Source organism: Rhizobium sp. 16-488-2b, from assembly GCF_017741815.1.
In the GTDB taxonomy this organism is placed as follows: Bacteria; Pseudomonadota; Alphaproteobacteria; order Rhizobiales; family Rhizobiaceae; genus Rhizobium.
The window spans coordinates 228,799-286,469 of record NZ_JAGHMF010000036.1; the positions used below are offsets into that span (position 1 = coordinate 228,799).

44 protein-coding genes (2 of these 44 only partly in view) are annotated in these 57,671 nt (G+C 61.4%); 9 read left to right on the plus strand and 35 right to left on the minus strand.

What is annotated here, in order from left to right; genetic code table 11:
* From J5286_RS27595 to J5286_RS27620, 6 genes are all read right to left on the minus strand, one after another.
* Positions 1-157, minus strand: partial view of a response regulator gene (locus tag J5286_RS27595; RefSeq protein WP_209193170.1) — the start only. Its footprint begins 254 nt before the window's first position; 157 of the gene's 411 nt are visible here — the first part of the coding sequence; its start codon is at positions 155-157; its stop codon lies off the left edge, out of view.
* Between the two features lie 8 nt (positions 158-165).
* Positions 166-483: a hypothetical protein gene (locus tag J5286_RS27600; RefSeq protein ID WP_111564997.1), complete on the minus strand. Its 318-nt coding sequence runs from the start codon at positions 481-483 to the stop codon at positions 166-168.
* A gap of 80 nt (positions 484-563) precedes the next feature.
* Complete coding sequence (locus tag J5286_RS27605; protein ID WP_209193171.1) at positions 564-1,160, minus strand: BA14K family protein; 597 nt, start codon at positions 1,158-1,160, stop codon at positions 564-566.
* Positions 1,161-1,271: 111 nt separating this feature from the next.
* Entirely contained in the window at positions 1,272-1,670 is a 399-nt protein-coding gene (locus tag J5286_RS27610; RefSeq protein ID WP_111564995.1) for a DUF1236 domain-containing protein, read from the minus strand.
* Between the two features lie 161 nt (positions 1,671-1,831).
* On the minus strand, positions 1,832-2,569 hold the full coding sequence (locus tag J5286_RS27615; RefSeq protein WP_209193172.1) for a hypothetical protein: 738 nt from the start codon (positions 2,567-2,569) through the stop codon (positions 1,832-1,834).
* Between the two features lie 206 nt (positions 2,570-2,775).
* A complete protein-coding gene (locus tag J5286_RS27620) occupies positions 2,776-3,855 on the minus strand; it encodes a LacI family DNA-binding transcriptional regulator (protein ID WP_209193173.1) in 1,080 nt (359 codons plus the stop codon).
* Between the two features lie 234 nt (positions 3,856-4,089).
* On the opposite strand from J5286_RS27620, the gene J5286_RS27625 reads away from it, so the two are divergent.
* The 6 genes from J5286_RS27625 to J5286_RS27650 all read left to right on the plus strand — a co-directional run bounded on the left by J5286_RS27625 (position 4,090) and on the right by J5286_RS27650 (position 10,982).
* The gene (locus J5286_RS27625) at positions 4,090-5,043 is read left to right on the plus strand and encodes a sugar phosphate isomerase/epimerase family protein (RefSeq protein ID WP_209193174.1); all 954 of its coding nucleotides are present in this window, start codon (positions 4,090-4,092) and stop codon (positions 5,041-5,043) included.
* 52 nt (positions 5,044-5,095) lie between these two features.
* Positions 5,096-6,325: an ABC transporter substrate-binding protein gene (locus J5286_RS27630; RefSeq protein WP_209193175.1), complete on the plus strand. Its 1,230-nt coding sequence runs from the start codon at positions 5,096-5,098 to the stop codon at positions 6,323-6,325.
* 76 nt (positions 6,326-6,401) lie between these two features.
* Positions 6,402-7,292: a carbohydrate ABC transporter permease gene (locus tag J5286_RS27635; RefSeq protein WP_209193176.1), complete on the plus strand. Its 891-nt coding sequence runs from the start codon at positions 6,402-6,404 to the stop codon at positions 7,290-7,292.
* On the plus strand, positions 7,289-8,170 hold the full coding sequence (locus J5286_RS27640; protein ID WP_209193177.1) for a carbohydrate ABC transporter permease: 882 nt from the start codon (positions 7,289-7,291) through the stop codon (positions 8,168-8,170). Before J5286_RS27635 ends, J5286_RS27640 begins: the two co-directional genes overlap by 4 nt.
* A 6-nt stretch (positions 8,171-8,176) precedes the next feature.
* Positions 8,177-9,256: an ABC transporter ATP-binding protein gene (locus tag J5286_RS27645; protein ID WP_209193178.1), complete on the plus strand. Its 1,080-nt coding sequence runs from the start codon at positions 8,177-8,179 to the stop codon at positions 9,254-9,256.
* A 67-nt stretch (positions 9,257-9,323) separates the two neighbouring features.
* On the plus strand, positions 9,324-10,982 hold the full coding sequence (locus J5286_RS27650; protein ID WP_209193179.1) for a GMC oxidoreductase: 1,659 nt from the start codon (positions 9,324-9,326) through the stop codon (positions 10,980-10,982).
* Between the two features lie 70 nt (positions 10,983-11,052).
* On the opposite strand, the gene J5286_RS27655 is transcribed toward J5286_RS27650, so the two are convergent.
* From J5286_RS27655 to J5286_RS27695, 9 genes are all read right to left on the minus strand, one after another.
* The gene (locus J5286_RS27655; RefSeq protein WP_209193180.1) at positions 11,053-11,892 is read right to left on the minus strand and encodes an HpcH/HpaI aldolase/citrate lyase family protein; all 840 of its coding nucleotides are present in this window, start codon (positions 11,890-11,892) and stop codon (positions 11,053-11,055) included.
* Positions 11,889-12,341, minus strand: a complete 453-nt coding sequence (locus J5286_RS27660; RefSeq protein WP_209193181.1) for a MaoC family dehydratase — start codon at positions 12,339-12,341, stop codon at positions 11,889-11,891. The genes J5286_RS27655 and J5286_RS27660 overlap by 4 nt, the downstream gene beginning before the upstream one ends.
* Positions 12,341-14,197, minus strand: coding sequence for an acetyl/propionyl/methylcrotonyl-CoA carboxylase subunit alpha (locus tag J5286_RS27665; RefSeq protein WP_209193182.1), 1,857 nt, complete (start codon positions 14,195-14,197; stop codon positions 12,341-12,343). The genes J5286_RS27660 and J5286_RS27665 overlap by 1 nt, the downstream gene beginning before the upstream one ends.
* Positions 14,198-14,223: 26 nt before the next feature.
* Positions 14,224-15,819, minus strand: a complete 1,596-nt coding sequence (locus tag J5286_RS27670) for a carboxyl transferase domain-containing protein (protein WP_209193183.1) — start codon at positions 15,817-15,819, stop codon at positions 14,224-14,226.
* Positions 15,819-16,982, minus strand: a complete 1,164-nt coding sequence (locus tag J5286_RS27675) for an isovaleryl-CoA dehydrogenase (protein ID WP_209193184.1) — start codon at positions 16,980-16,982, stop codon at positions 15,819-15,821. The genes J5286_RS27670 and J5286_RS27675 overlap by 1 nt, the downstream gene beginning before the upstream one ends.
* Positions 16,983-17,087: 105 nt before the next feature.
* Positions 17,088-17,765: a gamma-glutamylcyclotransferase gene (locus tag J5286_RS27680; RefSeq protein ID WP_209193381.1), complete on the minus strand. Its 678-nt coding sequence runs from the start codon at positions 17,763-17,765 to the stop codon at positions 17,088-17,090.
* A 78-nt stretch (positions 17,766-17,843) separates the two neighbouring features.
* On the minus strand, positions 17,844-18,824 hold the full coding sequence (locus J5286_RS27685) for an alpha/beta fold hydrolase (RefSeq protein ID WP_209193185.1): 981 nt from the start codon (positions 18,822-18,824) through the stop codon (positions 17,844-17,846).
* 130 nt (positions 18,825-18,954) lie between these two features.
* Positions 18,955-19,332: a nuclear transport factor 2 family protein gene (locus J5286_RS27690; RefSeq protein WP_209193186.1), complete on the minus strand. Its 378-nt coding sequence runs from the start codon at positions 19,330-19,332 to the stop codon at positions 18,955-18,957.
* 24 nt (positions 19,333-19,356) lie between these two features.
* Entirely contained in the window at positions 19,357-20,109 is a 753-nt protein-coding gene (locus J5286_RS27695; RefSeq protein ID WP_209193187.1) for an SDR family NAD(P)-dependent oxidoreductase, read from the minus strand.
* A 125-nt stretch (positions 20,110-20,234) separates the two neighbouring features.
* On the opposite strand from J5286_RS27695, the gene J5286_RS27700 reads away from it, so the two are divergent.
* Entirely contained in the window at positions 20,235-21,137 is a 903-nt protein-coding gene (locus J5286_RS27700) for a LysR family transcriptional regulator (RefSeq protein WP_209193188.1), read from the plus strand.
* Positions 21,138-21,155: 18 nt separating this feature from the next.
* Here the strand turns inward: J5286_RS27700 and J5286_RS27705 are convergent, their stop codons facing one another.
* From J5286_RS27705 to J5286_RS27745, 9 genes are all read right to left on the minus strand, one after another.
* Complete coding sequence (locus J5286_RS27705; protein WP_209193189.1) at positions 21,156-22,289, minus strand: RHE_PE00001 family protein; 1,134 nt, start codon at positions 22,287-22,289, stop codon at positions 21,156-21,158.
* 1,273 nt (positions 22,290-23,562) lie between these two features.
* On the minus strand, positions 23,563-24,774 hold the full coding sequence (repC, locus tag J5286_RS27710) for a plasmid replication protein RepC (protein WP_209193190.1): 1,212 nt from the start codon (positions 24,772-24,774) through the stop codon (positions 23,563-23,565).
* 191 nt (positions 24,775-24,965) lie between these two features.
* Entirely contained in the window at positions 24,966-26,003 is a 1,038-nt protein-coding gene (repB, locus tag J5286_RS27715; protein WP_209193191.1) for a plasmid partitioning protein RepB, read from the minus strand.
* Positions 26,000-27,223 (minus strand): plasmid partitioning protein RepA, encoded by a 1,224-nt coding sequence (repA, locus tag J5286_RS27720; RefSeq protein WP_209193192.1) that lies wholly within the window; start codon positions 27,221-27,223, stop codon positions 26,000-26,002. Before repA ends, repB begins: the two co-directional genes overlap by 4 nt.
* A 322-nt stretch (positions 27,224-27,545) precedes the next feature.
* Positions 27,546-28,526: an ABC transporter ATP-binding protein gene (locus J5286_RS27725; RefSeq protein WP_209193193.1), complete on the minus strand. Its 981-nt coding sequence runs from the start codon at positions 28,524-28,526 to the stop codon at positions 27,546-27,548.
* Positions 28,527-28,529: 3 nt separating this feature from the next.
* A complete protein-coding gene (locus J5286_RS27730; protein ID WP_209193194.1) occupies positions 28,530-29,354 on the minus strand; it encodes a carbohydrate ABC transporter permease in 825 nt (274 codons plus the stop codon).
* Entirely contained in the window at positions 29,351-30,214 is an 864-nt protein-coding gene (locus tag J5286_RS27735; protein WP_209193195.1) for a carbohydrate ABC transporter permease, read from the minus strand. Before J5286_RS27735 ends, J5286_RS27730 begins: the two co-directional genes overlap by 4 nt.
* Positions 30,215-30,269: 55 nt before the next feature.
* A complete protein-coding gene (locus tag J5286_RS27740; protein ID WP_209193196.1) occupies positions 30,270-31,544 on the minus strand; it encodes an ABC transporter substrate-binding protein in 1,275 nt (424 codons plus the stop codon).
* Between the two features lie 78 nt (positions 31,545-31,622).
* Positions 31,623-33,944 carry a family 78 glycoside hydrolase catalytic domain gene (locus J5286_RS27745; protein WP_245206599.1) on the minus strand — a complete coding sequence of 774 codons (2,322 nt, stop codon included), beginning with the start codon at positions 33,942-33,944 and terminating at the stop codon, positions 31,623-31,625.
* 136 nt (positions 33,945-34,080) lie between these two features.
* Between J5286_RS27745 and J5286_RS27750 the strand changes: the two genes are divergently transcribed.
* Positions 34,081-35,106: a LacI family DNA-binding transcriptional regulator gene (locus J5286_RS27750; protein WP_449090043.1), complete on the plus strand. Its 1,026-nt coding sequence runs from the start codon at positions 34,081-34,083 to the stop codon at positions 35,104-35,106.
* Between the two features lie 144 nt (positions 35,107-35,250).
* Positions 35,251-37,173: an adenylate/guanylate cyclase domain-containing protein gene (locus J5286_RS27755; protein WP_209193384.1), complete on the plus strand. Its 1,923-nt coding sequence runs from the start codon at positions 35,251-35,253 to the stop codon at positions 37,171-37,173.
* A gap of 15 nt (positions 37,174-37,188) precedes the next feature.
* On the opposite strand, the gene J5286_RS27760 is transcribed toward J5286_RS27755, so the two are convergent.
* From J5286_RS27760 to J5286_RS27810, 11 genes are all read right to left on the minus strand, one after another.
* Complete coding sequence (locus J5286_RS27760; RefSeq protein WP_209193197.1) at positions 37,189-39,195, minus strand: ABC transporter ATP-binding protein/permease; 2,007 nt, start codon at positions 39,193-39,195, stop codon at positions 37,189-37,191.
* 53 nt (positions 39,196-39,248) lie between these two features.
* A complete protein-coding gene (locus tag J5286_RS27765; RefSeq protein ID WP_209193198.1) occupies positions 39,249-39,482 on the minus strand; it encodes a hypothetical protein in 234 nt (77 codons plus the stop codon).
* 146 nt (positions 39,483-39,628) lie between these two features.
* On the minus strand, positions 39,629-40,081 hold the full coding sequence (locus tag J5286_RS27770) for a hypothetical protein (RefSeq protein ID WP_209193199.1): 453 nt from the start codon (positions 40,079-40,081) through the stop codon (positions 39,629-39,631).
* 65 nt (positions 40,082-40,146) lie between these two features.
* Positions 40,147-41,685, minus strand: coding sequence for a SpoVR family protein (locus J5286_RS27775; RefSeq protein WP_209193200.1), 1,539 nt, complete (start codon positions 41,683-41,685; stop codon positions 40,147-40,149).
* Positions 41,686-41,697: 12 nt separating this feature from the next.
* A complete protein-coding gene (locus tag J5286_RS27780) occupies positions 41,698-43,017 on the minus strand; it encodes a YeaH/YhbH family protein (RefSeq protein ID WP_113177380.1) in 1,320 nt (439 codons plus the stop codon).
* Positions 43,018-43,054: 37 nt separating this feature from the next.
* The gene (locus J5286_RS27785; RefSeq protein ID WP_018896655.1) at positions 43,055-45,004 is read right to left on the minus strand and encodes a PrkA family serine protein kinase; all 1,950 of its coding nucleotides are present in this window, start codon (positions 45,002-45,004) and stop codon (positions 43,055-43,057) included.
* Positions 45,005-45,287: 283 nt separating this feature from the next.
* Positions 45,288-47,717 carry a glucose/quinate/shikimate family membrane-bound PQQ-dependent dehydrogenase gene (locus J5286_RS27790; RefSeq protein ID WP_209193201.1) on the minus strand — a complete coding sequence of 810 codons (2,430 nt, stop codon included), beginning with the start codon at positions 47,715-47,717 and terminating at the stop codon, positions 45,288-45,290.
* Positions 47,718-48,143: 426 nt separating this feature from the next.
* Positions 48,144-48,713: a hypothetical protein gene (locus tag J5286_RS27795; protein WP_209193202.1), complete on the minus strand. Its 570-nt coding sequence runs from the start codon at positions 48,711-48,713 to the stop codon at positions 48,144-48,146.
* Between the two features lie 128 nt (positions 48,714-48,841).
* Entirely contained in the window at positions 48,842-49,780 is a 939-nt protein-coding gene (gene speB, locus J5286_RS27800) for an agmatinase (protein ID WP_209193203.1), read from the minus strand.
* A gap of 50 nt (positions 49,781-49,830) precedes the next feature.
* On the minus strand, positions 49,831-51,072 hold the full coding sequence (locus J5286_RS27805) for a flavin monoamine oxidase family protein (protein ID WP_209193204.1): 1,242 nt from the start codon (positions 51,070-51,072) through the stop codon (positions 49,831-49,833).
* Positions 51,073-51,229: 157 nt separating this feature from the next.
* Positions 51,230-57,671: the 3' portion of a beta strand repeat-containing protein gene (locus tag J5286_RS27810; RefSeq protein WP_245206601.1), read on the minus strand. Its footprint extends 566 nt past the window's final position; 6,442 of the gene's 7,008 nt are visible here — the last part of the coding sequence; the start codon falls outside the window, past its right edge — the gene reads right to left on this strand; the stop codon is at positions 51,230-51,232.

A 57,671-nucleotide genomic window follows, 5' to 3' on the forward strand; every position in this document is an offset into this window, starting at 1 on the left:
GGCGCACGTCCAGAATTGCGATATCAGCCTCCGGTGCCAGCTCCATCGCTTCGGCCGTGTTTCGGGCAATCCCCGCGATCTCGAAGCCTTCGGCCATCGCGATGTCTTCCACCATCAGCGCGAAAGCCGGCTCATCCTCGACAATCAGAACACGCATTGTTGCTCCTAATGTATCGTCGGCGACAGGTGGCGAAGGTCGGGGTCCGGTGCGTCAAAGATTCCCAAGAGCTTCTCGAACTCGATCAGCACCAACTGAAATTCCACATCATCCATGGCGGCGATCTGGATAAGCTCCGAAGACGCTCGTGCGATGAGCGTGTCGAGCCAGATACACTTGTCCGCTCGGATACGCCCCAGCACGTCCTTCCTGATATCGCGCAACTCGGACAAAATGCGAGACACCAGTTCGATGCGCTCATCGTGACCCATCCACTGCAAGCCGTTGCGGGCTTGCCGGATCTCAGCTGTCATCTTTGACGGCATCACCCGCCCTCCTGTCGTATCGAGGAAGCTAACCACGATGACCCCGCCGGTAACACGGGCTTTGGTCCCAGATGGGCCGACTATTCGTTTGCGGCGACCGTCTGGGCTTCAGTCGGCGACGTGCACTTCATGCGGGGGCCATCGTAGGGCTGATAGGTGTTGTCTTCCGCACGATAGGATTTGTAGCGATTGGCGCACCAGATTGCCGCGTTCGCCAATGGGGCGGCGACAGCAGGCGTCGTAGAGGACACAACGTCACCACTCTTCTCCGATGAGGGCTGGCAGACGCGAACTTGGCCCTGGAATGAACGATAGGTGTTCGTCGCAGGATCAAACGACCGGTAGTGCGACGCACACCAATTCAGATGTTCGGCCGACATTTCGCTCGATGGCGGCGGGATATCGGCGACCACAGGCGCGGCCGCGGCCGGTCGCTTGGCGGCAACCCTCCGGCTGTCGGCCATCGCATATGTCGAAAGTGCGGGAGGCAACCGCTCATAGGTTTGAAGCGCGGGATCGACACGCGTGGGCTCTGTCGTCCAGAGATCGGCGTCCCTCAGACCGCGCAAGCCGTGCTCCGTGTTCTCCGCCATGCCGATCGAGGCCACGGATGCGGCGAGCGTAACCGTGCCCACGACCGTGGCTATTCCAAACGCAACGCTTGCGAGCCCGTTCATTGTCGTCATCCGTTGTTGTTGTGTGGGGACATTCGCCTGCCGTCATATCGTCGGCGCCGGATCGATGGGTCAGGCGGCACGGCATGCGCCAAGCCGCCCAACCGAGCGCGATCAATTGATGACCTGGATCACCTTGCGGGACGAAGGTTCGATGATGACCCGCTCGTTGTTGACGATCGCGTAGCCGTATTTCGGGTTTTCGGGAACCGGCGTGACCACTACGGTCTCTGGCAAGGCATGACCGACGACGACCTTTTCCTGCACCACGACAGGGGCTGCCGGAGCCGGCGCTTCGCGAACATAGGTGACGACTTTTGCCGGCGGCGGATCGATGATGGTACCGACCACGGCGCCCGTGACGCCGCCAACAGCCGCACCGACGGGACCACCGACGATAGCGCCGGTAACGGCTCCGCCTGCCGCGCCATTAACGGTCCCCGACTGCGCCATGGCGACGCCGGACATTAGGGTGATGGCTGCGATCGCAGTCGCTGCAAGTTTGAAAGACATTTTAATCTCCTCTTCTTTGCGACGCTCTGTCGCTGGGAGACAAACGGCTGTAATTGCTGCAGGTTCCGGGGTCGGACCTCAGTCGGAGACACGTCAGACCTTGGTCTGATGTGTTTTGAAGATGCGGTGTTGGGAGCCTGAAATGAGATCAGGCAGCGCGGCTAAAGACCGTTGCTCAGCACCCGCTGGCATGCGGGCGACAGACGCGCGAAGTTATCTCTCAGGCAGTTGATACCGCGGCCGCCACCGAGCGGTACAGAGTGGCAAAGCGCCCGGAAATCCGGCCCGCAGGTGCGGCGCACGACGACGAGTTCCTCGCGCGGTGTGAAAGACGCTGTCGGGGTCGCGACCGCCGCCGCGCCGCCGGCCGGCGGTTTGGCAGGGTTGGTCGCTTGGGTTGGCCCACCTCCACCAATCGCGCCGACCGCAGCCTGGCATGATGGCGAGAGCGTTGCGCTGTGTTGCTGCAGACAGGCAAGTGCCTGCACTCCCCCGGGCGTTACGCCCGAGCACTGCGTCATGAAGTCGGATCGGCAGGACGATTTGACCGCATCGCGCTGCGCGGAGGTCGGCTGTTTTGGCGCGGCGGCGGCCGTCGTTGTCGGCGGTGTCACATCCGATTGAGGAGGGCTTTCGTTCGAACTCTTCTTCGGCCCGTCAAGGTTCGAGATCGCTTCGCGACACGGTTTTGAGAGTGAAGCATTGTGCTGCTGAAGGCAGCTCAAGGCCTCCATGCCCCCAGGCGTCACACCGGAGCATTGCGCGATGAAATCCGATCTGCAGGCGGATCGAACGGCATTGCGCTGCGCATCCGTTGGCTGTTGCGCCTGCGCCCCCGCAGCAAAACAAAGCACCGAAAACAGCCCGACGATGAAGATATTCGTCGTGGGCGCGATCAAGCTCACATCTGAACGTGCGATGAGAAAAGACTTTAACCTTCGCATTGCTCCCTCCCTCCCAGGAACAAAGACATGCTATGGCGCTTAAGCGTGAGAAGCGGCCCCGACCCTCAACACGGTCCCGCCGACATTATATTAGCAGTATTTAATGTTAATGAAAATATAGCTTCTGGTTCGCAGTGTCCGGCACAAGCTTCGGCCGGGCGCTACCTATCGGATTGCCTGTTCACCCCAATACTATCGCGTCGAATGAACCTGCTCGGAATGACAACACGCGTGTCTCGTGGCTCTTCCGATTTCTCCATTCGAGCGATCAGAAACTCGGTGGCCGCCTCACCAAGCGCCTCCATGGGCTGCTCGATGGTCGATAGAGGCGGCGCGCAATATTCGCAGACCGGTGACCCGTCGAATGAGACGATCGACAGATCATCAGGCACGATCCATCCCATTTTCTGCACCTTGCTCATGAACGAGATCGCCATGTCGTCGCTCGTCGCCACGACGGCCGTCGGTTTTACGGGGAAGCTTGCGAATTCCGCCGCGGCCTGCAGTCCCGTCTCAAATCCGAACTGGAATGACAGGTCACCGCCCGAGCGCGTCACGTTTTCCTCGGAGAGGCCTGCTTCCTGCAAGGCTTCGACAAGGCCGGCATAGCGTTCGACGTCATGGTAGTTCCCGGTCGGACCGGCAATGTAGAAGAAGCGTCGGTGCCCAAGCGCCAGCAGCTCGCGCGCCGCTTCCTTCACGGCCTGGCGATCATTCGTGATGATACTGGGCACGCTCGTTTCGCTCATGTCTAGAAGCAGCGACACGATCGGCAACCCGGCTTCGGCAAGCGACCTGTTGGCAACAACAGGAAGCTGCGATGAAAGGATGAGCGCGCCCCTCACCGTGCCGCCGAAGGCAAGATCGAGGATGTGCCGCTCGGAGCTCTCGTCGCGATCGAGGTTGGCGATCATCAGATTGTAGCCGTTGCGGATGACGGAGCGGTTCACCGCCTCCAGCACCTGAGGAATGATCTGCGATGCGCCGTAATGCAGCGATCCCGGCAGAATGATCATGATCACATTCGACTTGCCGACCCTCAGATTGCGGGCAGCCGCATTGGGGGTGTAACCAAGCTCCTCGGCGGCGGCAGCGATGCGCGCGCGCGTCTTTTCGTTGACGCGGCCGGGGTTAGCCAGCGCCCGGCTCACGGTCGAAATGGCAACGCCGGCAAGGCGTGCCACATCCGCCATCAGAGCGGACGATCCCTCTGTGGATGAATTGTCTTCCGTTTTCTTCATTCATTCCATCCACTTAATCTCAGCGCCAGGCAAAGCCGCCGCATCTCCGAAGACCCTTATAGCAAACGTTTGCCAAAAAATCGAAGAAAGCCATTGCATCTTCTATCGCCTTGTCTAATATCAAGGCATGGCAAACGTTTGCCAATCGTCAAAATATTGAATTACCAGAATAAATTTTGCCGTGAAAGCTTTCTTTCGCGACGGGTTGCCTGTGCTCATCGGAGGAATTGAACAATGGCGTCGAGTGATAATCTGCGTTTCGGTGTGGATCTGGTTACATTCTTCCATCCGGGATTCTGGGGCGTCGACAGCTATGATGCGATCATCGATCACGCCAAGTCCGAGCCGCGCAAGTTTTGGGACAAGATCCTCGACAGCATCCAGGCCTCGGGCGTCACCGGCGTAGAGCTGACGTTTTCGCCCTTCAACTGGCAGGACGCCATCAAGACCTACGGCTCGGTCGAAGGTTTCGCCGCCGAACTCTCCAAGCGCGGCCTGCAGCTCGCATCCGGCTTCTTTGCGGAACTGGAGGCATCGGGCGACTTCACAGAAGCGACGGCACAGGACGCCATCATCGCCAAAGCTGAACTCTACGCCGACTTCATCAAGGCTTGCGGCGGCGATGTGATGGTGATCGGAGCGCCGATGCGCCAGACACCGGGTGCCGACCCGGTTCGCTTTCGCGATTTCGAGCAGGCCAGGATCATCGCCGATTTCCTCAACCGGCTGGGCGCGATCCTCTACAAGAAGGGCGTCAAGCTTGCCGTTCACACGGAAGCACACTCGATCTTCGCCGCAGCCCGAGACGTCGACCTGCTGATGCTGCTCACCGACCCCACCTACGTCCACATGTGCCCCGATACGGCCCATATCATTCTCGAAGGCTCGGATCCGATCCAGCTCGTCGATCGCCACCACGAGCGCATGGTCATCGCGCACTGGAAGGACGCGATCGCTAAGATGCCTTCAGACACACCGATCGGCAAAGATATCCACGAGCGTCATCGTCCCTATTTCTGCGGTTTCGGCCTTGGTCGCGTCGATTGGCCGGCCTGGATCCGGCTGCTCCGCGACCGCCAGTTCAGCGGCTGGGCGATCCTCGAGCTCGATGCCGCTCCCGATCCCGTTGGCGATATCGCCAATGGCCTGACCCTCGTGCGGCAGTCTCTACTACCGATCTATCGCTAACCGAACCTGTAACCAACGGCCCCGCAAAGAGGGCCCATGAAGAGGTGGAACCATGAAGAGAATGACAATCTTGCTCGCCGGCACCATCCTGCTCGGCGCCGTCGGCCTCGCCCAGGCCGATGACAAACTGAAGGCCGAGGTCTTTACCTCTTGGACTTCGGGCGGCGAGGGCCGCGCCGTCGACGCGATCAAGAAGGAATTCGAAAAGCGCGGCGGCGTGTGGGAAAGCTCCACCGTGGCAGGCTTCGAAAACGCCAATGCCGCCTTCCAGAACCGCCTCGTCGCCGGCGATCCGCCGACGGCAAAGCAAGTCGTGGTCGGCAAGGACCCGGCCGAGTTCATCGAACAGGGCCTGATGAACCCGATCGACGAGGTGGCTGCCGCCGGCAAATGGAAGGACATGCTTCCGAAAGCGCTTTACGACTACATCTCCTACGACGGCAAGGTTTACCTGACGCCGACGGGCATTCACGGCGAAAGCTGGATGTTCTACTCCAAGGACGCCTTCGCCAAGGCCGGCATCACCGAAGAGCCCAAGGATTGGGACGCCTTCTTCGCCGACATGGACAAGCTGAAGGCCGCCGGCCTGACGCCGATCGCCTGGGGCGGCCAGGCCTGGCAGGAAGTCAAGGTCTTCAACATGGTGCTCCTGTCGCAGGTCGGCATGGACGGCTTCATGAAGATCTATGCCGACAAGGATCAGGCAGCCCTGACCTCCGACGGCGTCAAGAAGTCGCTCGAGATCTTCGGCAAGCTGCGTGGTTATGTTGACGAAGGGTCTCCCGGCCGCAACTGGAACGACGCGACTGCCATGGTCATCACCGGCAAGGCCGGCGTGCAGTTCATGGGTGACTGGGCCAAGGGCGAGTTTACCGCCGCCGGCAAGGTTGCCGACAAGGACTTCGGCTGCGCCATTTCGCCGGCCTCCCCCGGCCTGCTCTACATCTCGGATGCCTTTGGCTACCTGAAGACCAACGATCCGAACCAGGATGCGGCGCAGAAGCTTCTGGCCGAAGTGGTCATGGATCCGGCCGTTCAGGTAGAGTTCTCGCTCAACAAGGGCTCGATCCCCGTGCGCACCGACGTCGACAAGTCCAAGTTCGATGCCTGCACGCAGAAAGGCATGACCTTCCTGTCCGAAGGCAAGATCGTTCCTGAACACGCCATCACCACGACGCCGGAACAGGTCGGCGCGCTGACCGACTTCATCGGCGAATTCTGGGCAAACCCGTCCGCCGATATCGACGCGTCGGCCGCGCAGTTCGCCGCGATCTTCGAGTAACAGATCGGGCAGTTGCCGCCTGCGGCGCACCACCGGCGCAGGCGGCCTTTCGAAACGCTCTAGCAAAGACCTTCAGATGAAACGCAAGAATAACCGCTCGAAGGCGGCGCTGATCGCGCTCATCCCGACCTGGGCCGCGGTGATCGTCGTCTATCTCGGCACCATGGTCTGGTCCGTGACCCTATCGTTCACGAATTCGAGGCTGTTTCCGTCGTGGAACTTCGTCGGCCTGGAGCAATATTCCAAGCTGTTCGCGACGGCGAAATGGCTGATCTCCTTCCAGAACCTGATCATCTTCGGCATTCTTTACGTCTTCGGCTGCCTGTTTCTCGGCTTCCTTCTCGCCGCGGCTCTTGATCGCAAGGTGCGCTTCGAAAGCGCTTTCCGCACGATCTTTCTCTATCCCTACGCCATGTCCTTCGTCGTCACCGGCCTGATCTGGCAGTGGATGATGAACCCGACGCTCGGTGTGCAGGCCAGCGTGCGCGCGCTCGGCTGGGAAAGCTTCACCTTCGACTGGATCATCAACCGCGACCTCGCGATCTATGCCGTGGTCATCGCGGCGCTCTGGCAGGGTGCCGGCCTGGTGATGATCCTCGTTCTTGCCGGCATGCGCGGGATAGACGGCGAGCAATGGCGCGCGGCGCGCATCGACGGCATTCCGGTGTGGCGGACATACGTATCCATCATCCTGCCGCAGATGACGCCGGCCTTCGCCGCTGCCGGCACGCTGCTCTCGATGGGCGTCATCAAGACCTACGATATCGTCGTCGCACTCACCAATGGCGGGCCGGGATCGGCAACCGAGGTGCCGGCGAAATTCATCATGGACAATCTGTTCCAACGCCAGAACCTCGGCCTTGCAACGGCTGCGGCCACCGTTCTGCTGCTCACCGTCCTGATCATCATCGCGCCGTTCCGCTATGCCCAACACATCCGCGCCCGGCGCCAGGCAGGTACGCTATGACGACCCATCCCCGTGGCCCGAAGCCAACGCAATTCACCGTCGCGCGCGTCGGCCTCTACGCCTTCCTGATCTCCGCAGCCCTGTTCTTTGCCGTGCCGCTCTACGTCATGATCGTCACATCGCTAAAGACCATGGACGAAATCCGGCTCGGCCAGATTTTCGCGCTTCCGCTCCATCTCGATTTCACCGCCTGGAAGACCGCCTGGTCCGGCGCCTGCGCCGGCAGCGAATGCGGCGGCGTGCGCATGGGCTTCTGGAATTCCATCAAGATCACCGTCCCGGCCGTCGCCATCTCCGTCTTCTTCGGCGCCATCAACGGTTATGCGCTGTCTTTCTGGCGGCCCAAGGGCGGTCGCGTGATGTTCGGCATGCTGATGGCCGGCGCGCTCGTTCCATACCAAATCTTCCTTTATCCGCTGGTGCGCGGCATGGCGGTCATGGGCTTCTACAACAGCCTCGGCGGCATCATCCTGGTGCACGTGCTGTTCGGCCTGCCACTGGTGACGCTGCTCTTCCGCAACTACTTCGTGACGATCCCAGAAGAACTCTTCAAGGCGGCTCGCGTCGATGGCGCCGACTTCTGGCGGATCTTCATCGAGATCATGCTGCCGATGGCGCTTCCGATGATCGTCGTCGCCTCGATGTTCCAATTCACCGGCATCTGGAACGACTTCCTGCTCGGCGTGGTCTTTGCCGGACGCGACAATCTTCCGATGACCGTACAGCTCAACAACATCGTCAACACGACGATGGGTGAGCGCAACTACAACGTCAACATGGCGGCCACCATCCTCACCGCCATCATTCCGCTTGCCATCTATTTCCTGTCCGGGCGCTGGTTCGTCCGCGGGATCGCGGCCGGCGCCGTCAAGGGGTAACGCTGAATGCAATCCGCTGTTTCAATCAAGGACCTGAAGATCACCTATGGCGACCACACCGTCATAGAGAAGATGTCGCTGGATATCGCCGCCAAGGAATTCCTGGTCCTGCTCGGCCCCTCCGGCTGCGGCAAGTCCACGCTGCTCAACGCCATCGCCGGCCTTGCCGATATCACCGACGGCGAAATCTGGATCTCCGGCAACAACGTCACCTGGGATGAGCCCAAGGATCGCGGCATCGGCATGGTGTTCCAGTCCTACGCGCTTTATCCCCGCATGTCGGTGCGCAAGAACCTCTCCTTCGGCCTGCGCGTCGCCGGTCTGCCGAAAGCCGAGATCGACAGCCGCGTCGAGCGCGCCGCATCGCTGCTACATCTGGAAAAGCTGCTCGATCGCCGCCCGGCCGAGCTCTCCGGCGGCCAGCGCCAGCGTGTCGCGATCGGTCGCGCGCTGGTTCGTGAAGTCGATGTCTTCCTCTTCGACGAGCCGCTGTCGAACCTCGACGCCAAACTGCGCAACGAACTGCGCGTCGAGATCAAGAAGCTGCACCAGCAACTCGGCAACACGATGATCTACGTCACCCACGACCAGGTGGAAGCGCTGACGCTTGCCGATCGCATCGCCATCATGAAGGAAGGCGTGATCCAGCAATTGGGAACCCCGGCGGAAATCTATCATCGCCCCGCCAACCTCTTCGTCGCCGGCTTCATCGGCGCGCCGGCGATGAATTTCATAAGCGGCAAAATCGAACGCGAGGCTGAAAAGCTGCTCTTCAAGGCTGCCGATCTTGTGGTCGATATCTCCAGCTATGCCTTTGCCTCCGAGCCCAAGCCGGGCTCCGCAACCCTTGGCCTTCGTCCCGAACACCTAGCCATCCGGGCGAAGGGCGAAAGCGCCGCAATCACGGCCAGCGTCTCGGTCATCGAGCCCATGGGCTCGGACACCGTCGTCTGGCTCAGCTGGAACGACACGACGCTGTCGTTGCGGGTGATGGGCGATCTCGATCTTCAGCCGGGCGATGAGATCGGCCTAGGGCTCGATCTCTCCAAAGCATCGCTGTTCGGCGAGGACGGTAACCGTCTGTGAGCCCATCTTCGCGGCCCATTCGCGGGCCGCGCCTCCATTTCATTGATGAAGTCAGGTTTTGAACGACATGTCTGAGAAAGTGTATGACGCGCTGGTGATCGGCTCCGGCGCAGCCGGGTCCTTTGCCGCCAAGGAACTGACGGCGAACGGCCTTTCCGTTCTTCTGCTCGAGGCCGGTCCCGAGATCGGCAAGAACGATTTCAACCCCTCCAAGAAGAAGCCGCCGGCGAGCGCCATCAACATCTGGGAGCGCGCTCGCGCCACCATCAAGGGCCAGCCGATCCAGGCGCGCGCCGCCTTCTTCACCGAGCGCTTCAGCCGCTTCTTCGTCAACGACCGCAAGAACCCCTACACCACACCGCGCGGCGAGCCCTTCCTCTGGATCCGCGGCCGCCAGGCCGGCGGTCGCCTGCACAGCTTCGGCCGCGTGCTGAACCGCTGGAGCGACGACGACTTCAAGATCAACAGCCGCACCGGCATCGGCGTCGACTGGCCCGTTTCCTATGACGAGCTCGCGCCCTATTACGCGGAAGCCGAGACCCATCTCGGCCTCTACGGCAACGAAGATCACGTCGCGGCCATGCCCGACGGCGTCTACGCGCATCCGGCCAAGCTCACGCCCGCCGAGCAGCTCTTCAAGAAGACCGTCGAGGGCCAAGCCCCCGAGCGGCACGTCGTGTCCTGGCGCTATATCGCGCCAGATCCCGAGCGCGTACCGCGTCCGCTGCGCGAGGCGCTGGCAAGCGGAAAGCTCACCATCAAGCACAATGCCATCGTGCGTCGCATCACGACGGATGCCGAAACCGGTCGTGCGACCGGCGCGGAGTTCACCGACAAGGTGTCCGGCAGCGTCCAGACGATACGCGCTGAAAACATCATCCTCTGCGCCTCGCCAATCGAAAGCGTGCGCCTGCTGCTAAACTCATCCTCGAAGAAGCATCCGAACGGGCTCGCAAACAGCTCCGGCACGCTCGGCCGGTATTTCATGGACCAGCTGCCCTGCCTCGCCTTCGGCACCTTCCCGCCTTCCAAGGGCTGGTCGCAAGACGATTCCGCGCCGCACGATCCCTTCTACAACCCGTCCGGCGGCATCTTCGTCCCGCGCTTCGATCAGGTGGAGGGCAAGCCGAAACGCGGTGATTTCGCCTTCCAGGGCAGCGTCGGCCGTGCGCCGGCTGGCGACGATCAACCCGCCAACCTCGCCTTCTTCGGTTTCGGGATGATGCTACCCGATGCCGACAACCGCATCACGCTCGACCCCAGCCGCAAGGACGCCTGGGGGATCCCGGTTCCGCACATCCGCTGCGTCATGAACGCGCCCGAGCAGGAGCTGATCCGCAAGCAGGAAAAGACCCTGATCGACATGGTGAAGGGCGCCGGCGGCGACCTCGACTTCATCGGCTCTCCGCTGGGCCTCAAGGAGATGGGCCGAGGCGCGTTTCCGGAAGCAAGCGCGCTCAGCCGCTTCCTGTTCCGCAAATGGTTCAAGAAGACCATGTGCATGGGCGCCGCCATCCACGAAAGCGGTGGCGCGCGCATGGGCGCGTCGCGGGAAACCTCCGTGCTCAACAGCTGGAACCAGAGTTGGGATGTGCCCAACCTGCTGGTCACCGACGCCAGCTCATTCGCAGGCGGCGGGACAACGGGGACCACACTGACGGTCATGGCGCTCACCCTGCGTGCCTGCCGCAAGCTTGCGAAAGATTACCGTGGACAGAAAGCCTGATTGAAGGGAGTTTCACGTCGGCGGCGTTCGGCGGCGGCTCGAAACTGAACGCCGCTTCGTGCGCTAACGCTTACGCTGGTCCCGTTGCAAGCTCCAGTATGCGCCGGGCCTGCCGCAGGTGCGGTGCGTCGATCATCTGGCCATCGAGCTGAAGCACGCCCTTCTCCGGGTTTGCTTCAAATGCCGCGACGATGGCTTGAGCCCTTTCGACTTCGGCTTGCGTCGGCGAGAAGGCCTTGTTGATGACGGGAAGCTGAGAGGGGTGAATCGCCATCATTCCCGTAAAACCATCGCTACGCGCCCGGTGCGCGTAGCGTCGCAGGCCCTCCAGGTCGCCGAGTGCCGGGTAGATGGTCTCGATGACAGCGGCACCGGCGGCGTGACCGGCAAACAGTGTCAGAGAGCGCAGCATTTCATAGGGATGGGTATAGCTGCCATCCTCATTTCGCGACCGTGTTGCACCGATCGCCGCTGGTAGATCCTCCGCCCCCCAGGTCAATCCCAGGATCAGGTGGCGAACGGCCGCGTAGCTTCCGAGTTGAAAGATTGCGGCAGGCGTTTCCGTCGCGATCGGCATGATCGGCACACCGGGGGCCAGAGCAGCCAAGGCCTCGACACTTGTACTGCGCTCGGCCTTCGGCAAGACAAGCGCGTCGGGCCGAGCATCGAGAATGGCCGCGAGATCCTGCTCCAGAAGGCCACTCCCGAGAGCATTGACCCGCACGAAGAGCTTGGCCCGCCGTTCGGCCGATCGCAGGAACGTCGCGATAGCCTCTCTTGCGGCGGGCTTCTCGGTAAGCGCAACAGCATCTTCCAGGTCGAGAATCAGGGCATCAGCGGAAAGCCCGAGCGCCTTCTGCATGCGATCCGGCCGGTCGCCCGGCACAAAGAGCAGTGAGCGCAGCCTCATGCCGACCTCCTCTGTACCAGTGCACTACGCAGGCATCTGCAAACCACTTCGCTGCGCTGATTGATCAACTCGTGCTGGAAGGTGACGATGCCGGCCGTAGGCCTCGATCGGCTCTCTCTCAGATCGGCGACCTCGGTTTCGGCGCGCATCGTATCGCCGATGAAAACAGGCTTCGGCATGACCAGCTTGTCGTAGCCCAGATTGGCAACCAGCGTCCCCATAGTGGTGTCACCGACCGAGAGCCCCACCATCAGCGCGAAGGTGAAGGTGCCGTTGACGAGTATCTGGCCGAATTCGCTGGCCTTCGCCGCTTCCGCATCGATGTGCAGCGGCTGCGGATTGTGGGTCATGGTGGAGAAGAGGAGATTGTCTGTTTCGGTGACCGTGCGACGGATCTCGTGCGAAATCCTCTCACCGATGGTCCAGTCCTCGAAATGACGCCCGGCCATCATTGGTCTCCTTCCAGCTGCATGAGGACACTGCCTTCGACGACCTGTGCCTCGGCAAGGACCTTCATCTCCGAAACGACGCCATCGAACGGCGCGCTGAGCGTCTGCTCCATCTTCATCGCCTCGATGACAGCGAGGGGCTGCCCTCTGGTCACTCGGTCTCCCTTGGCGACCATGAGCGCGATCACCCTGCCCGGCATCGGTGCGACGATCGCGCCATCGGAATGGCCGGCACTCCCGCCCGCATAACCGGCGCGTGGCGGCCCGAAAGGCCAGGCTTCACCATCCAGAAAGAGCACGCCGGCATCGGTCACTGCCGGCTCGCCGCCATAGCGCAGTTCTACCCGATAGGCTGCACCGCCAACCTCGACACCGATCTCCCGCGACGGCGGTGCGTTCATCCTGAATCCGTTTCCCGTCGTCCATATGTCGCCGCCCGGCTTCGGCAGGATCGCCCGCGCTGCCGCTTGCAGCACGCGTTCGCTGGGCTCGGCCGGCGGGATCAGGTCGGCTGCGTGTCTTTCGATGAAGCCGGTGTCGACCGTGCCGGCGCGAAAATCGGGATGATCGAGCGTGCGCGCGAGAAAGGCTGCGTTGGTGCGCACGGGCCAGACCTCGACACCCGCTGCCGCACCGGCCGATCGCCGCGCTGCTTCTTGGCGCGTTGCGCCGTGGGCGATCAGCTTGGCGATCATCGGATCGTAATAGGCGCTGATCTCGTTGCCCTCTTCGACACCGCTGTCGACTCTTACACCCTCGGGAAACTTCAGATGGCTCAGCCGCCCGGTCGAAGGCAGGAAGCCCGTAGACGGGTTTTCGGCGTAGAGCCTCGCCTCCATCGCCCATCCGTTGATCGATAACTGCTCCTGGCGCAGAGGCAGCGGCTCGCCGGATGCGACCAGGATTTGCCACTCCACCAGATCCTGACCGGTGATGGCCTCGGTCACGGGATGTTCTACCTGCAGCCGGGTGTTCATCTCCATGAACCAGATGCGATCGGCGCGAAGCCCTTCGGACGCATCCGCGATGAATTCGATCGTCCCCGCCCCGACATAATCGACCGCGCGCGCTGCCTGAACCGCGGTCTGGCAGACCGCCTCGCGCGTCGACGCATCCATGCCCGGCGCCGGCGCTTCCTCTATGACTTTCTGGTGGCGTCGCTGCAGCGAACAATCGCGCTCGAACAGGTGGACGACATTTCCGTGCGTGTCGCCGAAGACCTGGACTTCGATGTGTCGTGGCGAGAGGATGTATTTCTCCAGCAGCACCCGCTCATCGCCGAAGGCAGCTACGGCTTCGCGGCGGCAGCTGGCGAGCGACGCCGGAAACTCCGCAGCACTATCGACCCGACGCATCCCCTTGCCGCCACCACCGGCGACAGCCTTGATGAGAACAGGATAGCCGATCGCATCCGCCTCGCGCTGCAGCCGCTCGTCCGATTGGTCCTCGCCGAGATAGCCTGGCGTGACCGGGACGCCCGCCGCGATCATCCGCTTCTTGGCTGCATCCTTGAGGCCCATGGCCCGGATGGAGGCCGCGGGCGCGCCGACCCAGATCAGACCGGAGGCCGTGACCCGTTCTGCGAACTCTGCATTTTCGGAGAGAAAGCCGTAGCCCGGATGGATCGCCTTCGCGCCGGTCCGCATCGCGGCCTCGATAATACTGTCGGCACTGAGATAGCTGTCCTTGGCGGGTGCCGGCCCGATGCACACCGCCTCATCCGCCTCGCGAACGAAGGGCATGTCGCCATCGATCTCGGAGTGCACGGCGATCGTGCGGATGCCGAGCCGTTTTGCCGTTCTTATGATCCTCCTCGCGATCTCGCCGCGATTGGCGATCAGCAGGCTGTCTATCACGGTCTCTTCTCTCCCTGCCTTTGCGGCTACATGCGAAACAGGCCGAACTGGGCGCGCTCCGGTATCGGTGCATTGAGCGTCGCCGCGAAGGCCAGACCGAGTACGTCGCGTGTCTGAGCGGGGTCGATGATCCCGTCGTCCCATAGCCGCGCGGTTGCGTAGTAGGAGTTACCCTCGTCCTCGTACTTCTGCCGGATCGGCGCCTTGAAGGCTTCGGCCTCATCAGCGCTCCAGCTCTCGGCATCGCGATGCACTGTTGCCAGAACCGAGGCGGCCTGCTCGCCACCCATGACGGAGATGCGGGCGTTCGGCCATGTGAACAGAAAGCGCGGCTGATAGGCACGGCCGCACATGCCGTAATTGCCCGCGCCGAAGCTGCCGCCGATCAGCACCGTTATCTTCGGCACCGATGCCGTTGCCACCGCTGTCACCAGTTTTGCGCCGTTCTTGGCAATCCCTTCGGCTTCATATTTGCCACCGACCATGAAACCCGAGATATTCTGAAGGAAGAGCAGCGGTATGTGCCGCTGGCAGGCAAGCTCGATGAAATGGGCGCCCTTCAATGCGCTCTCGGAGAAGAGCACGCCATTGTTGGCAAGAATGGCAACGGGGATGCCCCAAATCCGCGCAAAGCCGCAGATCAGCGTGGTGCCGTAGAGTGCCTTGAATTCCTGCAGCTCCGAACCGTCGACGATACGGGCAATGACCTCGCGGACGTCGTAAGGCGTGCGAACGTCTCGCGGAACGATGCCGTAGAGCTCTTTCGGATCGAGTTTTGGCGGCCGCGCCTCGGCCACCTCTATATCCACCCGCTTTGGTCGATTGAGCGTCGCGACGATGTCGCGGACGATCAGAAGCGCGTGCTCGTCGTTTTCAGCGACATGGTCGACGACGCCAGATTTCCGGCCATGCGTATCGGCGCCGCCCAATTCCTCGGCGGATATGATCTCACCCGTTGCCGCCTTGACCAGTGGCGGGCCGGCGAGGAAGATCGTTCCCTGATTGCGCACGATGACGGTTTCATCGGACATCGCCGGCACGTAAGCCCCGCCCGCCGTGCAGCTTCCCATGACGCAGGCGATCTGCGCGATGCCCGCCGCCGACATTTGCGCCTGATTGTAGAAGATGCGCCCGAAGTGATCGCGATCTGGAAAGACCTCGGCCTGATGCGGCAGGTTGGCGCCGCCTGAATCCACCAGATAGATGCAGGGCAGCCGGTTCTCCCAGGCGATTTCCTGCGCCCGCAGATGCTTCTTCACCGTCATCGGAAAATAGGCGCCGCCCTTTACGGTCGGGTCGTGCGCCACGATCATGCATTCGACGCCCGAGACACGGCCGATGCCGGCGATCATGCCCGCGCCGGGCGCCTCGTCGTCATACATGCCATTGGCGGCAAGCTGTCCGATCTCGAGAAACGGCGAGCCGGGATCGAGCAGGCGCTGGACGCGGTCGCGCGGGAGAAGCTTGCCGCGCTCGACATGCCGCTCGCGATGCTTTTCGGAACCGCCTCGGGCTGCCTGCGCCACCTTGGAGCGGAGCGTCTCCACGAGAGCGAGATTGTGCGCTTGATTGGCGACAAAGGTTTGCGAGCTGGGATCGAGCATCGTCTGCAGCTCCGGCATCAGCCCCTCCCCTCAGTGCCGATGACTTCGCGCCCGATGAGCATGCGGCGCACCTCGTTGGTACCGGCGCCGATGTCGAGCAGCTTCGAATCCCGCCAGTACCGCTCCACCGGCCAGTCTTTCGTATATCCGGCGCCGCCCAACGCCTGGACCGCTTGCTCGGCCACTTTGACTGCACTCTCAGACGCGTAGAGAATGGCCCCGGCCGCATCATGCCGCGTCGTCTTGCCGGCGTCGCAGGCTCGCGCCACCGCATAGACGTAGGCGCGGGCGGAATTCAGCGCCACGACCATATCCGCCACCTTCGCCTGGATCAGCTGGAAACTCCCGATCGGGGTTCCGAACTGTTTTCGTTCCCTAATATAGGGAAGCACCACATCCAGACAGGCCTGCATGATGCCGAGCTGAATGCCTGAGAGCACGACCCGCTCATAGTCGAGCCCGGACATCAGCACTTTAACGCCGCCGTTCAGCTGGCCCATGATGCTTTCTTCGGGAACGAAGCAATCATCGAAGACCAGTTCCGCCGTCGGCGAGCCCCGCATGCCGACCTTGTTGATCTTCTGACCGATCGAGAAGCCCGGAAAGCCCTTCTCAACCAGAAAGGCGGTAATGCCTTTCGAGCCACCATCGGGAACGGTCTTGGCATAAACGACCAGCGTGTCGGCGTAAGGCGCGTTGGTGATCCAGAATTTGGTGCCGTTGAGGCGGTAGCCGCCATCGACCCTATCGGCGCGGAGCCGCATCGAGACGACGTCCGAGCCGGCGCCTGCTTCCGACATGGCAAGGCTGCCGACATGCGCGCCCGATATCAGAGATGGAAGGTATCGCTCCTTTTGTCCGGCCGAGCCCCAGCGCGAAATCTGGTTGATGCAGAGATTGGAGTGCGCGCCGTAGGACAGGCCGACCGATGCCGAGGCACGGCTGATTTCCTCGCAGGCGATGACATGTTCGAGATAGCCAAGCCCAAGGCCGCCAGAGTCTTCTGGTACGGTCACGCCATGAAGGCCAAGTGCGCCCATCTCGGGCCAGATCTCGACCGGGAACCAATCTTCCTCGTCTACCCTCGCGGCAAGCGGGGCAATACGATCTGTCGCAAACCGATGCGTCGTCTCACGGATCGCCTCCGCCATTTCGGATAACCCGAAATCCAACTCCAGCATGTCGCCAGTCCTCCCAGACTGCGATCATGCTACCGCGACGAATGCGATTAGTAAAATCGTATCAACGCCATCGCCTTCCTGCGCGTTGCCGGTAAGCACGATGGGCTACGCCTTCTGGCGCGCCAAGATCTCGGTCGCGACCAGCGCCTGCAGGCGCCACAGGTTGCGGTCACGGATGCCCTCGGCTTGAAGATCGACGATCGTGTTGTGCAGATACTCGGCGCAGGAGCCACCCTCACCGCATGCCGTCGCGATCAGCGAAGACGCTTCCGCTGCGGGCAATTGTTTTGTCAGTCCGGCCCGCTTGGTGCTGGCCCAGAATGTCAGGGCTTTTCTGACGCCGCTTTCGGTTCTCACCGGAAGCCACCGCACCATGTCGATCACTTCGCTATACTTGATCTCGCGCGCAACGAGAGCACGCAGATCCTGGTGGCGGCGATCGGTTGAGAGCTCGAAGACGATGCCATCGCACTGGCCGCCACGCTCAAGCGCCATCATCAGGCCGGGCTGATCGCTGGTTGCGCGCCAGCGCTGAATTTTCAGCGAGAACGACCTGTGCCAGCCGTATGCGGTTGCCCGTTCGCGGCTGGCTGGTTCGAACTCCGGGTTCCAGATCAGGGAACCATAGGCAAAGACGAGAAGAGGCTCACCTGCCGCTTCACGTTCGATCCTGTCGACGAGATCGTCAAGCTCAGCTTCCGAAAGCGGCGTCCAGCCCGGTTCCGGTCCATCATCACGGACATCTCGGATGGTCAGGGCAACAAGTTCGGGCGTCAGCTGCATGGTGGTATCGATCTGTATCGGCTCAAGGAAATGGAGTAACTGGCCGTGGCAGATGTCCGCCACGGCCAGGTCTTTTCGTCAGGACTGCACGAAAGCGAGCAGGTCGGCGTTCAGCACATCGGCATTGACGGTCAGCATGCCGTGCGAGAAGCCCGGGTAGGTCTTCAGCGAACCGTTCTTCAGAAGCTTGGCCGACTTCAGTGCGGAGTCCGCGATCGGTACGATCTGGTCGTCTTCGCCGTGCAGGACAAGCGTCGGAACGGTGATCGCCTTCAGGTCTTCCGTCTGGTCGGTTTCGGAGAACGCCTTGATGCCATCATAGTGCGCCTTGGCGCCGCCCATCATGCCCTGGCGCCACCAATTCTGGATGACCCCCTCCTGAACTTTGGCGCCATCACGGTTGAAACCGTAGAAGGGGCCAGCCGGGACATCGCGGAAGAACTGCGCACGGTTGGCGGCGAGCGCTGCACGGAAGCCGTCGAACACTTCGATCGGCAGGCCCTCGGGGTTGTTTTCGGTCTTCAGCATCAGCGGCGGAACGGCCGATACCAATACTGCTTTGGCGACGCGGCCGGCCGGCTGGCCGAACTTTGCAACGTAGCCAGCAACTTCGCCGCCACCGGTGGAATGGCCGATATGCACGGCGTTCTTCAGATCCAGCGCTTCGACGACGGCAAAAGCGTCAGCGGCATAGTGGTCCATATCGTGACCGTCGGCGACCTGGGCGGAGCGGCCGTGGCCACGGCGGTCATGGGCAACGACGCGATAGCCCTTCGAGAGGAAGAACAGCATCTGCGCATCCCAGTCGTCCGACGACAGCGGCCAGCCGTGATGGAAGACGATCGGCTGGGCGTCCTTCGAACCCCAATCCTTGTAGAAGATTTCGACGCCGTCCTTGGTGATGATCGTAGACATTTCAGTATTTCCTTCTTTTGTAGAGCTGGTGGATGCAGCGTTTGCCGCAAAGGTAAAGGCGGGTGAAATTGCCATGGTCGCTGCGGCTGCACCAGCGGAGAGCAGTGCGCTGCGGCGCGTCATGGAAGAAAAATTCTCGGTCATTTCATATCCTGCAATCTTGTCGTTTCAAGCTTCAGACGACGCTGTTGCTCGGCTGATGGGGAGATATTGCCGCGAAAGACTCGCGCCAACAATTGCATCAATAATTTCTAGTTCATTGCCATTTCCGCAATTATTGATGCGTCGTGTCTGGAGCCCCATCGAAGAAGAGATAGATGGCTGCGATCTTGCCATCCCGCGCCACGATGAAATCGGTGCCGGCATAGGCCGGTGTTTCGCCCGGTGCACCGGCCGACCATCTGAGCCGTCCGGCCTGATCTTGAAGAACCTCTGCCGGTGCGATCGGCGTATATTTGAAATCCGGGTGCATGGCGCGGATCACGCCGGCGATGCGAACGATCTCGTCCCGGCCCCGGTAGATGCCGTGCGGCTCGATGAATACGGCGTCCTCGTGGAGGATCTCCTTCGCGGCCTTCTGGCGGAGGGCGGCATCGCCCTCCCCGAAAATCTCGTGCAGGTTCCGTTCCAACAGCGTTGTAATGTCTGCCATGACTTTTCTCCTTGAGACCGATCCTCAGATCTGAACCTGACCGCCATCGACAAACAATTCGACGCCGTTGATGAATGAGGCCTGGTCCGATGCCAGGAAGAGAACCGCCTTGGCAATTTCCTCCGGCTGACCGATCCGACCGGCGGGGATCAGGCCGGCAAGATAGTTCTTCGTGTTTTCGGCGCTGTCGCCATTACCGAAGAGCTCGTTCAGGCCAGCCGTCTCGGTGACGCCGGGGCTGACGGCATTGACGCGGATATGGCGATCCTTGAGATCGAGGATCCAGTTGCGTGCGAAATTGCGGACCGCCGCCTTTGTCGCCGAGTAGACGCTGAGTGCTGGCGTTCCCGAAATGCTCGTGGTCGACGAGGTCAGCACGATCGAAGCGCCATCGCGCAGCAGAGGCAGCGCCTTCTGAACCGTGAACAGCACGCCCTTCACGTTCGTGTCGAAGGTCTTCTCGTAGTGCTCCTCGGTGATGGCGCCGAGCGGTGCGAATTCACCGCCGCCGGCATTGGCGAAGACCACGTCGATCTGCGAGTGCTTCTGCTGGACGGCATCATAGAGGCGGTCGATATCGACAAGCTTGGCCATGTCGCCCTGAACGCCTGTCACCCGGCCGCCGATTTCCTTGACGGCTGCATCGAGCGCATCCTTGCGGCGGCCGGTGATGAACACCGAAGCGCCTTCATTCGAGAAGGCCTTTGCGGTGGCCAGTCCGATGCCGCTGGTGCCGCCGGTGACCACAACGACCTTGTTTTCGAATGTCTTGCTCATTGTCTCTGTCCTTCTCTGTGTTTGGCTCTGTGTTGGCGGCCCGTTGCCGTTGAGAAGAACATGCCATCAGAACGCTGATGCAAATAGTCGGCAAAAATGCTACCCATCGTTCCATATGGAGAACGATGATGCAGTCTGATCTGAACGATCTCGTCTATTTTGCCGAAGTGGTGGCCCATGGCGGCTTTGCCGCGGCGGGACGGGCGTTGGGCGAGCCGAAGTCGAAGCTCAGTCGTCGCGTGGCGGGGCTGGAAGCGCGGCTTGGGGTTCGTCTGATCGAGCGCTCCAGCCGACGCTTCAGGGTGACCAACGTCGGCCAGGCCTTCTATGAGCGCTGCAAGGCGATGGTCGCCGAAGCCGAACGGGCGGAAGCCCTGGTCGCGGAAGCGCAATCGGAACCGCACGGCCTCATTCGAATGAGCTGCCCAACCGGGCTGGTCGAACCGATCTCAGCTCTCGTGGCCAAGTTCCTGGCCCAGTATCCGCGAGTGCGGCTTCAGCTCGTTGCCGTGGACCGCCCTGTCGACCTCATCGAAGAGCGGATCGATGTGGCGCTTCGCGTGCGCACTTCGCTGGATGGGGACGCCTCGCTCACGATGCGCTCTCTCGGAAATTCCATCCGCATCCTCGTCGCGAGCCCGCAGCTTGCGAGCCGTATCGGCAGCATCAACGACTTAGCCAACCATCCGACGCTGTCGACAACAGATGATCAGAGTGAAGTGAACTGGCTTCTTGAAACGGACGACGGCCAGAGACAAACGGTTCGACACGAGCCGAGGATCGGCTGCGCCGACTTCACCGCGGTAAGAACCGCAGCGCTCGCCGGCTTGGGGGTCGCGCTGTTGCCTGATCACACCTGCAAACAGGCGCTGCAGGACGGAAAACTCGTGCGCGTCTTGCCGGCATGGCGGGGAATGAGGGGACTGGTGCATATCGTCTTCACGACACGCCGAGGACTGCCTCCGGCAGTACGCAACTTCATCAACGCTCTGGCCGCCGGCTTTCCGAAGGACGCACTGGCGGGATAGCCGGCCACGTGGTTACGGCTAGATGATGCCCCACGCCTGAAATCTTCCCCTGCCCGTCATCTCGCGCAAGCCGAGTTCCGCAAGGATGCGCCGCGCCGCCTGCGGCGTGACATCCAGGATCTTGCTGACCATGCCGGAAGAGACGATCGGCTTTGCCACGACAAGGTCGACCAGTGCCGGAAGTTTCGAGGAGGATCGGCGGCCGACGAGTTTCCGTTCCATCATCTGTCTCGCAAGCGCCAGCCGGTCGTGTTCCTTAAGTCCTATTTCCGCGGCCATGATCAGCCCCTGGGCACTGGCCAACAGTCGCGTCTCCCGATCCCGATGCCGCCGTCGATCGACGGACACGGATTTGAGACCGAGATTGAACGCTGCGAGATGCACCGCCGTCGTCACGCCCTCCTCTCGCAGGATCGAAGCAGCGAGCAACCGACCGAGCCATGGGGCATGTTGCAAGACGGCGAGCTCTGTCCAGGCATCGAAGGCGATCAAGGCCTGCAGCACCGGCGGCAAGTCGTGGTTCTGCCGCAAAACGCCTCTCCATTCGTCGAGCCGCTCGTCCTCGTTCCAATCGAGATCATAGGCCAACGATTCCCGCTCGCGGCCGGATGAGCGCGCTGGACCTGTCACATTCGCCAACACCGCTTCGCTGCGCGCCAACACAGCATCGATCTCGGCGAGCTCCGCGTCAAAGGCGTTGGAGAAATCGCCGCTGTCATTGCCCTTCGTTTCTAGGGCAGGCATGGGGTCGCTCTCGGCCTTGTCGCGATCCGGGTAATCGGCATTGCCGCCGATAGGGTCGGCACCGCGCAGACTGCGCAGCCCCTCAGGACTTAGCGCCCAGGCGGACGGTTGCGACGCGATCCTTCTGCGCGTACGCAACACATCGCGCGCGATCGTCAGTTCGTGGCTCGGTGCGCGAATATCGTGACCGGCATCGTGGAGGACGAGATCCTCAAGATGAACGAGCTCGCCATCGATCCACAGCGAGGCGCAGGCGTCAGTGAAATGCGATCGCTCGATCCAGCCGTTTCCAACAGGCGATCGCCCTATCCGCTCATCCAGCCGAGCCAAGCCGATGCCGGCCTCTGAAACCGGTCTGAGCAGGCTTTGGATGGGTAATTTGGTGGAATCGTAACGCATTGAAATCATGGTAAATGATTTTCTTAAGGAACTCCATATCGGAGTTGAAGTTCCTCACTGCGTAGGGGGACGAAACAGCACTGTGAACTCACTGAGTGTGCTGTTGCTACAAAAAGAATCTTACACGATTCTCTCGATGTTTGCCGCGATTTTCCGCACCTAATTGCATAAATCAACAGCCCGAGAGAATTGATTAGGGCGCAGTGCGAAACCGGCAGATACCGTTTCGACAGCGCTAGCGATTAAGGTCATCAGTCGGTTCAGGCAATAGGCTACAGAGCTTGTTTGGCAGGCTCACCCGACCGGCGGAAAAGTCAACTCTCGCCCTGCTTAAGTATTGGGAACAGATCGCTGTGTATTCTTGCGTCAATGTCGGACCGCTCGTGTCGGATCAATCGTGCATGCGAGCAATCTGTGAGCGCTTTGCAAGCTGTCTACATGGCGGCCGACCTCGGCCTTCGAGGGATGCTTCTTTTTGCGTGTCTGAACGGTTTCGGAGAGCGCGGTGAAATTGCGTTCGGCTTCATCAAGCAGCAGTTATGTCGATGCCGATCAACGAAGCCGATAAGAAACATCGGGGAGCTTTTTCGAGAGACACGAAGCTCAAAAGCACTCGGCCAATCCATTTTGCGCATCACCCATATCGCGATAGTCTGCGGCGCAGATCTCTAGCGCCTTCGATTACCCGGCCCGCGCATCATGCCGCTCGATCGGGGCACAGCGAAGTTCAACAGAGCCGAAGCAATCGAAGCAGTAGACCGCAGGCATGTCGAATTGCGGGATGGTTCTGATATGCCCGAGTGGCTTGAACTTGCACTCCGTCTGACCTTTATAACTCAAGCCGATCATCCCCTCCCCGCTTCGATCCTTCTTGGCAACCGGATCGAAAGGTTGTTCAAGCGTGCTGCTTACGGATAACGCCAATACGATGCCCGGCTCCCTGGCTTAATCACGAACTGGTCTCAGAGACCGCGTGCTAGGGTGTCCCGTTTTCCGTCAGCCTTCGGCGCTGCTCAAACGCCTTGGCCAGGTGCTCTCTTTACACCGAGCTCAGCAGCCATCTCAAAACATTGACAGCTGTCAACATTCTATGCTCTCGCCGATCTACCCGATTGCATTGAAATCTCCCGATCACAAAACGCGCAGCAGATGTTCACGCTCACGATAATCGCAGTCAACCTTGCGGAACTCCTCCACGCGACCAGCTGAACGCACAATCAAATCACACAACGCCACGCAATTCTCAAAACCTTGACACCTGGCAATGTTCTTCAAATTCGTTTCACACCGCCGCCGGCTCCTTCCCGCCATTCGCCCTGAGCAAAGCCATCAAAACCGGGCCGAGTGAGAACTCTCGTCTCTGCGCCCTCGCCGTTAGATCCCTGAGATAGCCACCGGCTGATTTAATATGTTCCGCGCGCTGTAAGATGCAGGCCATCGTCGCGGCGGCGTTCTCGGGGCCCATGATCTCGCAAGCGTTTCGATAGGCGCCAGGCGTTACGCCAAGCATGGATCGCACAAGCACTGCGGCTTCCATGAGTTCTCGCCAGCTCGAAACCGATCCGCCGGGACCATAGCTCGTTATCTCCGGGCATGCTCGCAGCACCATGCTCAATGGGAAGCTTCTTGTCGGCTCGCTGTGTTTCTCACAGTTAGATCCAGACTCAGCCTCGCGTTCTGCGCCTTGCTGTTCAATTTCAATAATGGATTCTGTATTTGAATTCTGTATGTGGCAGCCAGATCCGATGTCATAGGCGTCCATTTTCTCGGAATTTAACTTGTTTTCCAAAAGATTAAGCACGGTCTGACGAAGGTTCTCGATGCTCTCGAGGCTGCGCCGCAGATCTTGAAGGGATGGCGTGCGCGGAATGCTGCCGACGAGTTCGACGTAGCGCGATTCAATGGCCTGCCAATTGCCGGAGACATCTTCGACGATTGCAGCGGAAATCAGCTTGCGCACATCGCGGCGGCAGATCGACAGGGTCTCTTTGGTGCTCCGAAACAGCGCCCGTTCGGTCGCAATTCGCTCCGACAACACGGCCAATTCGGAGGCGCGGGCAAGCAGAGGCGATAGATCGAAACCATAGGCCTGCTCAATTTCGCCAGCGCGATCCTTCCGGGCATAACGCTTTCCGTTCGCACTGTCCCTGCGCAGGATCAGTCCGGCATCGACGAGCGCGGCAAGATGACGACGCAAGGTGGTCCCGGTGATCCCGTGAGCGCGGATGGAAAGCTGGGCATTCGACGGAAACACGATCATCGCGCGGTCCGAAGCCAATTCGCTCTCGGGATAGAAGGTCAGAAGCGCATTCAAAACCGCGAGCGCCCTATCCTGAATGCCAAGCAAAGCCCTAGCCTCGGACGCATCACGGAACACTTTCCACTTATCGACGGACGATCCTGATTCGATTTTCGCCGCAGCTGCCTGGCGTTTCATCAACGCAAGCGTCATCGGCCGCCGCCCAAAGGGCGTCGTTATATCTCCAACGTGCATTTTTTCACCTTTCAAAAGGCAAAAGAAAGCCGTCCACCAAATTAGGTGCCAAAGTGTCTTGACTGTGATTCGGGGAAATGCGATTCTCTAGTTGCTACACAGAGAGAGAGGCTTCCACGACGGCAACGTTTGGGGGCCTTTTTCTTTTGCTCGTTTTCCTTTCCTGGATCAGCTGACAGCCTCGGTGGCGATCAGAGCTTCTCGTGCCGCAGGGCTGCAAACCGCTCGACGAGTGCCGGCAGCTCCGCTCCAATGAATTTTAGAAAGTCACGCTCGCGGCCATTCTCGGCCACAAGCCGGATTTCCTTTGGAGTGACCACGCAAGTACCGTGACGCGCGCCATTGCTGTCGACGATCGGCGTTGGCGCCGGTCGAGGTTCAGCGCTGGGCTTCAGGCTGACCAATACGCGCTGGAACCTCTGGTCCGAAAACTCCGCGGGATCAGCCTTGAGCGCGAGCGTCTCTCTGGCGATGTCCAAAGCCGCAGGCTCAGCGGAAATCAGCTTTGCCAGGTCCAGCCATCTTGGACGGCCGACTTTCGGGGCACGGCCAATTGCTTCGATAATGTCGGCAGGGACGGCGCGATAGACGCTGCGCATGCGCGCGAGTTCGGCGGCCTCGATCGACAGCGCGGCATAAATCTCGCGCGCTTTTATCCCTGCATCGTCCATGCGCGATGCAAACAATGCGCGCTCGATCCAAGTCAGGTCTTGCCGGCTGGCATTCTCGATGCCTTGGGCCACGACCAGATCGAGGTCCGACATGTCGACTTCGACAGCCTTGACGGACTTGTTGAGTTCCTTGGCCGCGCGCCAGCGACGGTGTCCGTAGACAATCTGAAAACGACCAGCATCGGAGGGGTGCTTCCGGATCTGGATGGGAACCTTTTGCCCATCGACCTCAAGCGAACGCTTGAACGCGTCAAAGCTGGCGGCATCGTCATCGGGCAGGCGGTCTGGGTAGGGGGATGGATCGATCAGAGACGGATCCACGTCTCGAACCGTCGCTCCGCCCGACTCCACAAGTGCCTTCAGCCGATCGCGTTCCGTACGAATATCATCGATCGCGCGGTGCGCGGCGCCAATAACACCCGCCCCAACACGATTGCCCGTCGCAGGCGAGGGGGCAGGGCCGGGGTCTTGGCTGATGTCGGTGGTCTTGCCGCTTTCCAACTCAGCCGACAGAAGGCCGAAACTTGCGACAATGGATTTGCGCGGAGACTTGCTCATGGACGCCCCCAGCTCTTGTTAAGAAGCCCGACGATCGCCTCGTTGACCGCATCAACAGCTTCGCGCGCACGCTTATGGGTGTCGCGTCCGAGCTGGCCCATTTCGAGTTCATAGATAGACCGCTTGGCCAGGCCAGCCGCTTCGACAGCGGTGCTCTCGATAGCCGTCGGCAAAAGAACGTCAGGGCCAAACAGATGGCGCAGCATTGCGACAACTTGCGACTGTGGCGCATCGTTGGGATTATGGCGCGTCACAAGATAACGAATGAAATCCTGATCCAGCTGGGCGCCGCTTTCGTTCAAGACGCTAATCAGGTCGCCCATCATGAGAAGGAATTGGCTCATCGAGGCCACATCGAGCATGGCCGGGTGGACGGTTATAATCATGCTCGTCGCGGCGTAGATAGCGCTCAGCGTCAGAAAGCCGAGAGACGGCGGTGTATCCAGAATGACGACGTCGTAGTCGTTCTCGACCTCGGCGAGGGCGAGCTTCAACCGTTCGAAGAAGATCGCGCCCGATCCGGAGCGGTTAGCAAGAACACGAGGCGTTTCGTGCTCGTACTCCATCACCTCAAGATTGCCGGGAATGAGGTCGACGCCATCGAAATAGGTCTTGCGAATGATATCGCGAATGGGCCGGCGTTCGGCTTCGTCATATCGAAGCGCCGCATAGATGGTCTCGTTGGCGCCGACATCCATCTCAGGCTGGGCGCCGAATAGCGCCGACAGCGATGCCTGCGGATCCAGGTCGAGAGCCAGAACGCGATAGCCGTGCATGGCGAGATAATGCGCGAGATGAACGCAGGTGGTGGTCTTGGCGCTGCCTCCCTTGAAGTTGGCGATCGCCAAGACCTGAAGATGCTCGCCTTCCCGGCGCCGAGGAAGAAAGCGCAGCGCATCCGCAGGCTTCTGTGCGGCAAAAAGCTCGCGCAATTCGTTGATCTGGGCGAGCGTGTAAACGCGGTGATTGTTTTCAAGCCTGCTGGGCACAGGGCCACGCCCCTCGCTCGACATCAACTTCAATGTCGAATCAGGGATGGAGGTGAGCTTCGAAACCTCGTTGGTCAGAAACTGACGAAGCATTTTCTCAGATTTGGGCGGGTACATCCGCATACGCAGTTGCTGCAGTTGCCCAGAGAGAAGACCCGCGTGGCGCAAGATCTTGCTGCCAGCATCTTCCTTCAAAGCGACCACCGATTCCGTCCGTTGTGCTATTGCCATTTTACCCTCTTGGCGGCCCTAAGCCGATTTACCGGCCATTGCCCGCCAAAAGGTAGAACACGATTCTCGAAAATCGTCCAGAACAATAGGGTTAACGAAACCTTAAGTAGGAAACTGGAAAATTTATGCGGTTATCGCTAAGGTATCGCGATCGCTCGCATTTTCACGACGGAGATTTCTCATCGTCGTCTCGATTCCCAGACACTCTTATCGCCAGCTGCTGCCACGAGCGCCTGACGAATTCATTAACCAGCTACCGAACAGGGAATCAATGCAGCCGAATTGAGCAATTGATTCCGTTTGTCGGGGCTTGAAGCGGCGGCTAGGTGAAGCGGTGTTCCTTGTTCGGCATCGGCGAGGCGAATGCCGTGTCACCAATGGTGATAATCTTGTCGCCGTCGGTGCGAACAAGCAACGATCCCAGCGTCTCGACATCGAGATAGACGATAGAATCCGCTCCTAGGCGCTCGATGTGCCGGACGGTGCCTTGCCACTTGCCGTCGGTCGCCGAAAGCTGCAGGTGCTCGGGCCGGATTCCGTAGACGCGGCATCCTTCGTCCTTGGCGACCGCCCCTTCAAACAGGTTCATCTTGGGGGATCCGATGAAGCCCGCGACAAAGGCGGTCTGCGGCCCGTTGTAGAGTTCCATCGGAGAGCCGACCTGCTCGATGTGGCCGCCGTTCAACACCACGATCTTGTCGGCCATGGTCATGGCTTCCACCTGGTCGTGGGTGACATAGATCATCGTTGCGCCAAGCCGCGCATGCAGCTCGGTGAGTTCCATGCGCATTTGCGAGCGAAGCGATGCGTCGAGGTTGGAAAGCGGTTCGTCGAACAGAAACACTTTCGGATTGCGGATAATAGCCCGCCCGATCGCCACGCGCTGCCGCTGGCCGCCGGAAAGTGCTTTCGGCTTGCGATCGAGCAGATGCGAGAGCTGCAATATGTCGGCGGTCTGCTTCACCTTCTCGGCGATTTCCGCCTTGGGCCTCCTCGCAAGCGAAAGGCCGAAGCCGATATTTTCGGCGACCGTGAGGTGCGGGTAGAGAGCATAGGATTGAAACACCATCGCGATGCCGCGCTCGGAGGGTTCGGCATCGGTCACATCCTTGTTGTCGATGACGATCTTCCCGGCGCTCGATGTTTCAAGCCCCGAGATCATCCTCAGTAACGTCGACTTTCCGCAGCCTGACGGTCCGACGAACACACAAAATTCTCCGGCGCCGATGTTAAGATCGACGCCCTTGATGACTTCGAGGCTGCCGAAGCTCTTTCTGACGCCATCGAGAACAACGCTAGTCATGGCTTATCCTTTCACTGCGCCGGCCGTCATGCCCGCCACGATCTGTCGATTGAAGAAGATGAAGACGATCAGCGGCGGAATGGTCACCAGCAGGATGTTCATGAACAGCAGATTGAACTGCGTCTGGAACTGTCCCTGGAAGTTATAGAGGGTGAGCTGCACGGTGACGTTCTCGCGGCCGGGCAGGTAGTAGAGCGGGTTGGTGAAATCGTTGAAGATCGCGATCGATTGGACGACGATGACGGTCACGGTCACCGGCTTCAGCAGAGGAAGGACAACGCGGAAGAAGATCTGCAGCGGCTTTGCGCCGTCGATGATCGCCGCCTCATCCAGGTCGCGCGGAATGGTCGCGATGAAGCTTCGAAAGAGCAACACGGTAAACGACAGGCCGTAGGCGACCTGGATCAGAACCATGCCCGAAATTGTCTTGAACAAACCAAGCGCCTGCAACACCCAGATCGTCGGCACGACGGCGGGCGGGATCATCAGACCGGCGAGCACAAAGGCATAGATCACCGCGTTCCACCGCGATGGCCGGCGCTGCAGGACATAGCCCACCATCGCGCCGAACAGCACGAGCAGCGTCACGGCAGCCACCGTGATAACAGTCGAGTTGAAATAGGCCAGCAGCAGCATGTAATTGCGGGCCTGGATCACATCGACGAAATTGGTCCAGAGCTGCCATTCGCTTGGCAGTGTGAATTTAAGCGCCGCTGCATCCTGCTTGGTTTTTGCTGCCGTCAGAAAGATGAACAGGAACGGCATCACGAAGATCACGCAGCATGCGACCAAGGCGGAGGCTCCGGTGTAAAACTGGCGCCGGGTCATACATCGACCTCCCTGCGATTAAGCCAGAAGGTGAGCGGCAAAACGATCACCGCGATCAGCACGAACAATATGACGTTTCCGGCCGTGGAGAGGCCGTAAAAGCCCGCCTGATACTGCTTGTAGATCACGCTCGCGAGCACGTCGGAGGAAAATCCGGGGCCACCCTTTGTCATCGCCCAGATCAGATCGAAGCTGCGCAGCCCGCCGATCAGCGACAGGGTAATGACGGTGATCGTCGCCGGCTTGACGAGCGGTATGGTGACGCGGAAGAGCATCTGCGTTCTCGTTGCGCCGTCGATGCGCGCGGCTTCGTAGTAGTCGGCGCTGATGGATGCCAGTCCGGCGATATAGATTACCGTCGCAAGCCCGATGCCCTTCCAGAGATCGACGAGGACGATCGAGTAGAGCGCCAGCGCCGGATCCGTCAGCCAGCCTGGCCCGTGTATGCCGATGGCGGCCAGCGCGACATTAATGATGCCGCGCGTCGGATGCATGAGCACGGAAAAGGTTATGCCGACGCCGATGGTCGACACCAGCACGGGAAAGAAGATTACCGTTCGAAGAAGACCCTGAGCCCAGAGGCCGGATGTCAGCAGGACAGCAAGAAGCAGGCCGAGAACCGTCTTCGCGGCCGACGTCGCCACCGCATAGATGACAGTGTTGGTCAGCCCCTGGATGAGGAAAGGCTCGCGGAAGAACTGCTTGTAGTTCTCAAGCCCGATGAACGCTGTCGTGAACAAGTCCCAACGCGTCAGGCTGAACCAGAAGGATGCGATCGTGGGCGCCAGGAACAGGACGGTGAAGATGACCGCCGCCGGCAGGATGAACCAATAGGGGTAGGGTGACTTGCGTATAACCATAGCGGCTCCTAAGCACCTTGCCCGGATATCCGCCGGGCAAGGTGCGTCTGGGAGGTTACCAGTTCGGGAGGCCGAGCTGCTTGGCCTGCTTGGCGACGTCCTGGTCGTAAAGCGCGGCCGCATCCTTGGCGGAACGGATACCCGTTCCGACCTCGACGGTGATCTGCTCGAGCGCCGGTCCTTTCACGGGTGACAGGAATTCCAGCGCCGGGCCGGCACGGCCTTCCGTCTGGAAATAGGGCAGCATGTCCGTGACGGCTTGCGGCACGTCCTTCGGCAGCTCGCAGCCCTTGATCAGATAGGGACCTGACGGCACGGCCTTCGCCATCAGCTCGCACCCTTCCTTGGAGGCCACGAAATCGAGGAACTTCTTGGCTTCGTCGAGATGCTCGGCCTTGGCTGACAGATAGAGTGCGGCCGGCATCCAGATCGTCAAACCGTTCTTCGCGGCATCGGTCCCGGGTTCCGCGAAAAAGCCGACGTCTTTAACGTTGTCGGGAAAGTTCTGCTGGATGTTGCCGATCCCGAAAGTCAGGCTGGGGTAGTGCGCTGCCTCACCGGTCGAGACCATGCGCATGCCGTCATCAAAGCTCGCCGCGCCGAAATCCTCGTTGAAGAATCCCGCTTTCGCCACTTCTTCCTGGTGCTCGAAGCCGCGAAGGGCCGCAGGTGTGGTGGCGTACTTGACCTTGTTGGCCGTGTAATCGTCCGCAAAGGTCGGAACTTCGGTCTGGACGTTGAAGAAGTCCGCCAGGACGAAGATCTGCGATGTCCAGGTCGTGCCGTAAGTCTGGGCGATGGCGACCTTGCCGGCTGCCTTGATCTTCTCGTTGTTGGCCATGAATTCGGCCCAAGTCTTCGGCGGCTGCAACCCGAGTTCGGCGTAGATCTTCCTGTTGTAGAAGATCCCGCCGCCCATCGCCGGGCCGAAGGGTATTCCGCGCACATGGCCGTCGGATCCGCTGACCACCTTCTTGAAGCTCTCGAGAATGCCGGCGGCTGACGGGAGATCGGAGAGATCAGCCATCGTCTGCTCGGGCTTCAATGCCTGGAACAGAGAGCCGCTGTTATACTGGAAGATATCCGGCATCTCGCCGGTCGCCAGCCGCGTCTTGACGATGTTGTCGCCCTCGGAGCCGCCTGCGCGTTGCTCCACGTCGAAGGTCACATCCGGACGCTTCTCGCTATAGGCTTTGGAAACGGCATCGAAGGAAGCGATGGTTTCCGGGTTCGTGTCGATCAATACGCTCAATGTCACGTCTGCGTGGGCGACGCTGCTCGCCAGCGCCAAAGTGGCCGCTGCGATAATGCTGCACTTGGTCATCCGCATGGTCGTCTCCTCCTCCAAGGACTTGCGATTTACCGTTACGATCAGTCATGTGGTGCGCGGCCTGCCGCGCTGTCTTGATCAGACGTCGAAGGTGATCGAATGGCTGCCATGTCCGATCTGGACACGCTCGTCATCCGCCACGTCGGCGCCGTTCACCGTCAGATTCTTCCTTGCACTATTGCCGCGTATATGCGCGGTGATGCCATCTGGGATTTCAAGATGGCAGGTAACCTTGCCGCCGTCGATATCCCATCCGGCCTCGATGCGGCCAAAGCGCGTGTCGTGCCACGCCGCAACGGGCGATAGCGCCGGAAGGATAGCGGGATCGAACTCGATCTCCTCGAAGCCCGGCTTGTCTTCAAGGGGCTTGATGCCAGCCACATCCTCGAACAGCCATTGGCACACGGCGCCATAGGCATAGTGGTTGTAGCTGTTCATATCGGGATCGTAGATCGTTCCGTCCTCTGCAAGCGCATCCCAGCGCTCCCAGATCGACGTCGCTCCGCGCTCCACCTGATAGAGCCAGCCGGGAACCTTGCGATTGAGGAACATCTTTTCGGCGAGATCGAGCATGCCGAGCCGGGTAAGGGCGGGCAGTAGCGCTGGCGTGCCGATAAAGCCGGTGCCGATCACGCCATCGGTCTCTTCCGCGACCCGGCGGAAATAGCCGCGACCGGCCTCTTCATATTCCGGCGGAACGAGACCATAGAGGAAGGCGATCGCCCACGATGTCTGGTCGTTATGCGCAATGCGCCCAGATGGGGAAAAGAACTCGTTCTTGAATGCTGCGCGGATGTCTTCAAGCTTGCTGTCGAGGCGCTGCGCCTCGCTTGTATCGCCGAGGACCCGCGCGATCTTCGCCGTCAGTTGCGTGGCGACGAAGTGATAGAGCGTCGCGGCGCAATCGTCGGCCACGGTCGGGCGCGGCTTGCGATTGTCGCCAACCGGCTGCAGCCAGTCGCCAAAGGTGAAGCCATGCTCGCCCCAAACCGCCGGAGGGCGGATGATGGGGCCGTTGGAAATACCCCAGAGGTAATCCAGCCAGTGCAACATCGCCGGGAAGCACTCCTGCAGAGCGGCCTTGTCGCCATAATGCAGATAGAGCTGCCAGGGGATGATGACGATCGCATCGCCCCAGCCGGTCGAGCCGGCCCAATCGCCGCGATTGCTGATTGGATGCAGACGCGTCGGATCCGGCGAGAAGTGCGGCACCGCCCCGTTCTCTCTCTGATCGTGCATCACGTCGCGCAGGAATTTCCGGAGAAAAGATTGGCTGTTGGCAAGCCAGCATGCGGTGCCGGCAAAGACCTGGGCGTCGCCTGTCCATCCCAGGCGTTCGTCGCGCTGCGGGCAATCCGTCGGGATCTCGATGAAGTTCGATCGCTGCGACCAGATCGTGTTCTCGACAAGCCGGTTGACGGCGGGCACACCCGTGGTGATGCCGCCGGTCGCGACTGGCACCGAGGTGATCGGGATCATCTTGATGGAGAGAAGCTTCGCATCGCCGGTGACGGTCACGCGGGCGTAGCGGAAACCCATGAAAGTGAACAGCGGCGCGTAGGTTTCGACGCCATCTCCCGACAGCGTGTAGACCAGTTCGGCCCTGGCGCTGCGGTAGTTGCGGTTGTCGAAGAACCGGTTTGGCCCGAGGACTTCGGAGTGCTCCACGCGTACGCTCGCGCCTGCCTCGCCTTGCGCATCGATGCGGATATACGCCCCGGCGTTCTGGCCGAAATCATAGACCAGCCGGCCATCTTCTTCCGTCCAGCTATCGATCGGCTCGAACGGGGCGAGCTCGACAACGGCGGCCGTCTCGTGGGGTACAAGCAGGGTCTTGTCGAAGGCGAGTTCTTCAACGCCGAACGCGTCTTCCGTCTTCAAGCGGGCGTCGTAGTCCTCGCCATAATAGATGCCGTTCCTGGTGACGGGGGTCAGTCCACTTTCCCAGGTGGAATCTGTCTTCAGCGCCAAGGCGCCGTCGACGCTGATTTCGGCAATGGCAGCCGTACGGTCGCCCCAGCAATTGAAGATCGGGTTCGAGGCCCACATGAGCTGGCCGCGATACCAGCCGTCGCCGAGCCAGATCTCGATCCTGTTCTCGCCCGGCTGAAGCAGGCTGGCGACGTCATAGGTCTGATAGGCGATGCGATCGTCGTAGCAGGTCCAGCCCGGTGTCAAAAGATCCGAGCCGACGCGGCGGCCGTTGATAAAGGCGCGATAAAGCCCGAGCGCTGAAATGGTCAGCACGGCTTCCCGAGGGGCATGCTCAAGCTGGAAGTTGCGGGAGACGAAGGTGCCAGCGGTGCCTTGGCCATCGTCGCATAGTGGCGCCACCATGGCGGCGGTGAATTGAAATGACGAACCAGCGGCAGCGCTCGCGCGCCCTTGCACAATATCCATGTCCCCTCCCGATCCGCTTGAGGCAGACCCATCAAACGAAGTGTGTATCGTTATATGTATATCATTCTACATTCCCGTTTGATGTGCAACAGAAAAATGCCTATACTCCGGCCAAGATTGATGAGAACGATAAATTATGCAGATGTTTCAGAAGGATAGAGACGGAGCGCGAGCGCGGGTGACGATCCGCCATGTCGCGGAAGACGCCGGCGTCTCGGTCGCCGCGGTATCGAAAGTCCTTCGAAACGCATATGGCGTCAGCGCGGTTCTGCGCACGAAGGTCGAGACGTCGATCGAGAAGCTCAACTATCGCCCTTCCGTTGCAGCCCGCGCCATGCGAGGGCGGACGAACACCATCGGCGTGCTGGCGATCGAGCTGTCAAACCCGTTCCTGCCCGGCCTGATCGAGGCGGCCAGCAACACGCTCGCCGACAGCGGCTTCAAGGCCCTGGTCGGGCTCGGCCGCTCGGCGCAGCCAATCGAAGCATCGATGATCGAGTCGATGATCGACAACCGGATGGATGGCGTTCTGATCATCGCCCCCCGTATTTCCGGCAAGGTTCTCGAGCGCTACGCCAAGCAGATTCCGATCGTGGTCATCGCGCATCACGAGCCGGACGCCCAGACCTACGACACTGCTAATTCCGACGACCGGAAGGGCGCCTACCTCGCTGCCGAGGCTGCTCTTTCGAAAGGCTATCGCGATATCGCGATGCTCGGCTACGATATAGAGGGGTCACCAGCCACCATCGTCGCCATGCAACGAGAGCTCGGTTATCTGGACGCCATGAGGGCGGCCGGCTTGGAGGCGCGCGTGCTGCGGCTGCCGCCGGTTGATGCCGACAGAACCGCCGCCCTGAACGCTTTTCTTTCCGCTCCCGATCGTCCGAGAGCCGTGTTCGTCTGGTCGGATCTCGATGCTGTCCCGCTGATAAACATCGCGCGGATGCGAGATATCGGCGTCCCCTCGGACCTGGCCATCATCGGCTACGACAACTCGCCCGTTTCGGCCCTTCCGCTGGTCGGGCTGACAAGTGTCGACCAAGACCCCGTCCAGTTGGCTCGAACAGCGACGCAAATGTTGCTTGAGCGGATCGACGGAAGACGCGAAGCCAAACACGTCTTAATCGAGCCCCATGTCGAACATCGCGGTAGCGCGTGACATGACGCCGGCAAACACTTCCTAACCTCTGCACCGTCCGTCCTTTGTCCATCTTGTGCGCCGGCTTAAAACACGCTTAGCTGGTGTTAAGGGAGCGAGGTTGAGGGGGACGGCATGAAGCGGCATGGCACGTCCAAGGGGCTGGTGGACTGGTCCCGGCCGCTCAGGCTGCATCTTGGCGTTCTCGTCGTTGGATCCCTTCTCTGCACATCGATACCCATCATCTGGATGGCTTTCAGCCAGGGAACGAGCGCGGCAGTCACCGCGGGCGCGCAACAGATGCGCGAGATGAGCCTGCGGCTGATCGAGGGATACCGAAACACATTGCAGGAAGGCACCGAAGCGGTGGCGCTGGCCTCGACCATGCAGCAGCTCGTCTCCGCGCCGCCGGCGGATATCAGCGCGAAAGAGGGCTTCTTTCTCGAGGTTCTGCGCAACGTCCCCAATGCGACGAGCGTCTACACGGGATATCCTGATGGCTCGTACCTCCAGGTGATCGCTGCTATCCGCGATGACGTCAGGCAGACGCTGTCGGCGCCCGATGGAACGGCTTTCGCGATCCGGACGATCGCTCGCAGAGACCGGCCGGATGCCGTGTCAACGCTGCGCTTTCTGGATGCCAATGCCAGCGTGATCGAGGAGCGCGCAGTCGAGTACGCATCGTTCGATCCACGGCAGCGGCCCTGGTATCAGGCGGTCGTCCAGGATGGAAAGGCCGTTTCGGTCGGGCCATACGTCGCTGGAACGCTCAAGACGCCGACGCTGACGATCGCCGCGCCGATGCGTGATGACGGCAAGGTCGTGGTCGGTATCAACATCCACCTGAGGACGATCAGTCGTCTCCTGGATGCCAGCCAGATTTCGCCACGCGCCCGGGCTTACATAATCGACGATGAAGATCAGCTGGTCGCTCATTCAGATCCCGACATCATGGCTAGGCTCATGGACCTGTGGTCACGAAGCGCCGGCGGCATCGGCGCGACGGCAAGCGGTTTCGACACCAGCCTGGCCACCGTGGCCAACCTGCGGCGGGATTCAGTCTTCGGTGCCGGAGGGCTGGCGCGGCTCGACCTCGATGGCGAGCGATATCTGATCCAGGTCGCGCCGATCAGCGTCTCCGGACTGTTTGCGGGAAGCGAGGCGGCGATCGTCGTGCCACTGGCGGATCTCGTCGAGCAGGCCAACCGATCGCTGATGCACAATCTCCTTATCGCTGCCGGCTTTGTCATTGCCGGTGTGGTCGCATCGGTGCTTCTGTCGCGCATGGTCAGCCGCTCCCTCAACCAGCTGGCCGCGGAAGCACGTGAGATCGGCAACCTCGATGTTCACGAAAAGACCACCTCGCATTCCTTGATCACCGAGATCAACATGCTGGCGACCGCTCTCGCGGCAAGCCGCCAGGCCATCAGCCAGTTCGCGCTCTATGTGCCGCGCGAGGTGGTTCGGCGGATCGTTGGGCCGGGCGGGCCGGCGATCGTCCAGGCGAAGCGGCAGGAATTAACCGCGCTGTTTACCGACATACGCGACTTCACGACCATATCCGAGCAACATTCCCCGGAGGATGTGGTCGAGACGCTGTCTACCTATTTCGAGCTGCTGAACAGCGTTGCGGAGCGGCACGGCGGAACGGTCATCCAGTATCTGGGCGATTCCATTTTCGTCATGTGGAATGCGCCCGTGGAGACCGCAAAGCATGTGGAAGAGGGCTGCCGGTGCGCGCTTGCGATGAAGGCAGCCGTAGATGCGTTGAACGATGCCAATCGGAGGGATGGGCGTCCGCTGCTATTCACGCGATTTGGCCTGCACACCGGGCCAGCGGTGGTCGGCAGTTTTGGCGCAGTTTCGCGCCAGCAGTACACGGCGATGGGTGACACGATCAACGTCGCGTCACGGCTTGAAGGGCTGAACAAGGAGTTCAACACGTCGATCCTGGTCAGCGCGGCGGTGAGGGATGCGGTCGGCGGTGATTTCGATTTTCTACCGCTCGGCCTGGCGCAGCTCAAGGGGCGGGCGGGCAAGGTGGATGTGTTTGAGCTGGTCGCCGAGCGCTCGACTGGTCCGGGCTGATGAGCTTTGGGTGGTTCACTGCTTAGCACCGTCAGGCTCAGGCGTTCCGCCGCCACTGCGTCGGCTTCGATGTCGCACAAGGCGTGACAGCACGTTGCGCTTTTTCCTCTTCCGCGGGATCAAATCGACGTCGCTCACAAGCCTTGCGCCACCATCGCGCTTTTCCAACGTGATCTTGCGGCTATGAAACGCCTCCAGCTCGACCCGGTGCCCGACGCTTAGAATGGTGGCCTTTGGCAATTCGGCAATCAGCATCTCCATGAGCCGATCCTGGCTCTTTTCGTCGAGAGCCGAGGTCGCTTCATCGAGAACGATGATATCGGGATCGTGCAGCAACAGTCTGGCAAATGCCAGCCGCTGCTTTTCGCCGCCTGATAGTGTTTGATCCCAAGGCGCCTCGTCTTCGATCCTCTCTTTCAGATGGCCGAGGCCGACCTGCTCCAGAACGCCACCAATCTCCTCGACCGTCCATGTGTCGGCGCCCGCCGGATAGGTGACGGCCCTGCGCAGCGTCCCCGATGGGATGTATGGTCGCTGCGGCAGCATGAAGAGGCGTTTGTCGGGGCGGAAATTGACGGCGCCATCGCCCCATGGCCAGAGACCGGCGATTGCCCGCACCAAGGTGCTTTTGCCGGATCCGGACTCACCGGCCACAAGCACTCGCTCCCCTGGCTGTATCTCAACCTCCGTCTCCTTGACCACGGCTGTACCATCGCCCAGCGAGACGGAGAGATCGTTCAAACTGAGGATCGCATCGCCTTCAGTTTCGCCGCGTTTGATACGTCCAAGCGCATCGCTCTGCTCGGCCCGCTCCAATCCATCGATAGACATCATCAAGGACGCGACGCGCCTTGCGCATGCGTTCCAGTCGGCAAGGCGCGGGTAGTTGTCGACAAGCCATCCGAATGCGCTCTGGACGATGGTGAAAGCCGACGCGGCCTGCATGACCTGGCCCAGGCTCATGCTGCCATCTAGGAATTTGGGCGCGCACAGCAGAACAGGCACGACGGGCGCGATCAGCATCGAGCCGTGCGAAACAAGTGTCGTTCGCATGTACTGACGCGCAAGCAGCGCCCACTGGTGCAGAACGTTCCCGAAGGTCTTGTCCAGATCGTTGCGCTCTTCGTCTTCGCCGCCAAGCAAAGCGATGCTCTCGCCATTCTCGCGCACACGCGTCAGCGTGTAGCGAAATTCGGCCTCGACCTGGTTCTTGGCTTCCGAGACCTTGACGAAGTGGCGGCCGATGTAAGCGATCGAGGTCGATGTGATGACGGCGTAGAGAACGGCCGTGACGACGAGAAAGCCGGGAATGGTGATCACAGTTCCCGCAATCGGCAGAGACAATGCTCCACCGATCATCCAGAGCACCACGATAAAGGTCGAAGCGGAGACGAAGGCGGCTATGACGCCGGCGACGAAATCGACGGGGGATTCGGTGGCGATGCGCATGTCCTCGGAAATGCGCGCCTCCGGATTCTTGTGGTCACCGCCGATGAGATTGAGTTGATAGTAGCGGCCACTGGCCAGCCAGCGTCCGATGAGCGCTTTCGTCAGCCATGACCGCCAACGCCGCTGCATCTTCATGCGCATGTAGACCTGAATGGTGACGAGACCGACGCTTCCCAACACGAGCGGCGGGAAGAGTGCGCCGAGAAAATAGACCGTGGGCGCATCGCGCTTCTCGATGGCATCGAAAAGGCCGCGGTTCCAGACGTTTATGCCGTATTGGAAGCCGACATTCAGCCCGATGAGGGCCAGCAGGCCGATGGATAGTGGCCAAGCCAGGGTATCACCGCGCCGCGTCCAGTATCCACGCGCGCTGATCCAGAATCTCTTGAGCAGGTAAGCCTTGCGTGCCGCCTCGACTTCCTCCGGCGTCATGTCGTCTTCGGGTTTCGGGATGTCCGGTGGAGGGTCTATGTCCGCCACATCGGGCGTCGGCTCCTGATCATGGACCGGGTTTACGTCATCAGCCGATCGGGTGCCGCCAGTCTTGGTCGGATCAATATCATCGTCCCTCATAAGGCGTTAAACGTTCTGAAAATCAGAAAGTTTCAAAGCCGGAGCAGAGTGGCTCAGTGCTTACCACGCGGCTCATCGCTTTCGTCAACGATCGATGGCAGGAATGACTGGACTTCGGCGCGCTCCCTTTCGGGAAGTGTTGCGATCTCGGTCTGCCAGAAGCGCTCGGCTTCCGGCGTGTCTTTGTCCCAGGCTCGCGTCGAGGCCTTGTTGTCGTCAAAAGCTGCCAACCGCCGCCCTCCAAGATGGCGGTACTCGTCTGCTGTCTGCTTGGCGCGGTTGATCATCTTTGTCTCCTTTCCAGAGCCCGGGGACAAAGCGCCCGACGCTGCAAGCGCTTTGCCACAGGAGAGTCTCGGATGGGGTTTATTCCGAGATATTTGTTGAACGAGGTTTCCAGCAGGTTTGTTCCCGGCCGGCCTTGGCACAGATGCTAAACCTGAACGGATATGATCGTATCCACGGACACCGATCCGTCGATGACGCCTCTTCTCAGGTCCCGGCGTCCATGTTCGATCTCAATCACGGTGTAGAGCTTGTCGTCCCTGAAGGCGCTGGCGTTGATTGTCGTTACGTCATCCGCCGGTGCGGTGTCGACTTCCATGAAGTCGAGTTCCTTGGATGCCGCGACGATGCGAGCGTCCCCCGCCGTGCGGGCGGCAACTACGATGTTGCCATGTCCGGGCGAATTGTCCCAACGCGGATCGTTTGGCTCGGCAATGGGCTCGAGACGGTAGATGTTGAGAGCTTCACCCTCTCCCACTGCCTCGGAACCCGCGCGTGCGGCGTCTTCGATCTGTGCCTGGCTTTCGACCGATTTTCCGAAAGTATTTGCGGTCGTGGCATTGTTGGCGGCGCTTTCGCCGTTTCGTACGACGTTGGACATGGCTTTCTCCTTCTCTTGAATGGAAAACGAGAAGGATCCGATGTCGTTCCGTCGATGAGTGCCGGCTAGCCCGTCGAATGATCGTAGAGAACGTTGCCGGTCGCGCCATCGACGCCGGAGAGGCTGACCTCGTATCCCCAGAGATGACGGATATGGGTGAGAGTTTCGTTCCGGCTGGTCTCTTCGAGAAGCAGGCCGTCATTGACCGTGTGCTTCAGCCGAAGCCGGCGGTCGCCGAGGAGATCGACGTCGACGACCTGAATATCGGGCTGCCTGGCGCTGACATCGTAGCTGCGGGCGAGAGCCGAGCGGATCTCCGCGTAGCCGCGTTCGTTGTGGATGGATGAAACCTCGCAGAATTTGTCGGCCGCCATATCCGACAGCCTGAAGAGCCGGAATTTGCGGATCACGGCCGGGCTCAGATATTGCAGGATGAAGGATTCATCGCGGTGGTTCGCCCATGCGTCGCGCAGCGTGCCCATCGGATCGTTGTTGCCGGCCATGGAGGGAAACCAGTTCCGGTCCTCGTCCGTCGGATTGGTGCAGATGCGCTCGATGTCCTGCATCATCGCGAAGCCGAGCGCATAGGGGTTGATGCCTGAGAAACGGGGATCGTCGAAGCCCGGCTGGAAGACGACGTTGGAATGGCTGCTCAAGAGCTCCAGCATGTTGCCTTCGCTGATCTTGCCCTGATCGAACAGGCGATTGATGATCGTGTAGTGCACGTAGGTCGCGCACCCCTCGTTCATCACCTTGGTCTGCCGCTGCGGGTAGAAGTATTGGGCGATGATGCGCACGATCCTGAGGATCTCGCGCTGCCAGGGCTCGAGGATCAGACTGTGCTTCTCGATGAAGTAGAGAAGGTTCTCTTCCGGGAGGTTAAGCGCTTTCTTGCGTTCTGAGGCATTGCGCTCCGCCTCGTGCGGATCACGGCTGTCGACGGAAGAGGGTAGGGTGCGCCAGAGGTCGCTATAGGTCTGCTCCTCATATTCCAATCGTTCACGCGCCCGCTCGCGCACTTTCTCGGAGGAGAGGCGGGGAGGGCGGCGGTAGCGGAAGACGCCGTTGTCCATCAGCGCATGGGCGGAATCGAGGATTGCCTCGACCGCCTCGGTGCCGTGTCGCTCCTCGCATTTGGCAATATATTTCTTGGCGAAGTCCATATAGCCGAGAATGGCACCGGCATCCGTCCACTGGCGGAACAGATAGTTGTTCTTGAAGAAGTGGTTATGCCCGAAAGAGGCGTGGGTGATGACCAGCGTCTGCATGGCCATCGTGTTTTCCTCCATCAGATAGGCGATGCAGGGGTTGGAATTGATGACGATCTCATAGGCGAGCCCCCGGTGGCCCTTGCGATAGAGGCTGTCCTCGTAAATGAAGCGCTTGCCGAAGGACCAGTGCTGGTACATCAGCGGCATGCCGACCGAGGAATAGGCGTCGAGCATCTGTTCGGATGAGATGATCTCCAGCTGGTTTGGGTAGATATCGAGCCCCATCTCGCCGATCGCGATATCCTGGATGGCGTCGTGGACGATCGATAGTGTTCCGAAATTCCAGTCGGAGCCCTCAAACAGCAGCTCGGAACTCTCCGCTCGCTTCGCCATATCGGTCTTCCCTCAGTTATGCGTACGCGCGCCGGCTTTGCGGCTGAAGAGCTTGCGAAAGACCGGGTAGATATTGCCTGGTCTTGCGATGCGGGCCATGTGGAAATTGGGGACCTCGCCATCGACGGTGCGGTAGGCGCGCCATAGCGAAGTGCCGTTGTCGGTGGCGCCGAATATCTCGGTCTCGCGCTCGTCGATAATCTCGACATAGGCGTAATATTGGCAAAGCCGCATCAGATCGCCGCGCAGGAGTGCCGCGCAACGCTCGGAATCGCCGCTGCTATTGTCGCCGTCGGAAGCCTGGGCCGCGTAGATGTTCCACATGTCGGCCGGGTAGCGCGCCTCGATGATCCGCTGCATCTCCTCGAGTGCCGTGGAAACCACCGTGCCACCGCTCTGCTTGCTGTAGAAGAAGGTCTCCTCGTCGACCTCATGCGCCTCGTCGGTGTGCCGGATGAAGATGATATCGATCCGGCCGTAACGGCGCTTGAGGAAGAGGTGCAGCAGCACGAAGAAGCGCTTGGCGAGATCCTTCTCCCGCTCGCCCATCGAGGCCGAGACGTCCATCAGGCAGAACATCACGGCGTTCGCATTCGGCACCGGCTGGCGCTCGAAGCGGTTGAACCGAACGTCGACGGGATCGACATAGGAAATCCGCCGGCGGCGGCGCTCGAGTGTCGCCAGATCTTCGCGCAAAGCCGTCAGTTTGCGGCGGGTCTCGGCCGAGAGCGGCGTCTCGGCTTCGAGAGCGGCGATCTCGTCGGTGATCAGCTTCACCTGCCGCTCGCTCGGTCGCTGCAGGGCCATGCGCCGGCCGAAGCTGTTGCGCATCGTGCGGCCGATATTGATATTGGTGGGGGAGCCCGAGGTGGTAAAGCCGACGCGTTGCGGCTTGAATGTCACCGTCTCCTTCAGGCTCAGCTTGACCAGATCGGGCAATTCCAGGTCCTCGAAGAAAAGATCGAGCACCTCCTCGCGCGACAGGATGAACTGAAAATCGTCATCGCTTCCGCCGCCGCCCGCGCCATGTCCGCCACCGCCACCCGCGCCGCCATCGGGCTTCGAGATACGGTCGCCCGCCGAAAACTCCTTGTTTCCCGGCAACACATGTTCCCGGTTGCCCGACGTGGAAGAGGGGCGGAAGCTCGGCTCACCGGCGCCGCGCGCGGGCATCGGAACACCATGGGCGGTGTCGACATCCGCTATCTTGTCGGATTTGATCTGATCCTTGATCGCCCGCTTCAGCTCGTCGCGGGCGCGTTTCAGGAATCGTTGCCGGTTACCGAGGCTCTTGTCCTTCGGGTTAAGCCGGCGGTCGATGAAATTCGGCATGCGCCAATCCCTCGCTTTGGCTCCGGTTTTGGCATCGTCAACCGGCCTTGTTCACCCGCATGTACCAATCGACCAGTCGGCGGACCTGGCGCGCGGTGTAGCCACGCTCGATCATCCGCTGAACGAATTCGTCATGCTGCTTCTCGGTCGAGCTGTCCTTCTTGGAGCCGAAGCTGATGACGGGCAGCAGATCCTCGACCTGACCGAACATCCGCTTTTCGATCACCTCGCGCAGTTTCTCGTAGCTTGTCCATGCCGGATTGCGGCCGCCATTGCGCGCCCTTGCCCGCAGCGTGAACTTCACCACTTCGTTGCGGAAATCCTTGGGATTGGCGATGCCGGCAGGTTTTTCAATCTGCGAGAGCTCGCTGTCCAGGATTTCGCGGTTCAGAATCTGGCCGGTATCGGCATCCTTGAAATCCTGGTCCTCCAGCCAGGCATCCGCATAGGATATGTAGCGGTCGAAGAGGTTTTGGCCATATTCGCTATAGGATTCCAGATAGGCCTTCTGGATCTCGTGACCGATGAACTCGGCATAGCGGGTCGCGATCTCCGACTTGATGAAGTCGAGGTAACTCGCCTCCATTTCCTTCGGGAACTGCTCGCGCTTGATCGCCTGCTCGAGGATGTACATCAGGTGCACCGGATCGGCGGCGACTTCCTTGGTGTCGTAGTTGAAGGTCTCCGACAGCACCTTGAAGGCAAAGCGGGTGCTGATGCCATTCATGCCCTCGTCGACGCCGGCGACATCGCGATATTCCTGCACGGACTTCGCCTTGGGATCGGTGTCCTTCAGGTTCTCGCCGTCATAGACGCGCATCTTGGTGTAGAGTGGTGAGTTCTCATGCCGGATCAGGCGTGTCGCCACCGTGAAGCGGCTCAGATTTTCGAGAACCTCCGGTGCGCAGGCGCTCTTGGCGAGTTCGCTTTCGCGCAGCAGCTTCTCGTAGATCTGCCGTTCCTCGGTCACACGCAGGCAATAGGGCACCTTGACCACGAGGATACGGTCGAGGAAGGCCTCGTTGTTGCGGTTGTTCTTGAACTGCTGCCACTCGGATTCGTTGGAGTGGGCAACCACGATGCCCTGATAGGGGAAGGCGCCGAAGTTTTCGGTGCCGTTATAGCTGCCCTCCTGCGTTGCCGTCAGCAGCGGGTGCAGCACCTTGATCGGCGCCTTGAACATTTCGACGAATTCGAGCAACCCCTGCGTCGTGCGGTTGAGGCCGCCGCTGTAGGAATAGGCGTCGGGGTCGGCCTGGCTGTAGTTCTCCAGCTGCCGAATATCGACCTTGCCGACCAGCGCCGAGACGTCCTGGTTGTTCTCGTCACCCGGCTCGGTCTTGGCGATGGCGATCTGGCGAAGCCTTGAAGGCATCAGCTTGACGACGCTGAAGCGCGAGATGTCCCCGCCGATCTCGTCGAGCCGCTTGGTGGCCCAGGGGGAAATCAGTCCGGTGAGCCGGCGTCTGGCAATCCCGTACTTGTCTTCCAGGAGATCGGACATGCGCTCCGGCTGGAAGAGACCGAGTGGTGATTCGAAGACCGGGCTCACCTGTCCGTCGATCGCCAGCGTGTAGATGGGGAAGCGCTCCATCAGCTTCTTCAGCCGTTCGGCGAGAGACGACTTGCCGCCGCCTACGGGGCCTAACAGATAGAGGATCTGCTTACGCTCTTCGAGACCCTGCGCGGCATATCTGAAATAGCCGACAATCCGCTCGATCGTGTCTTCCATTCCATAGAAATCGGCAAAGGCGGGATAAATCTTGACGGTGCGGTTGGAGAATATGCGGCCTAATCGCTCATCGGCGCTGGTGTCGATTAGTTTAGGTTCACCAATGGCTTCCACCATGCGTTCCTGCGCGGTGGCATATAGTCGCTTGTCATCACGGCAGGCCAGGAGGTATTCCTGGAGACTTAGCTCTTCTTGCGCGGCGTTCGTATAGATCTCCGAAAACAGATCGAATACGTCGCTTTCGCTCTTCTGCATCTTTGCTCTCCCGCGGCCGGTTGAATGAGGACGGGATCGCTACGTGTCGGCTCGCGAGATAAGAACGCGTCAGACTATTTTATTACAATGCGCTTACGAAGTTCGGGACAGTCTGTAGCCGATAGCCGCGATACTCGTCAGACTCACATTATGCAGCCGACGTGGCAGATCGCCAAGGGCGCAGATAGGTTTTCACTCTTTTTTGCACGATATGTGACAAATCGCGTTCATGCACAAAAAAGGGGCCGCTCAGCGGCCCCTTTTTGTTGCTTTGCGCTGACGTTTAGTTCGGCAGAGCGTAGGCGATGACGTAGTCGCCACGGATATCCGACTGGCGTGCGCCGCCGGCCGAGATGATGACGTACTGCTTGCCTGTCTTCGGCGACTTGTAGGTCATCGGGCCGCCCTGGCTGCCGACGGGCAGACGGGCTTTCCAGACTTCCTTGCCGGTCGCCGTGCTGAAGGCGCGCAGGTAGAAGTCCTGCGTACCGGCTATGAAGATCAGGCCGCCCTGGGTGGCGAGCGTGCCGCCGAGCGTCGGCATGCCGATCGGGATCGGCAGACCCATCTTGATACCGAGCGGGCCGGTGTCTTCGACGGTGCCGACAGGAACCTGCCAGGCAATCTTCTGCGTCTTCATGTCGATCGCCGTCAGGCTGCCGAAGGGCGGAGCCTGGCAGGGAATGCCGAGCGCCGACAAGAAGCGGTTCTTGTCGACCGCGTAAGGCGTCCCCTTCATCGGCACGAGGCCCATGCCGGTGTTGACGGACTCACCACCGCTGTTGACGGCCTTGGTCGGTGCGGCTTCCTTCATCTGGATCCACAGGCCGAGGCGCATGTCGTTGACGAAGATGTAGTTGGAGTTCGGATCGGTCGAAAGGCCGCCCCAGTTCATGCCACCCAGCGAGCCCGGAAAGTTGAGCGCGAGGTCGGTGCCCGGAACCGTGTAGACGCCATCGTAGCGCATGCCCTTGAACGCGATGCGGCACAGCAGCTGGTCAAACGGCGTCGCACCCCACATGTCGCTTTCGGTCAGCGTCTTGGCGCCGATCTGCGGCATGCCGACGGAGAGCTTCTGGGTCGGAGCATAGGGCTCGTTCGGGATGTTGCCCGGCTTCACCGGGACATCGTCGACCTTGGTCAGCGGCTGACCGGTTGCACGATCAAGCACATAGAGCTGGCCAGCCTTGGTGCCGAACACCAGAGCCGGAACCGTCGTGCCATCGGCCTTCGGGAAGTCGATGAACGAAGGCTGCATCGGAACGTCGAAGTCCCACAGATCGTTGTGAACGGTCTGGTAGACCCACTTCTCACGACCGGTGGTGGCGTCGAGCGCCAGCATCGAGGCACCGTACTTGTGGTCGAGATCGGTGCGGGTCGCGCCGTAAAGGTCGACCGATGGGCTACCAACCGGCATGAAGACGGTGTTGGAAGCCGGATCATAGGACATCGACGCCCAGACGTTCGGGGTCGAACGCGTGTAACTTTCGCCCGGAGGCGGCAGGAGCGTGATGTTGGGGTTGCCCGGGTCGAATGCCCAACGCAGCTGACCGGTCACGACATCGAAGCCGCGCATGACGCCGCCAGGCATGTCGGTGCTGACGTTATCGGCAACGCGGCCGCCAACGACGACGGTGGTGCCGGCAAGCGTCGGCGCCGAGGTCAGAACGTAGCTCGGATCAGCCGCCTGGCCCATGCCGACCTTGAGGTCGACGCGGCCGTTGGTGCCGAAATCGGGGCAGAAAGCGCCGGTGTCGGCGTCGAGCGCGATCAGCTCGGCGGTGATCGTGTTCATCAGGATGCGGCGTTCGCAAAGCGCGCCGGGTGCGACGTTAACCGCGGTAACCGGTGTGGAGTTCGGTGCCGAAGGCTGTTCGAGCGCACGCGTCGCATCGAAATAAGCGAGGCCGCGGCAACGCATCCAGACCGACGACTTGGCGTTGATCTCGGTCTTCCAGATTTCCTTGCCGGTATCGGCATCGATCGAGATGACGTTGTTGTGCGGGGTGCACACGAACACGCGATCGCCGACCTGCAGCGGGGTTTCCTGGTCTTCCGCGCCGTTGGCGCCGGGGCTGATCGGCGTGTCGCCGGTGTGGTATTCCCACGCAACCTTCAGATCGTTGACGTTATCGACGTTGATCTGGTCGAGCGCCGCGAAGCGGCTGCCGCCCGAGGTGTTGCCGTAGGCTTCCCAGTTCTTCTGTTCGCGAGCAGGATCGACCGGCGTGCGGGCCGGGCCGGCGCCGCTGGCCACGACCGGCGGATGCGGAATGAACATGCCGTAGAAGGCTGCGCCGGTGCCAATCGCGAGGATTAGAGCAAGGCCGAACGAGGCGCCATAAGCGGGCGTGCGGCCAGCCGAGCGACGCAGCAGCGGGAAGGAGAGGGCAACGACGATGGAGCCGACGGCAATCGCCAGCAGGCGCGAGATCAGCGGCCAGAACTCAAAGCCGGCATCCCAGATGGCCCAGATGACCGAAAGAACGAAGACAAGGCCGAAGAGCAGGGCGCCCACCGGCTTGCGCCGGATGATGAGCAGGCCCGCGATAACAAGTCCGACGCCGGCGAGCAGGAAGTACCAGCTGCCGCCCAGCGAGACGAGCTTGCCGCCGCCGACCGCGAAAAACAGCCCGGCGAGCGTGATGATCGCGCCGAGCAATACCAACCACAGGCGACCTAGCAGCGCCGGTGGGTTCGGTGATTTATCCATTGAATAGCCTCATTGCATATCCGGCAAACGAAAATGGAAAGCCCGCAACGCGAAATGCTCGCCGCGCTCGTCCGCCGTTCGGTTAGTTGTCTTAACGACAGCAGGCGAAAAGTTGCGATGTCGAGCACACGCAGGCGGGCGAACCGTGATCTACGAAAAGCGGCGCGCTCCGCGCCCATTCGGGAAATCTGCAAAAGTCCATCAGGCTCGTCCTACGTGGTTCGAAGTTCACGCGTCAGGCACCGACGGAGGGAGACAGCACCTTAACGTCTCCAACCCTGAGCGCGGATATATCGCCAGCGACGGCTTGGTGGCAAGAGCTATTTTAGAAGAGTAAACAATAGCCCGTGAGGGCGTTGCGCACGAGGCTTTCGCGTCAGCGACGGCAGCTGGACTTCATACCTTATCTGCTTGGCCGGTCCTGATTTAGAACGGGTTCGTCGCGGCGCTTTCGATCTTCACCGGCTTCTTGTTCGACAGCCGTTCGATGCAGCCGGCATAGGTCGCGTGCATGGGATAGATGCGCGAGGTCGGAATGACCCAGTCGGGCTCGTTACCCTGGAACGAGACGTTGATATCGGCCATTCCACTAAGTGCGGCGCGAATAATGCCCTGAACGCCGCCCGCGTTGGAATTTCCAGGCAGGCTCCAGACCCGTAGGCTCTTGTTGTCAGCGCCGATGGCGGGCACCTCCATGCTGTTGCTCTTGCCCGTCACCGAAACCTTGGTGGCGAGATGGTCCGGGAGCGACCATGCCTCGTTCTTGATGATCCACGACGCATCCTTGAGGCTTTCGCGGAACTCGACGGTCTTTCCCGTCATGCTGTCCCAAACTAGCGCGCAATACGGCTCGCCGCCATTATGGATATAGCCGATCGACCATTGACGCGACGATCCAATCCATTCCTCGGTACCGTTGGCAACCAGCGGAGCGCCGGCGCTGAAGAGAGCGGCGGCAAGAACAACTCTCGTGGAAAGAACGGCGAGCGGTATCATTTTCCGTACCTCGGTGCAAACACGGCTTGGTCTTCAGGCATTGCCCTTGAACAGTCCTTGTCGCACGAACAGGTTTCAAACCGGTGAATCGCCGCGCTTCCCTCTCGTTGCCGTCGCCCGTCTGTGTGTCAGGGAAGGACACACAGCATCTCGTAGAGCAGATTTGCGGCGATCAGCGCCGTGTTGCCCGAGGGGTCGAATGGCGGTGAAACCTCGACCAAATCACCGCCGACAAGGTTCAACCCGGCGCAGCCACGGATGATCTCGAGTGCCTGCCATGTCGTGAGACCACCGATCTCGACCGTTCCCGTGCCCGGCGCAAAGGCCGGATCGAGGCTGTCGATGTCGTAGGTCAGGTAAACAGGTGTCGAACCGATCTTTGCGCGGATCTCTTCCATCAGGGGCTTCAGCGATTTGCCCCAGCACTCCTCGGCCTGAACGACCGTCCAGCCCTTGCCGCGGGCCCAATCGAAGTCCTCGGGCGAATAGCCGGTGCCGCGCAGGCCGATCTGGAACACCTTGTCGTTGACGAGGAGCCCGTCGTCATAGGCGCGGCGGAACGGCGTGCCGTGGGCGATCTTCTCGCCGAACATCTCGTCGTTGGTGTCGGCATGGGCGTCGACATGGATCAGCGCCACGGGGCCGTGCTTCTTCGCGATCGCGCGCAGGATCGGATAAGTGAGTGTATGGTCGCCGCCGAGCGTCAGCGGGATACAGGGATGGGTCAGGAGGTCGTCGTAGAAGGCGGTGATGATATCGACCGACTTCTTGAGATCGAAGGTGTCGATCGGCACGTCGCCGATATCGGCCACCTGCATCCGGGCGAAGGGCGCCGCACCTGTCGCCATGTTGTAGGGACGCAACATGCAGGATTCCTGCCGGATCTGGCGTGGACCAAGGCGGGTGCCCGGCCGGTTGGAGGTGCCGACGTCGAGCGGAATCCCTACGAAACACGCGTTAAGACCCTCCGCCGTCGCCTGGCTCGGCAGCCGCATCATCGTCGCCGGACCGGCGAAGCGGGGCATATCGTTGCCGCCGAGCGGCTGGTTGAACGTGTGGTCCGGCATGGCTTCGTCTCTCCTGATCGCGATGGATATGTCTTGGTGTCGTCCGGGCGCTACCCCGCAAGGGCGGCGATGACCTCGCGCGCGGCGCGCTCGCCGCTTTGCAGGGCGCCGTGGGCGGTTGAAAAGTCCGTGGTGTGGGTCGCTTCGCCGGCGAAGAAGACACGTTCGTCGTACGATCTGGCGAGCGTCAGGCGGGCGTCGGAATGGCTGGGCAGTGCATGGCTGTAGGCGCCGCCGATGGAAGTCGTCCTGGTCCAGTCCGATGCGATGAGCGGGCGGAGATTGCGACGGATATCGCTGCCGAACAGATGAGCGAGCTGATCTGTCGCGCGTGCGAATGCCGCTTCGTGCCCCTGCTCCGCCACGGCGCGCGCGCCGGCGCCGCCGAGAAAGCATTCGATTACGGGCTGGCCGAAGGGGCGGATATAGTAGCTTCCGGTCGATGCATCGCGGGGATCGCCGATAAGGTGCGTCTCGTCCTCGAATGGACCGGAGCCGATGATCTCGAGGAAGAGCTTCTCGTTCGCCCCAAGTGGCAAGCGCGCCGCCGCCTCTCGCCATGCATCGAATGCGGATGGCCAGCGGATCGTGTCTCCGGCCAGGATATTGGTGGAAGTGGTGACGATGACCGCGCGGGCGCGCACGTTGCCGACCGCTGTATCGACCTCGACGCGACGTCCGTCGAGCCCGATCGCCTCGACGGGCGTCGAAAGCCTCACCATCGCCTCTGCAGGCATGGCGGCGCTGACGAGTGCGCCATAGCCGGTTGCGACGCGCCAGTTGAAGTGCGTCGAGGCTCCGTCGTAGGCCGCGTAGTCCTTGCAGGAAATGCGCTCTAGTTCGTCGCCGCTGATATAGCCGCTCAGCGCTTGCAGATAGCTTGTCCAGCCGTCGGCCGGGTCGAGCGCATCGGCGGCGATGTCGGAGAGGGGCGGAGTGGTGGAGACCCGCTCCGTCCAATTCTCGAAGGCGATATGCGCCTCATCGCGCTCGGATGGAGTGAAGCCGAGATCGCGAAACTGCCCGCCCCAGGCGGATGGCTGGCGATCGACGGCGATGCCGGTCTCGCCGGCAATGCGGGTCCAGGGATTTCGATCGCCGGAGTGAAGCCAGCCGCAGCCAAGATCGACGACGCTGCCTGCTGCCGTTTTCGTCCAGGCACGGCCGCCCTTGCGGTCAAGAGCCTCGAGCACCAGCGTCTTCAGACCGGCCTTGGCGAGCGTTCGGGCCGCACCCGTGCCGGCCGCGCCGGCGCCAATGATCACAACATCGGGCTCTTCCATCATCGACATGGCCTAGGCGACTTTCCTTGCGGTCAACTGAATACGAACGTCTCCGCCACATGCTCCATAAATGGCTTGTCGATCAATGCCGTTTTCAGGCTCTTCTCTGAAACTACGAACCATTGCGGGCGCGGCATCGAATTCCGCCGCGCCCACAATCAGCTGCTTATCCCAGATAGGACATGATCACCGAGGCAACCTGAGACGATTCACTCGTGTCCGGCGATGCTGCGGCCGAGGTCGTTGTCTCCGACGGCGTGGTGGCCGTCGTCGTGGTCGTTGTCGCGGCGGCGGCGCTTGCGCCAGAGAGCGGGCCGTTGGTCAGCGCCTGCACCTGGGCAGAGGTCATCGCGTTGATCTGGGCCGGCGTGAAGGCTTCGGCCTGGCTCACCGTCAGCGCGCTGAGCGCTCTCGTGCTGAGCCCCGAAACCGCGCTGGAGCTGAGCGCGATGATGCTCTCGGGCGAGAAGCCCGCCAGGTCATCCTGGCCGAGCGCCGCGGCCTGAACGACGTTGAGCGCGCCGATCTGGGTGGTCGAGAGCATACCGATCTGCGCCGAGCTCATCGCCACGACCTGGCTATAGCTGAGCGCCGCCACCTGACCCGTGGTCAGCGCCGCGATGTCGTTCGACGGCAGGGTCGAGAACAGTGCCGTCGTCAGCCCCTTGATAGAAGCCGGCGTGATGGCCGCGAACTCCTCGGTCGACAGCGTCTGCAGCTGGTCGGTCGTCAAGCCGGCAAGCCCGGTCGAGCTCAGGGCCGCGATCTGGTCGGTGGAGAAGGTGCTGAACTGATCTGTGCTCAGCGCGTGAATCTGATCGCTGGTCAGGCCTGAAACCCCAGAACTTCCCAGAGCCGCGATCTCCTCGGTGGAGAGTGATGCGATGAAGTCCGTCGACAGTCCCTTCATGGCGCCAGAGCTGATCGCCGCCAGCTTAGCGGGCGTCAGTGCGTCGAGGCTGGACGAAGTCAGCCCCTTCAGCGCATCCGAACTGAGCGCCGCGATCTGGCTTGTCGAGAGCTTCTCCATCTGGTCGATGTTGAGCGCACCAGCCTGGGCGCTGCCGAGGCCGGCAATCCCCTTTGCGCTCAGCGCCGCCACCTGCTCGACCGAAAGCACGGCGATGTCGCCGGTGCTCAGTGCCGCGACCTGGGCCGAGCCCAGGGCGCCTATCTGGCCGGTCGACAGCATCTCGACCTGGCTTGTGCTCAGGGCCGCGATCTGGGCGGTTGAGAGCCCGGCAATACCCGCCGTGCTAAGCGCGCCGATCTGTTCGGCCGACAGCGAGGAGATCGTCGTCGGCGACAATCCGGAGATGGCGGCAGAGCTGATCGCGGCGATATCGGCCGTCGAGAAGCTGTCGAGATCATCCGTGCCGAGTGCTGCGATCTGCTTGGAGCTCAGCGCTCCCACCTGCAGGCTGGTCAGCGCTTCTGCCTGATCGACGCTGAGTGCGGCGATCTGGTCGGTGCTGAGGCCGGCGATGCCTGCGGTGCTGAGCGCCGCGATCTGGCTTGGCGAGAGTGAGGCAAGAGCCGCCGTCGACAGGCCGGAGATGGCCGACGAGCTGATCGCGGCGATCTCGGCCGTGGTGAAGCTGTCGAGATTGCCGGACGTCAGAACGGCGACCTGCCGTGAGGAGAGCGCGCCGATCTGGATGCTGGTCAGCGCCTCCATCTGGTCGCTATGCAGCGCAACCAGCTGGCTGGTCGAAAGCCCCGCTATGCCCGCGGTGCTCAGCGCCGCGATCTGCTCCGGCGAAAACGCGCCGATGTCGGCAGTGTTCAGCGCCGCGATCTGCTTGGAGGTCAGCGCGCCGACCTGGGCGGTTGTCAGTGCTTCCACCTGGTTGGTCCGCAGCGCGCCGATCTGGTCACTGGTGAGCCCGGCAATGCCGGTGGGGCTGAGGGCCGAGATCTGGTCGCCCGAGAGCGAGGCGATCGCCGATGTCGAAATCCCTGCGATCGCGCTGGAGGTGATCGCGGCCATGTCGGCTGTGCTGAAACTGTCGAGATCATCCGTTCCAAGTGCTGCGATCTGCTTCGAGTTCAGCGCGCCCACCTGAACGCTGGTGAAGGCCTCGACCTGGCGCACGCTGAGCGCGCCGATCTGATCGCTGGTCAGGCCGGCAATCCCCGCCGTGCCGAAGGCAGCGATCTGGTCGATCGAAAGCGCCGCGATACGGTCGGTGGCAAGGGCGGCGACCTGTTTAGAGCTCAATGCGCCGATCTGCGCTGTTGTCAGCACCTCCACCTGGTTGGATCCGAGCGCGGCCATCTGGCCGCTGGACAGACCTGAAATTCCGGCCGAGCTCATGGCGACGATCTGGGCGGTCGACAGTGCGCTGATCGCGGCGGTCGAAAGGCCAAGGATGGCGCCCGAGCCGATGGCGGCGATATCGGCGGTGGAGAAGTGCGAGAGGTCGTCCGTGCCCAGGGCTGCAATCTGCCTCGAGTTCAAGGCGCCGACCTGCAGGCTGGTCAAGGCCTCGGTCTGATCGGTGCTCAACGCCGCTATTTGATCGCTGCTGAGGCCGGGTATGCCCGTCGTGCTCAACGCGGCGACCTGCGCGGTCGTCAGCGATGCGAGGTCGTCGGTGCCAAGCGCTCCGATCTGCCGCGAGCTCAAGGCTGCGATCTGGCTCGTGGTCAGCGCGCCGATCTGGTCGCTGCTGAGCGCGCTGATGAGATCAACGGTCAGGCCGGCGATGCCAGCGGTGCTGAGTGCAGCGATCTGGCTTGTCGTCAGCGTCGCGAGTGCGGCGGCCGACAGGCCGGCGATGGCGCCGGAGTTGATCGCGGCGATGTTCTTCGCCGACAGGATGGCGATATCGTCGGTGCTGAGAGCCGCCGTCTGCTTCGAGCTCAGCGCTCCGATCTGCGCCGACGTCAACGCTTCCACCTGATCGGTGCGTAGCGCCGAGATCTGGCCGGTCGTCATCCCCGTGATCGCCGCCGTGTTCAGCGCCGCGATCTGGCTGCTTGAGAGCGCCGCGATCGTACCGGTCGAGAGGCCGATGATGGCGCTGGAGCCGATGGCCGCCATATCCTTGGTCGAGAAGGTTGCGATGTCATCGGCGGTGAGGGCGGCGAGCTGCGAAGAGCTCAGGCCGCTGATCTGGCTGCTCGTCAGCGCTTCCGCCTGGGCGGTGCTGAGCGCGGCAAGCTGCTGGGTGGTGAGACCCGCAATCGCATTCTTGCTCAGCGCGGCGATCTGGGCCGTCGTCAGGGCCCGGATCGTGTCCGTCGACATTCCCCCCAGCGCGCTTGATGTGATCGCGGCGATATCCTTGGTGGAGAAGGTCACGACATCATCCGGTCCGAGGACCGAGAGCTGGCTGGAATTCAGCGTTCCGACCTGGTTGGTGGTGAGCGCCTCCGCCTGTGCGGTGGAAAGCGCCGCCAGCTGCTGCGAGTTCAATCCCGCGATGCCGCCAACCGAGAGAGCGGCGATCTGCGCGGTGGAGAGTGCCGCGATGTCGTCCGTGCGCAGCGCGCCGACCTGGGAGGAGCTGAGGGCTGCCATCTGCTTGGTCGAAAGCGCCAGGATTTGTGTGTTGCTAAGGGCCGCGACCTGGCTGGTCGAGAGGCCGGAAACGCCGGACGAGCTCATGGCCGCCAGCTGCTGCGTGGTCAGTCCGGCCATGTCGCCGGTGCTGAGCCCCGCCACCTGCTTGGTGGTCATCGCCGCCATCTGGCTGGTGCTGAGCGCGCCAAGCTGCATGCTGCTCAGCGCGTCGATCTGATCGGATGTCAGGCCCGTGATGCCCGATGGCGTCAGGACGGCGATCTGGCCGGTCGAGAGAATGGCGACGTTGTCGCCGAGTGCTGCGACCTGCGCAGATGTGAGCGCCTTCACCTGTGCGGTCGAAAGCTTGGCGATCTGGTCCGTTCCGAGTGCTGCGACCTGCCCACTCGTGAGGCTGGCCAAAGCGCTGGTGCTCAGCAAGGCGATCTGGGCGGTGGTTAGGCCCGCAACCGCATCGGTGCCGAGGCCAGGCAGGCCCTTGTTGGTGATTGCCGCGATATCGGCGGTCGAGAAGGTCGCGATGTCCTCGGCTGAGAGCGCGGAGAACTGGACCGATGTCAGCGCCGCCACCTGAACGGGCGACAGCGTTTCGATCTGCGATGTGCTCATCGCACCGATCTGCAGGCTGGTGAGGCTGGCGATCGCGCTGGTGTTGAGCGCGGCGATCTGCTCGTTCGTAAGTCCTTCGATAGCGTCGCCGCTGAGGCCCGAGATAGCCTTGTTGGTGATCGCGGCGATATCTGCGGTGGAGAAGGTCGCGATGTCATCGGCGCCGAGGGCCGCCATTTGCGCGGAGCTCAAAACCTTCACCTGCGCCGGCGACAGGGCTTCGACCTGCGCGGTGCTGAGAGCGCCGATCTGGTCGCTTGTCAGGCTCGCGACCGCGCTCGTGCTCATGGCCGCGATCTGGGCAGTGGAAAGCGTTGCGAGCACATCCGTGGTTAGCCCTGGCAGGGCCTTGTTGGTGATCGCGGCGATATCGGCCGTCGAGAAGGTCGCGATGTCGCTGGCGTCGAGCGCGCCAAGCTGCAACGATGTCAGCGACAAGATCTGGAGCGGCAATAGAGCCTCGACCTGCGCCGAGCCGAGCGCGTTGATCTGGTCGGTCGTCAGGCTGGCGATCGATGTCGTGCTCAACGCGGCGATCTGGGCGGCGGAGAGCGCCGCGACCTGGTCCGTACCCAGGGTGGAAATCTGCAGAGTTTTAAGGACGCTGATCTGTGCGGTCGTCAGCGCGCCGATCTGCCCGGAGGACAGGCTGGTCACGTTGAGGCCGGGGACCGCCTTGCTGGAGAGCGCGGCGATATCGGCCGTCGAGAAGGTTGCGATGCCGTCTTCGCCGAGCGCCGAGAGCTGCAGCGAACTCAGCCATGCCACCTGCGCCGGAGTGAATGCCTCGACCTGGCTGGTGCTCAAAACCGCGAGCTGCGTCGTCTTCAGCGCGCTCACCTGGGCGGTCGTCAGCGAGGCAATCTGGCCGGTGGAAAAGGTTGCGATGATATCGGTGCTGAGACCGGGGATCGCCTTGCTGGTGATCGCGGCGATATCGGCTGTCGAGAAGGTCGCCATGTGATCGGCATCGATCGCGGCGAGCTGGACGGAGGTCAGCGATGCGACCTGTGCCGGCGTCAAAGCCTCGACCTGGTCGGTGCTGAGTGCTGCGATCTGCATGCTTGTGAGCCGCGGGATCGTCGTCGAGTTCAACGCCGCGATCTGGGCGGTGGAGAAGGTCGAGATGATATCGGTGGTCAGGCCGGTAACGGCCCTGCTGGTAATCGCGGCGATATCGTCGGTCGAAAAGGTCGCGAGGTGTTCGGCGTCGAACACCGCGAGCTGAACCGAACTCAGCGCCTTCACCTGCGTCGGCGACAGCGCTTCCGTCTGGTCCGTGGTCAGCGCAGCCAGCTGGTCCGTTCCAAGGTTCGCGATCTGCGCGGTGGACAGCGCCGCGATCTGCGCGGTGGACAGCGAATCCATGCTGAGCCCGGTAAAGCCCTTGCTGGTGATCGCGGCGATATCGGCTGTCGAGAAGGCTGCGATATCGTCGGCACCGAAGGCGGCGATCTGCGCCGCGCTCAGCGCCTTGACCTGCGCGGGCGTCAAGGCCTCGGCCTGCTCCACGCTCAGCGCGTCGATCTGGTCGGTCGTCAGGCTGGCGATTGCGGCAGTGCTCAGTGCTGCGATCTTGCCGGTCGAGAGACCTTCCAGCTGCCCGGTGCTGAAGCCAGCGATCTGTGCGCCCAGCGAGGTGATCTGGCTTGTCGAGAACGACGAAATCTGGTCGGCGCTCAAGGCTTCGAGCTGGCTGCCGGTGAGATTGGCGATCAGGCTTGTCGACATGGCGGCGATCTGGGCCGACGACAGCGCGCCGATCGCATCCGTGCTCAGTCCCGACATGGCGCGGCTGGAAATCGCGGCGATGGCGGCGGTCGAGAAGGCTTCGATGTCTGAGGCGTCGAGGGCCGCGAGCTGCCCGGAGCTCAGCGCCTTCACCTGTACCGACGATAGCGCCCGGAATTGTTCGTCGTTCAGGGCTCCGAGCTGCTCGGTCGTCAGGCTCGCGATCGAACCTGTGCCGAGGGCGGCGATCTGCTGGGTCGACAGCGCTGCGATGGAGCCCGGGCTGAGGCCTGCAATGGCCTTGCTGCTGATGGCCGCCATATCGGCGACCGAGAAGGCCGCGATGCCATCCTGGCTGAGAACGGCAAGCTGGTCGGAAGTGAGCGCCTTCACCTGTTGCGGCGTGAAGGCTTCGACCTGTTCGGGGCTGAGCGCTTCGATCTGTGAGGTTGTCAGGCTCGCCAGCGCGCTGGAGCTGAGCGCGGCGATATGGCCCGGCGAGAGCGCTTCGATCTGTCCGATATCGAGCGAGGCGAGCTGCGCCGTTGTCAGCGTGTTCGCCTGGGCAGTCGTCATCGCCGAGATCTGTTCGGGTGACAGGGCGGACAGGTTCAGGCCCTTCATGGCCTTGGTGTTGATCGCGGCAATATCCTCGAGCGACAGCATGGCGATGTCGTCAGGCCCGAGTGCTGCCAGCTGGGCTGAGGTCAGCGACGCCGTCTGCGCCGGCGTAAACGCT

What these genes read in the sequence shown, in the direction of transcription:
- speB (WP_209193203.1), bottom strand. Translation starts at nt 49,780, where the DNA reads ATGCCGGACCACACGTTCAACCAGCCGCTCGGCGGCAACGATATGCCC.
- J5286_RS27785 (WP_018896655.1), bottom strand. Translation starts at nt 45,004, where the DNA reads ATGCAGAAGAGCGAAAGCGACGTATTCGATCTGTTTTCGGAGATCTAT.
- J5286_RS27740 (WP_209193196.1), bottom strand. Translation starts at nt 31,544, where the DNA reads ATGCGGATGACCAAGTGCAGCATTATCGCAGCGGCCACTTTGGCGCTG.
- J5286_RS27655 (WP_209193180.1), bottom strand. Translation starts at nt 11,892, where the DNA reads ATGAGGCTGCGCTCACTGCTCTTTGTGCCGGGCGACCGGCCGGATCGC.
- J5286_RS27640 (WP_209193177.1), top strand. Translation starts at nt 7,289, where the DNA reads ATGACGACCCATCCCCGTGGCCCGAAGCCAACGCAATTCACCGTCGCG.
- J5286_RS27600 (WP_111564997.1), bottom strand. Translation starts at nt 483, where the DNA reads ATGCCGTCAAAGATGACAGCTGAGATCCGGCAAGCCCGCAACGGCTTG.
- J5286_RS27670 (WP_209193183.1), bottom strand. Translation starts at nt 15,819, where the DNA reads ATGCCGGAGCTGCAGACGATGCTCGATCCCAGCTCGCAAACCTTTGTC.
- J5286_RS27725 (WP_209193193.1), bottom strand. Translation starts at nt 28,526, where the DNA reads ATGACTAGCGTTGTTCTCGATGGCGTCAGAAAGAGCTTCGGCAGCCTC.
- J5286_RS27685 (WP_209193185.1), bottom strand. Translation starts at nt 18,824, where the DNA reads ATGACCGAGAATTTTTCTTCCATGACGCGCCGCAGCGCACTGCTCTCC.
- repB (WP_209193191.1), bottom strand. Translation starts at nt 26,003, where the DNA reads ATGAGCAAGTCTCCGCGCAAATCCATTGTCGCAAGTTTCGGCCTTCTG.
- J5286_RS27705 (WP_209193189.1), bottom strand. Translation starts at nt 22,289, where the DNA reads ATGATTTCAATGCGTTACGATTCCACCAAATTACCCATCCAAAGCCTG.
- repA (WP_209193192.1), bottom strand. Translation starts at nt 27,223, where the DNA reads ATGGCAATAGCACAACGGACGGAATCGGTGGTCGCTTTGAAGGAAGAT.
- J5286_RS27660 (WP_209193181.1), bottom strand. Translation starts at nt 12,341, where the DNA reads ATGGCCGGGCGTCATTTCGAGGACTGGACCATCGGTGAGAGGATTTCG.
- J5286_RS27630 (WP_209193175.1), top strand. Translation starts at nt 5,096, where the DNA reads ATGAAGAGAATGACAATCTTGCTCGCCGGCACCATCCTGCTCGGCGCC.
- J5286_RS27730 (WP_209193194.1), bottom strand. Translation starts at nt 29,354, where the DNA reads ATGACCCGGCGCCAGTTTTACACCGGAGCCTCCGCCTTGGTCGCATGC.
- J5286_RS27790 (WP_209193201.1), bottom strand. Translation starts at nt 47,717, where the DNA reads ATGGATAAATCACCGAACCCACCGGCGCTGCTAGGTCGCCTGTGGTTG.
- J5286_RS27700 (WP_209193188.1), top strand. Translation starts at nt 20,235, where the DNA reads ATGATGCAGTCTGATCTGAACGATCTCGTCTATTTTGCCGAAGTGGTG.
- J5286_RS27735 (WP_209193195.1), bottom strand. Translation starts at nt 30,214, where the DNA reads ATGGTTATACGCAAGTCACCCTACCCCTATTGGTTCATCCTGCCGGCG.
- J5286_RS27610 (WP_111564995.1), bottom strand. Translation starts at nt 1,670, where the DNA reads ATGTCTTTCAAACTTGCAGCGACTGCGATCGCAGCCATCACCCTAATG.
- J5286_RS27690 (WP_209193186.1), bottom strand. Translation starts at nt 19,332, where the DNA reads ATGGCAGACATTACAACGCTGTTGGAACGGAACCTGCACGAGATTTTC.
- J5286_RS27745 (WP_245206599.1), bottom strand. Translation starts at nt 33,944, where the DNA reads ATGGATATTGTGCAAGGGCGCGCGAGCGCTGCCGCTGGTTCGTCATTT.
- repC (WP_209193190.1), bottom strand. Translation starts at nt 24,774, where the DNA reads ATGCACGTTGGAGATATAACGACGCCCTTTGGGCGGCGGCCGATGACG.
- J5286_RS27625 (WP_209193174.1), top strand. Translation starts at nt 4,090, where the DNA reads ATGGCGTCGAGTGATAATCTGCGTTTCGGTGTGGATCTGGTTACATTC.
- J5286_RS27650 (WP_209193179.1), top strand. Translation starts at nt 9,324, where the DNA reads ATGTCTGAGAAAGTGTATGACGCGCTGGTGATCGGCTCCGGCGCAGCC.
- J5286_RS27805 (WP_209193204.1), bottom strand. Translation starts at nt 51,072, where the DNA reads ATGTCGATGATGGAAGAGCCCGATGTTGTGATCATTGGCGCCGGCGCG.
- J5286_RS27770 (WP_209193199.1), bottom strand. Translation starts at nt 40,081, where the DNA reads ATGTCCAACGTCGTACGAAACGGCGAAAGCGCCGCCAACAATGCCACG.
- J5286_RS27760 (WP_209193197.1), bottom strand. Translation starts at nt 39,195, where the DNA reads ATGAGGGACGATGATATTGATCCGACCAAGACTGGCGGCACCCGATCG.
- J5286_RS27775 (WP_209193200.1), bottom strand. Translation starts at nt 41,685, where the DNA reads ATGGCGAAGCGAGCGGAGAGTTCCGAGCTGCTGTTTGAGGGCTCCGAC.
- J5286_RS27680 (WP_209193381.1), bottom strand. Translation starts at nt 17,765, where the DNA reads ATGCAGCTGACGCCCGAACTTGTTGCCCTGACCATCCGAGATGTCCGT.
- J5286_RS27750 (WP_449090043.1), top strand. Translation starts at nt 34,081, where the DNA reads ATGCAGATGTTTCAGAAGGATAGAGACGGAGCGCGAGCGCGGGTGACG.
- J5286_RS27765 (WP_209193198.1), bottom strand. Translation starts at nt 39,482, where the DNA reads ATGATCAACCGCGCCAAGCAGACAGCAGACGAGTACCGCCATCTTGGA.
- J5286_RS27620 (WP_209193173.1), bottom strand. Translation starts at nt 3,855, where the DNA reads ATGAAGAAAACGGAAGACAATTCATCCACAGAGGGATCGTCCGCTCTG.
- J5286_RS27780 (WP_113177380.1), bottom strand. Translation starts at nt 43,017, where the DNA reads ATGCCGAATTTCATCGACCGCCGGCTTAACCCGAAGGACAAGAGCCTC.
- J5286_RS27605 (WP_209193171.1), bottom strand. Translation starts at nt 1,160, where the DNA reads ATGAACGGGCTCGCAAGCGTTGCGTTTGGAATAGCCACGGTCGTGGGC.
- J5286_RS27675 (WP_209193184.1), bottom strand. Translation starts at nt 16,982, where the DNA reads ATGCTGGAGTTGGATTTCGGGTTATCCGAAATGGCGGAGGCGATCCGT.
- J5286_RS27695 (WP_209193187.1), bottom strand. Translation starts at nt 20,109, where the DNA reads ATGAGCAAGACATTCGAAAACAAGGTCGTTGTGGTCACCGGCGGCACC.
- J5286_RS27635 (WP_209193176.1), top strand. Translation starts at nt 6,402, where the DNA reads ATGAAACGCAAGAATAACCGCTCGAAGGCGGCGCTGATCGCGCTCATC.
- J5286_RS27645 (WP_209193178.1), top strand. Translation starts at nt 8,177, where the DNA reads ATGCAATCCGCTGTTTCAATCAAGGACCTGAAGATCACCTATGGCGAC.
- J5286_RS27795 (WP_209193202.1), bottom strand. Translation starts at nt 48,713, where the DNA reads ATGATACCGCTCGCCGTTCTTTCCACGAGAGTTGTTCTTGCCGCCGCT.